The sequence below is a fragment of the Bacillus sp. PK6-026 genome (genome assembly GCF_054161455.1).
In genome coordinates this window covers 561,374-619,044 of the sequence record NZ_CP096418.1, presented here as the reverse complement: position 1 = coordinate 619,044, position 57,671 = coordinate 561,374, and the positions used below count along the sequence as shown (strand labels likewise).

At 41.9% G+C, this 57,671-nt stretch carries 57 protein-coding genes, 7 tRNA genes and 3 pseudogenes (2 of these 67 running past the window's edge); 21 read left to right on the top strand and 46 right to left on the bottom strand.

The annotated features are described in order from the left end of the window. The 3 genes and pseudogenes from M1D59_RS03130 to M1D59_RS03120 all read left to right on the top strand — a co-directional run. A pseudogene (locus M1D59_RS03130) lies at positions 1–1,196 on the top strand (sensor histidine kinase) (its annotated part extends 379 nt beyond the left edge of the window); the annotation flags it as partial. Between the two features lie 162 nt (positions 1,197–1,358). Continuing rightward, positions 1,359–2,369: a response regulator gene (locus M1D59_RS03125; RefSeq protein ID WP_224067391.1), complete on the top strand. Its 1,011-nt coding sequence runs from the start codon at positions 1,359–1,361 to the stop codon at positions 2,367–2,369. A gap of 203 nt (positions 2,370–2,572) precedes the next feature. Further along, positions 2,573–3,745 (top strand): iron-containing alcohol dehydrogenase, encoded by a 1,173-nt coding sequence (locus tag M1D59_RS03120; protein ID WP_224066776.1) that lies wholly within the window; start codon positions 2,573–2,575, stop codon positions 3,743–3,745. Positions 3,746–3,761: 16 nt separating this feature from the next. On the opposite strand, the gene M1D59_RS03115 is transcribed toward M1D59_RS03120, so the two are convergent. Beyond that, positions 3,762–4,988, bottom strand: coding sequence for a Bcr/CflA family efflux MFS transporter (locus M1D59_RS03115; RefSeq protein WP_458117778.1), 1,227 nt, complete (start codon positions 4,986–4,988; stop codon positions 3,762–3,764). A 194-nt stretch (positions 4,989–5,182) separates the two neighbouring features. On the opposite strand from M1D59_RS03115, the gene M1D59_RS03110 reads away from it, so the two are divergent. Further along, entirely contained in the window at positions 5,183–5,632 is a 450-nt protein-coding gene (locus tag M1D59_RS03110; RefSeq protein ID WP_020450313.1) for an NUDIX hydrolase, read from the top strand. 23 nt (positions 5,633–5,655) lie between these two features. On the opposite strand, the gene M1D59_RS03105 is transcribed toward M1D59_RS03110, so the two are convergent. The 3 genes from M1D59_RS03105 to M1D59_RS03095 all read right to left on the bottom strand — a co-directional run bounded on the left by M1D59_RS03105 (position 5,656) and on the right by M1D59_RS03095 (position 9,137). Beyond that, positions 5,656–7,551 carry an acyltransferase family protein gene (locus tag M1D59_RS03105; RefSeq protein WP_105979253.1) on the bottom strand — a complete coding sequence of 632 codons (1,896 nt, stop codon included), beginning with the start codon at positions 7,549–7,551 and terminating at the stop codon, positions 5,656–5,658. A gap of 228 nt (positions 7,552–7,779) precedes the next feature. Beyond that, the gene (locus M1D59_RS03100; protein ID WP_020450311.1) at positions 7,780–8,640 is read right to left on the bottom strand and encodes a DUF3298 and DUF4163 domain-containing protein; all 861 of its coding nucleotides are present in this window, start codon (positions 8,638–8,640) and stop codon (positions 7,780–7,782) included. Then, on the bottom strand, positions 8,640–9,137 hold the full coding sequence (locus M1D59_RS03095) for an RNA polymerase sigma factor (RefSeq protein ID WP_020450310.1): 498 nt from the start codon (positions 9,135–9,137) through the stop codon (positions 8,640–8,642). Before M1D59_RS03095 ends, M1D59_RS03100 begins: the two co-directional genes overlap by 1 nt. A 344-nt stretch (positions 9,138–9,481) precedes the next feature. Here M1D59_RS03095 and M1D59_RS03090 point away from each other — a divergent pair, with 344 nt between their 5' ends. Both M1D59_RS03090 and M1D59_RS03085 read left to right on the top strand, forming a co-directional pair. Further along, positions 9,482–9,745 carry a CD3324 family protein gene (locus tag M1D59_RS03090; RefSeq protein WP_020450308.1) on the top strand — a complete coding sequence of 88 codons (264 nt, stop codon included), beginning with the start codon at positions 9,482–9,484 and terminating at the stop codon, positions 9,743–9,745. Between the two features lie 132 nt (positions 9,746–9,877). Further along, positions 9,878–10,702 (top strand): alpha/beta fold hydrolase, encoded by an 825-nt coding sequence (locus M1D59_RS03085; RefSeq protein WP_458117777.1) that lies wholly within the window; start codon positions 9,878–9,880, stop codon positions 10,700–10,702. A 134-nt stretch (positions 10,703–10,836) separates the two neighbouring features. On the opposite strand, the gene M1D59_RS03080 is transcribed toward M1D59_RS03085, so the two are convergent. Beyond that, positions 10,837–11,196, bottom strand: a complete 360-nt coding sequence (locus tag M1D59_RS03080) for a putative zinc-binding protein (protein ID WP_020450306.1) — start codon at positions 11,194–11,196, stop codon at positions 10,837–10,839. Between the two features lie 230 nt (positions 11,197–11,426). Beyond that, positions 11,427–12,059, bottom strand: coding sequence for a DUF2306 domain-containing protein (locus M1D59_RS03075; RefSeq protein ID WP_020450305.1), 633 nt, complete (start codon positions 12,057–12,059; stop codon positions 11,427–11,429). A 595-nt stretch (positions 12,060–12,654) separates the two neighbouring features. Between M1D59_RS03075 and M1D59_RS03070 the strand changes: the two genes are divergently transcribed. Together M1D59_RS03070 and M1D59_RS03065 are read left to right on the top strand one after the other, a co-directional pair. After that, positions 12,655–14,037, top strand: coding sequence for an amino acid permease (locus M1D59_RS03070; protein WP_458117776.1), 1,383 nt, complete (start codon positions 12,655–12,657; stop codon positions 14,035–14,037). Positions 14,038–14,166: 129 nt separating this feature from the next. Then, positions 14,167–15,003, top strand: a complete 837-nt coding sequence (locus M1D59_RS03065; protein ID WP_458117775.1) for a cyclase family protein — start codon at positions 14,167–14,169, stop codon at positions 15,001–15,003. 42 nt (positions 15,004–15,045) lie between these two features. Here M1D59_RS03065 and M1D59_RS03060 read toward each other — a convergent pair whose 3' ends face one another. Continuing rightward, entirely contained in the window at positions 15,046–16,272 is a 1,227-nt protein-coding gene (locus M1D59_RS03060) for an MFS transporter (RefSeq protein WP_020450300.1), read from the bottom strand. Between the two features lie 559 nt (positions 16,273–16,831). Here M1D59_RS03060 and M1D59_RS03055 point away from each other — a divergent pair. Beyond that, positions 16,832–17,161: a winged helix-turn-helix transcriptional regulator gene (locus M1D59_RS03055; protein ID WP_020450298.1), complete on the top strand. Its 330-nt coding sequence runs from the start codon at positions 16,832–16,834 to the stop codon at positions 17,159–17,161. Positions 17,162–17,244: 83 nt separating this feature from the next. Further along, positions 17,245–17,817 (top strand): RBBP9/YdeN family alpha/beta hydrolase, encoded by a 573-nt coding sequence (locus M1D59_RS03050; protein ID WP_020450297.1) that lies wholly within the window; start codon positions 17,245–17,247, stop codon positions 17,815–17,817. Between the two features lie 365 nt (positions 17,818–18,182). On the opposite strand, the gene M1D59_RS03045 is transcribed toward M1D59_RS03050, so the two are convergent. Beyond that, positions 18,183–19,049 (bottom strand): LysR family transcriptional regulator, encoded by an 867-nt coding sequence (locus tag M1D59_RS03045; RefSeq protein ID WP_456282981.1) that lies wholly within the window; start codon positions 19,047–19,049, stop codon positions 18,183–18,185. A 110-nt stretch (positions 19,050–19,159) separates the two neighbouring features. Here M1D59_RS03045 and M1D59_RS03040 point away from each other — a divergent pair, with 110 nt between their 5' ends. Further along, a complete protein-coding gene (locus M1D59_RS03040) occupies positions 19,160–20,272 on the top strand; it encodes a Gfo/Idh/MocA family protein (RefSeq protein ID WP_448156742.1) in 1,113 nt (370 codons plus the stop codon). 121 nt (positions 20,273–20,393) lie between these two features. Here M1D59_RS03040 and M1D59_RS03035 read toward each other — a convergent pair whose 3' ends face one another. Both M1D59_RS03035 and M1D59_RS03030 read right to left on the bottom strand, forming a co-directional pair. Then, complete coding sequence (locus M1D59_RS03035) at positions 20,394–21,266, bottom strand: YitT family protein (protein ID WP_025810048.1); 873 nt, start codon at positions 21,264–21,266, stop codon at positions 20,394–20,396. A gap of 314 nt (positions 21,267–21,580) precedes the next feature. Further along, complete coding sequence (locus M1D59_RS03030; protein WP_020450289.1) at positions 21,581–21,916, bottom strand: winged helix-turn-helix transcriptional regulator; 336 nt, start codon at positions 21,914–21,916, stop codon at positions 21,581–21,583. 105 nt (positions 21,917–22,021) lie between these two features. Between M1D59_RS03030 and M1D59_RS03025 the strand changes: the two genes are divergently transcribed. Next, positions 22,022–22,936, top strand: a complete 915-nt coding sequence (locus tag M1D59_RS03025; protein ID WP_035337120.1) for an arginase family protein — start codon at positions 22,022–22,024, stop codon at positions 22,934–22,936. 268 nt (positions 22,937–23,204) lie between these two features. Here M1D59_RS03025 and M1D59_RS03020 read toward each other — a convergent pair whose 3' ends face one another. From M1D59_RS03020 to M1D59_RS03010, 3 genes are read right to left on the bottom strand one after another with little or no spacing between them, the layout of a single operon-like run. Beyond that, positions 23,205–23,822, bottom strand: coding sequence for an FMN-binding negative transcriptional regulator (locus tag M1D59_RS03020; protein WP_145930066.1), 618 nt, complete (start codon positions 23,820–23,822; stop codon positions 23,205–23,207). 22 nt (positions 23,823–23,844) lie between these two features. Further along, positions 23,845–24,363 (bottom strand): GNAT family N-acetyltransferase, encoded by a 519-nt coding sequence (locus M1D59_RS03015; protein WP_105979258.1) that lies wholly within the window; start codon positions 24,361–24,363, stop codon positions 23,845–23,847. A gap of 25 nt (positions 24,364–24,388) precedes the next feature. After that, on the bottom strand, positions 24,389–24,841 hold the full coding sequence (locus tag M1D59_RS03010) for a MarR family winged helix-turn-helix transcriptional regulator (RefSeq protein ID WP_023857834.1): 453 nt from the start codon (positions 24,839–24,841) through the stop codon (positions 24,389–24,391). 109 nt (positions 24,842–24,950) lie between these two features. Here M1D59_RS03010 and M1D59_RS03005 point away from each other — a divergent pair, with 109 nt between their 5' ends. After that, a complete protein-coding gene (locus M1D59_RS03005; protein ID WP_458117774.1) occupies positions 24,951–25,562 on the top strand; it encodes a YczE/YyaS/YitT family protein in 612 nt (203 codons plus the stop codon). A 567-nt stretch (positions 25,563–26,129) separates the two neighbouring features. On the opposite strand, the gene M1D59_RS03000 is transcribed toward M1D59_RS03005, so the two are convergent. Together M1D59_RS03000 and M1D59_RS02995 are read right to left on the bottom strand one after the other, a co-directional pair. Continuing rightward, complete coding sequence (locus tag M1D59_RS03000; RefSeq protein WP_458118037.1) at positions 26,130–27,428, bottom strand: MFS transporter; 1,299 nt, start codon at positions 27,426–27,428, stop codon at positions 26,130–26,132. Positions 27,429–27,525: 97 nt separating this feature from the next. Continuing rightward, positions 27,526–28,911: an aminotransferase-like domain-containing protein gene (locus M1D59_RS02995; protein WP_458117773.1), complete on the bottom strand. Its 1,386-nt coding sequence runs from the start codon at positions 28,909–28,911 to the stop codon at positions 27,526–27,528. 550 nt (positions 28,912–29,461) lie between these two features. Here M1D59_RS02995 and M1D59_RS02990 point away from each other — a divergent pair. Beyond that, positions 29,462–30,448 (top strand): zinc-dependent alcohol dehydrogenase family protein, encoded by a 987-nt coding sequence (locus M1D59_RS02990; protein WP_458117772.1) that lies wholly within the window; start codon positions 29,462–29,464, stop codon positions 30,446–30,448. Between the two features lie 253 nt (positions 30,449–30,701). On the opposite strand, the gene cspC is transcribed toward M1D59_RS02990, so the two are convergent. Further along, positions 30,702–30,905 (bottom strand): cold shock protein CspC, encoded by a 204-nt coding sequence (cspC, locus tag M1D59_RS02985; RefSeq protein WP_003179166.1) that lies wholly within the window; start codon positions 30,903–30,905, stop codon positions 30,702–30,704. Between the two features lie 611 nt (positions 30,906–31,516). Between cspC and desA the strand changes: the two genes are divergently transcribed. Both desA and M1D59_RS02975 read left to right on the top strand, forming a co-directional pair. Then, a complete protein-coding gene (gene desA, locus M1D59_RS02980) occupies positions 31,517–32,545 on the top strand; it encodes a Delta(5) desaturase DesA (protein ID WP_214485246.1) in 1,029 nt (342 codons plus the stop codon). Positions 32,546–33,074: 529 nt separating this feature from the next. Continuing rightward, on the top strand, positions 33,075–33,338 hold the full coding sequence (locus tag M1D59_RS02975) for a hypothetical protein (RefSeq protein ID WP_142393721.1): 264 nt from the start codon (positions 33,075–33,077) through the stop codon (positions 33,336–33,338). A 231-nt stretch (positions 33,339–33,569) separates the two neighbouring features. Here the strand turns inward: M1D59_RS02975 and M1D59_RS02970 are convergent, their stop codons facing one another. The 3 genes from M1D59_RS02970 to M1D59_RS02960 all read right to left on the bottom strand — a co-directional run bounded on the left by M1D59_RS02970 (position 33,570) and on the right by M1D59_RS02960 (position 37,760). Beyond that, positions 33,570–34,211, bottom strand: a complete 642-nt coding sequence (locus M1D59_RS02970) for a glycoside hydrolase family 11 protein (RefSeq protein ID WP_145654112.1) — start codon at positions 34,209–34,211, stop codon at positions 33,570–33,572. A gap of 666 nt (positions 34,212–34,877) precedes the next feature. Beyond that, a complete protein-coding gene (locus M1D59_RS02965) occupies positions 34,878–36,506 on the bottom strand; it encodes a hypothetical protein (protein ID WP_458117771.1) in 1,629 nt (542 codons plus the stop codon). 102 nt (positions 36,507–36,608) lie between these two features. Beyond that, a complete protein-coding gene (locus tag M1D59_RS02960) occupies positions 36,609–37,760 on the bottom strand; it encodes a response regulator aspartate phosphatase (protein ID WP_458117770.1) in 1,152 nt (383 codons plus the stop codon). Positions 37,761–38,105: 345 nt separating this feature from the next. On the opposite strand from M1D59_RS02960, the gene M1D59_RS02955 reads away from it, so the two are divergent. Then, positions 38,106–39,242, top strand: a complete 1,137-nt coding sequence (locus tag M1D59_RS02955) for a response regulator aspartate phosphatase (protein WP_458117769.1) — start codon at positions 38,106–38,108, stop codon at positions 39,240–39,242. Between the two features lie 36 nt (positions 39,243–39,278). Next, a complete protein-coding gene (locus M1D59_RS02950; protein ID WP_458117768.1) occupies positions 39,279–39,434 on the top strand; it encodes a hypothetical protein in 156 nt (51 codons plus the stop codon). Positions 39,435–39,517: 83 nt separating this feature from the next. Here the strand turns inward: M1D59_RS02950 and M1D59_RS02945 are convergent, their stop codons facing one another. The 4 genes and pseudogenes from M1D59_RS02945 to M1D59_RS02930 all read right to left on the bottom strand — a co-directional run. Beyond that, complete coding sequence (locus tag M1D59_RS02945; protein ID WP_458117767.1) at positions 39,518–40,189, bottom strand: hypothetical protein; 672 nt, start codon at positions 40,187–40,189, stop codon at positions 39,518–39,520. A gap of 35 nt (positions 40,190–40,224) precedes the next feature. Further along, a complete protein-coding gene (locus M1D59_RS02940; protein WP_458117766.1) occupies positions 40,225–40,437 on the bottom strand; it encodes a hypothetical protein in 213 nt (70 codons plus the stop codon). A gap of 260 nt (positions 40,438–40,697) precedes the next feature. Beyond that, positions 40,698–41,087 carry a cystatin-like fold lipoprotein gene (locus M1D59_RS02935; protein WP_458117765.1) on the bottom strand — a complete coding sequence of 130 codons (390 nt, stop codon included), beginning with the start codon at positions 41,085–41,087 and terminating at the stop codon, positions 40,698–40,700. A 56-nt stretch (positions 41,088–41,143) separates the two neighbouring features. Beyond that, a pseudogene (locus M1D59_RS02930) lies at positions 41,144–41,378 on the bottom strand (hypothetical protein); the annotation flags it as partial. Between the two features lie 17 nt (positions 41,379–41,395). Here M1D59_RS02930 and M1D59_RS02925 point away from each other — a divergent pair. After that, positions 41,396–41,566 (top strand): annotated as a pseudogene (locus tag M1D59_RS02925) (tyrosine-type recombinase/integrase); the annotation flags it as partial. A gap of 101 nt (positions 41,567–41,667) precedes the next feature. Here the strand turns inward: M1D59_RS02925 and M1D59_RS02920 are convergent. The 8 genes from M1D59_RS02920 to M1D59_RS02885 form a co-directional block, all read right to left on the bottom strand. Beyond that, positions 41,668–41,751 (bottom strand) — tRNA-Leu (locus tag M1D59_RS02920). Between the two features lie 20 nt (positions 41,752–41,771). Beyond that, positions 41,772–41,854: transfer RNA gene (locus M1D59_RS02915), tRNA-Leu, on the bottom strand. Between the two features lie 12 nt (positions 41,855–41,866). Beyond that, positions 41,867–41,942, bottom strand: a tRNA-Lys gene (locus tag M1D59_RS02910). 8 nt (positions 41,943–41,950) lie between these two features. Beyond that, a tRNA-Gln gene (locus M1D59_RS02905) sits at positions 41,951–42,025 on the bottom strand. Positions 42,026–42,037: 12 nt separating this feature from the next. Beyond that, positions 42,038–42,109 (bottom strand) — tRNA-Glu (locus tag M1D59_RS02900). Between the two features lie 28 nt (positions 42,110–42,137). Continuing rightward, positions 42,138–42,228, bottom strand: a tRNA-Ser gene (locus M1D59_RS02895). 2 nt (positions 42,229–42,230) lie between these two features. Beyond that, positions 42,231–42,305, bottom strand: a tRNA-Asn gene (locus M1D59_RS02890). 116 nt (positions 42,306–42,421) lie between these two features. Then, the gene (locus M1D59_RS02885; protein WP_023857851.1) at positions 42,422–42,883 is read right to left on the bottom strand and encodes a SprT family protein; all 462 of its coding nucleotides are present in this window, start codon (positions 42,881–42,883) and stop codon (positions 42,422–42,424) included. 111 nt (positions 42,884–42,994) lie between these two features. On the opposite strand from M1D59_RS02885, the gene cmpA reads away from it, so the two are divergent. Beyond that, the gene (gene cmpA / locus M1D59_RS02880; RefSeq protein ID WP_023857852.1) at positions 42,995–43,105 is read left to right on the top strand and encodes a cortex morphogenetic protein CmpA; all 111 of its coding nucleotides are present in this window, start codon (positions 42,995–42,997) and stop codon (positions 43,103–43,105) included. A gap of 166 nt (positions 43,106–43,271) precedes the next feature. On the opposite strand, the gene M1D59_RS02875 is transcribed toward cmpA, so the two are convergent. Both M1D59_RS02875 and M1D59_RS02870 read right to left on the bottom strand, forming a co-directional pair. Then, a complete protein-coding gene (locus M1D59_RS02875; RefSeq protein WP_458117764.1) occupies positions 43,272–46,391 on the bottom strand; it encodes an MMPL family transporter in 3,120 nt (1,039 codons plus the stop codon). Positions 46,392–46,531: 140 nt separating this feature from the next. Then, complete coding sequence (locus M1D59_RS02870) at positions 46,532–47,155, bottom strand: GNAT family N-acetyltransferase (protein WP_249175958.1); 624 nt, start codon at positions 47,153–47,155, stop codon at positions 46,532–46,534. Positions 47,156–47,308: 153 nt separating this feature from the next. Here M1D59_RS02870 and M1D59_RS02865 point away from each other — a divergent pair, with 153 nt between their 5' ends. After that, entirely contained in the window at positions 47,309–47,866 is a 558-nt protein-coding gene (locus M1D59_RS02865; protein WP_020450267.1) for a TetR/AcrR family transcriptional regulator, read from the top strand. Between the two features lie 41 nt (positions 47,867–47,907). On the opposite strand, the gene M1D59_RS02860 is transcribed toward M1D59_RS02865, so the two are convergent. From M1D59_RS02860 to M1D59_RS02800, 13 genes are all read right to left on the bottom strand, one after another. Further along, positions 47,908–50,070 (bottom strand): Tex family protein, encoded by a 2,163-nt coding sequence (locus M1D59_RS02860; protein ID WP_035337153.1) that lies wholly within the window; start codon positions 50,068–50,070, stop codon positions 47,908–47,910. A gap of 77 nt (positions 50,071–50,147) precedes the next feature. Then, positions 50,148–50,747 (bottom strand): PP2C family serine/threonine-protein phosphatase, encoded by a 600-nt coding sequence (locus M1D59_RS02855; protein WP_035337155.1) that lies wholly within the window; start codon positions 50,745–50,747, stop codon positions 50,148–50,150. Beyond that, positions 50,744–51,535 (bottom strand): RNA polymerase sigma factor SigB, encoded by a 792-nt coding sequence (sigB, locus tag M1D59_RS02850; protein WP_023857858.1) that lies wholly within the window; start codon positions 51,533–51,535, stop codon positions 50,744–50,746. The genes M1D59_RS02855 and sigB overlap by 4 nt, the downstream gene beginning before the upstream one ends. Beyond that, entirely contained in the window at positions 51,501–51,983 is a 483-nt protein-coding gene (gene rsbW / locus M1D59_RS02845) for an anti-sigma B factor RsbW (protein ID WP_458117763.1), read from the bottom strand. Before rsbW ends, sigB begins: the two co-directional genes overlap by 35 nt. Continuing rightward, positions 51,983–52,309, bottom strand: coding sequence for an anti-sigma factor antagonist (locus tag M1D59_RS02840; RefSeq protein WP_101561596.1), 327 nt, complete (start codon positions 52,307–52,309; stop codon positions 51,983–51,985). Before M1D59_RS02840 ends, rsbW begins: the two co-directional genes overlap by 1 nt. A 58-nt stretch (positions 52,310–52,367) precedes the next feature. Beyond that, positions 52,368–53,375 (bottom strand): PP2C family protein-serine/threonine phosphatase, encoded by a 1,008-nt coding sequence (locus M1D59_RS02835; protein WP_023857860.1) that lies wholly within the window; start codon positions 53,373–53,375, stop codon positions 52,368–52,370. A gap of 10 nt (positions 53,376–53,385) precedes the next feature. Further along, on the bottom strand, positions 53,386–53,787 hold the full coding sequence (locus tag M1D59_RS02830) for an anti-sigma regulatory factor (RefSeq protein ID WP_023857861.1): 402 nt from the start codon (positions 53,785–53,787) through the stop codon (positions 53,386–53,388). Between the two features lie 2 nt (positions 53,788–53,789). Next, entirely contained in the window at positions 53,790–54,155 is a 366-nt protein-coding gene (locus M1D59_RS02825) for an STAS domain-containing protein (protein WP_031305225.1), read from the bottom strand. Between the two features lie 3 nt (positions 54,156–54,158). Further along, on the bottom strand, positions 54,159–54,986 hold the full coding sequence (locus tag M1D59_RS02820; RefSeq protein ID WP_023857863.1) for an RsbT co-antagonist protein RsbRA: 828 nt from the start codon (positions 54,984–54,986) through the stop codon (positions 54,159–54,161). A 117-nt stretch (positions 54,987–55,103) separates the two neighbouring features. Then, on the bottom strand, positions 55,104–55,454 hold the full coding sequence (gene ndoA, locus M1D59_RS02815) for a type II toxin-antitoxin system endoribonuclease NdoA (RefSeq protein ID WP_003179128.1): 351 nt from the start codon (positions 55,452–55,454) through the stop codon (positions 55,104–55,106). A gap of 4 nt (positions 55,455–55,458) precedes the next feature. Beyond that, on the bottom strand, positions 55,459–55,740 hold the full coding sequence (locus M1D59_RS02810) for a CopG family ribbon-helix-helix protein (protein ID WP_006638778.1): 282 nt from the start codon (positions 55,738–55,740) through the stop codon (positions 55,459–55,461). A gap of 111 nt (positions 55,741–55,851) precedes the next feature. Then, entirely contained in the window at positions 55,852–57,021 is a 1,170-nt protein-coding gene (alr, locus tag M1D59_RS02805) for an alanine racemase (protein WP_023857864.1), read from the bottom strand. 224 nt (positions 57,022–57,245) lie between these two features. Continuing rightward, positions 57,246–57,671, bottom strand: the 3' end of a protein-coding gene (locus M1D59_RS02800) for a LolA family protein (RefSeq protein ID WP_164468292.1). It continues 534 nt past the right edge of the window; 426 of the gene's 960 nt are visible here — the last part of the coding sequence; its start codon lies beyond the right edge, outside the window — the gene reads right to left on this strand; the stop codon is at positions 57,246–57,248.

Sequence of the window (57,671 nt, the reverse complement as noted above, 5' to 3'; positions counted from 1 at the left end):
ACTTATTCTTTTTTTCCACGATGTGTCTTCTTTTTTCAGTCATTGTGCTTTTAATCGGACGAGAACGAATGATCTTTCTTTTCTTTCCGTCTGTTTCATTCTCGGCTTTAAGCGTAATGAGAGCAACCACAATGGTGCTTGTCAGTATAGCGGTTTTTCTCTATCTCTATTTCGCTTACAGAGAAATCGTTTCAAAAAAATGGATAATCGCCGCGACTGCATTTTCTGCACTGGTTTTGTTGATTGATTTTATATCATGGGGTTTTACAGACCGTCTCGCATATATATTGCATTCCGTTCTTGCTGTCACGACTTTGATTTATATTACGTATGTGTTTGCGATTGCTGCCCTTCGGAAAATGAAAGGCAGTCTTTATCTTACGATTGCAGCGATTTCAATGAGCGCATTCGTCATTTTAACGACCGTTTCTGCTTACAGCGGCAAAAGAGGCTTTTCGTTCAATTCGCTCTATGCCGTGCCGTCAATCATCGCTTTGCTGGCGGCTGTTCTGATGATGGCGCAGCAATTCGCAGGCGCATTCCGCGAGAATGAAGTCCTATCCTTGAAATTGCTCAGAATGAATCGATTAAAAGACGAATTTATCGCCAAAACATCGCATGAATTTAAAACGCCGCTGAACAGCATGATTAATATATGCCAGACCCTTTTGGCAAGGAAAAGCAAAAGGACGGTAGAGGAAGAAAAAGAAAATCTGCAGCTGGTCATCCGCATGGGATACAGGCTCTCCAGCCTGGTGAATGACATTCTCGATTTGGAAAAAATGAAGCAGGGCATGCTGCAGATTCAAGCCGTTCCTGTCGATACCCATTCAGCGATCAGTACGGAAATGGGCTTCTATCGGCTGTTGTCAAAAAATAAACAGGTCCAGATTGTAAACCTGGTTCCATCCGGACTGCCGCTCGTCTTGGCTGACGAAAACCGCTTCCGGCAAATCATGACCAACCTGGTAGATAACGCAATCAAGTATACGCCGGAGGGACAAATTACGCTCTCTGCCGAGAGGATCAACCAAGAGAAGGTCAAAATCACTGTAGCAGATACAGGAGTCGGCATACCAAAGGCCGTCCGTCAATCGATATTCGAATCTTTTCAACAAGCAAAAAACCATAAAGATGACGGAGCCGGGCTCGGTTTAAGCATCGTCAGACAGCTCGTTCAGCTTCAAAATGGGGAGATCTGGGTAGAATCGGAAGAAGGGAAAGGATCGGCATTTCATTTCACACTGCCTGTCGCAAAGGATGACTCGCTTCTTGACGATAAGGAGAACGTGCCTCAACAGCAAGCCGTCAGGAGTTTGCCCGATGTTTCAATCAGCACGCCGTATTATTCAAAGAAAATGGATGCTCCAACTGTTCTGATCGTCGATGATAACATTGAAAGCTTAAAAATTTTGGCCGATATGCTTGAAGGCGTTCCTTATCAAGTCATCGCAGCAAAAAGCGGCAAAGAGGCTCTCGAAGTCGCCTCCCGATCAAAGCTTGACTTGGTGATTTTGGATCTGATGATGCCCGATATGACAGGGTTTGAAGTCTCTATGAAAATCCGTGAAAGATTCACAATGGTGGAACTTCCGGTTCTCATTATTACGGCAGCCATCATCGATCATGATAAATACAAGGCTTTTCACGCCGGGGCAAATGACATTTTGCAAAAACCGTACAACTACACTGAATTTGCAGCCCGCGTTAAAAACCTGATCATGATGAAAGATACGGCAGCCCAAGCGACCAATATGGAGATGGCATTCCTCCAGTCGCAGATCAAGCCGCACTTTCTTTTCAACGTATTAAATACAATTATCGCGCTCAGTCATTTGGATATTGAAAAAGCGCGCGAAGTAACGGCTGATTTTACAAACTACTTAAGAATGAGTTTTGATTTTCAAAATACATCAGGGATGAGTTCTTTCAAACATGAACTGTCGATTGTGAATTCGTATCTTTCTATTGAAAAAACGCGCTTCGGCGATCGGCTGGACGTCATTTACGATATTGACGAAGACATTGACTTTGCCCTTCCGCCATTAATGATTCAGCCTCTTGTCGAAAATGCCGTCCACCACGGGATCAGCAAAAAAAGAGGCGGAGGCTGGATCAAGCTGACGGCAAAAAAAGAAAGCGAAAACCGCTATTATATCAAGATAGAGGACAATGGAATCGGCATGCCGCCGGAAAAACAACACGATATCTTTTCCTCTCATTTCACTCATAGCGTCGGTATGAAAAATATCAACCGAAGACTGAAGCACTTCTGCGGGAGCGAACTGAATATCGAGAGTGCGCCGGATGACGGAACCGCTGTCTCAATGGTCATTTCTATCAACGAATCGGCGGACGTCTCAGTATAGGTTTTAACCTGAAGACAGAACGGCCTCCTCAGCTTGCCGGCAAAGTCGGCAAGCTTTTTTACACAGTAAATCAGGTGTGTGCTTCCTCCCCTCTGTACAATTTGACCCTGTCCTTTGTAAGAACACGGCCTCTTTTTCTATACGATTCAATATGTTATAGTAGAAAACTGTTTTTACATATACCATAGGAGGTTTGTTCATCAATGGAAAATTTCAGTTATTACAATCCAACGAAATTGATCTTCGGAAAAGGCCAGCTTGAACAGTTAAGAAAAGAATTAAAGGAATACGGAAAAAATGTATTGCTTGTTTATGGAGGCGGCAGTATTAAAAAGAACGGTCTTTATGACGAAGTTACGCGCGTGTTGAAAGAAGAAGGCGCTGACATGCACGAGCTTTCCGGAGTAGAACCAAATCCGCGTCTTGCTACGGTTAAAAAAGGGATCGAATTGTGTGCCCGGCATGAAATCGATTTTCTCCTCGCTGTCGGCGGAGGAAGCGTCATCGACTGCACAAAAGCGATTGCTGCCGGAGCAAAATACGACGGCGACCCTTGGGATATCTTCAGCAAAAAAACGACAGCAAAAGACGCCCTGCCGTTCGGTACGATTTTAACCTTAGCTGCAACCGGATCTGAAATGAACCCCGATTCCGTCATTACAAACTGGGAAACGAATGAAAAATATGTATGGGGAAGCGATGTCACGCATCCGAAGTTCTCCATTTTAGACCCTGAAAATACGTTCAGCGTCCCGGAAAACCAAACGGTTTACGGCATTGTTGATATGATGAGCCATGTGTTTGAACAATATTTTCATAATGTCAAAAACACGCCGCTTCAGGACAGAATGTGCTTTTCCGTTTTGCAGACGGTCATCGAAACGGCACCGAAGCTGTTGGAAGACCTGCAAAACTATGAGCACCGGGAAACCATTTTATACGCAGGCACAATCGCTTTGAATGGCACGCTGCAAATGGGCTATTTCGGCGATTGGGCTTCCCATACAATGGAGCACGCCGTTTCGGCCGTTTACGACATTCCGCATGCGGGCGGCCTTGCGATCTTGTTTCCGAACTGGATGAGATATACGCTTGATACGAATGTCAGCCGCTTCAAAGCCCTTATGCTGAACATGTTTGACATTGACACAGAAGGCAAAACCGATAAAGACATCGCGCTTGAAGGAATCGATAAGCTGTCCGCGTTCTGGACAAGCCTTGGCGCTCCTTCCCGCTTTGCCGACTACGGCATCGGCGAAGAAAAGCTCGATCTGATCGCAAACATCGCCGCTAAAGAAATCGAGCACGGCGGCTTCGCCAATTTCCAAAAACTAAACAAAGATGACGTACTCGCCATTCTCCGGGCTTCTCTATAACAACAAAAGGACGGAATCAAGTGATTCCGTCCTTATCTTTACCGCTCCCCCTGTCTTTCCGTGTTAAGGCAAAAAAGGTGAAAGATCCGATCACAGCTGTAATAAACATGATCGCACCCATTGGAACGGCCGTTGTTTCATTCATTCCAACGAGAGGCGAAACGATCGAACCGAGCAGAAGCGGAAGCATGCCGAGCATCGCGCTTGCACTGCCCGCACGGTGTCCCTGGTTTTCCATCGCCAGCGTAAATGTGCTTGTCAACGTCATTCCGATGGTTATCATGTAGATAAAGATGGAAATGACAATCGCTGCAAGCGGTCCTTTCAAAATCGTCATCGTCAGGAGAACGGATGTCGCGATGACAGCGGTAATAACCGCGATCCGCAAGAGCTTCCTCTCATGAATGATTCCCCCGAAACGCCCGATGATAAAGCTTCCCGAAATAATAGCGAGGCCGTTAATGCCGAACAGCACGCTGAACACTTGAGGAGAAACCCCATAGATGTCCTGATATACAAAAGGGGTTCCGGACACGTATGCAAAGCTGCCTCCGTGAATGAAACCGACAGTCAGCGCATAGCCGATGAAAGACCGGTCCTTCAACAAGCTCCCCATCGTTTTGAGAGACGAACCGATTGAGCTTGGAATCCGTTTTTCAGGCGGCAATGTTTCAGTCAATTTCATTGAGATAACGAGCACTAGAAACAATCCGATCAATGATAGAGTATAAAAAATCGTATGCCAAGTAGCGAACGGCAAAAGCAGGATGGCTCCCCCCGTCATTGGTGCGACCATTGGCGCAACCGCGGTGATCACCATTAAAAGCGAGAAAAATTTAGAAAGCTCTCTGCCTGTAAACACGTCCCGTACAATGGCGCGCGACAGCACAATTCCCGCCGAAGCGGTAAAACCCTGTAAAAAACGACCAATGACCAGCATAATAATATTCGGGGAAAGCGCGCAAAACAAAGAAGACAACGCAAATAAAAAGATGGATATTAATAAGGGCTTCCGTCTTCCTTGTGCATCACTGACCGGCCCAATAACGAGCTGACCAAACGTAAGCCCGATCAAACACGCTGTTAAGCTTAGCTGTACGAGCGAGGCTCCAGCTGATAAATCATCGGCAATTTCGGGAAAGCTTGGCAAATACATATCGATATTCAGCGGGCCCAGTATCGCAAGCATGCCGAGCAGAAAAGCCAATGCAAGGCGTTCCTTTCCTGTTGGATTATGGAGCATAGTATCAAACCTTTCTTTCCTAGTAAAATATATTGTTTCATCATGAAATAAACTGGAGGATCGCAAAACATTTGTATATTGTAACATATTTTTTTGGCTGTGAAAGAGGATTGCTCATGACCGGTTAAGATCGGAGATCGAATCGGTCAGATGATTTATAATTGAAGTGAAACACAGGAAGGAGTTATCTTAACTTGAATGCAGTAAACACTGTAGGTTGCTTTACAATTGTGGAAAATAGCAAAGGAAAAATACTTCTGGTTAAAAGAAAAGATTATCCTGTCTGGGACTTGCCAGGAGGCAGAATGGAAAAGCACGAGCAGCCGGAAACATGCGCCATGAGGGAAATGGAAGAAGAAACAGGCTACCGTATTTCTATTATGTGCAAAATAGGAGAGTACGATCAACCGCAATATCATGACATACAGTACATCTATTCAGGAAAATTACTAGGTGGGGAACCCATTAAACAAGGGCCGGAAACAGCAAAAATCGGATGGTTTCGCAAAGATAGATTACCTTTGTTAATGGTTCCCCATAGAAGAAAACAAATAAAAAATTTTACAAAACATCATAACAAACTAGTAAAAGAAACTTTAAAAACACCTTATTTGATTAGATTTATCACGAAATTCAAGAAATAACAGCCTCTTTTTATGTTTAAGCATTATTTCATCGCTTTGACGATAAGCGATGCCAAAGCTTCGGTCCCTTTCGGCATCAGGTGTACGCCGTCAGCGGTGAAATATTCGGGATGTTTCAGGGCTTCAGTATGCCAATCGACCAATGTCACGTTTTGACGGCTGTCCGCTTGCTTCCGAAGCGATTCATTCACCTTGCTCTCCCACTGACGGGGGACGCGCGTGTTCACGAGATAGACATCAGCGTTTGAGAACGCATCAAGCAAAGCGTCCATCTGACTGTCCGTAAAATAGCCGTTTGTTCCCAGTTCAATCACGACGGCTTTGTCCGAATGATTAAAGGAAGCGTAGGTTGATGTCAATTGAAGCGCTTCCCTCACTTGCCTTCCAACCTGACCGTCGATTGTGATTCCCGGAATTTTCTTACGCAGGCTGGAAGCAATGTCAAGCATGACCGAATCCCCGACAGCCAATACCTCTTTCTCGATATGATCAGGCTCTTTTTCCGCAGACTGCTCATCTTTTGTATTTGACGATTCATCCCCGCCGGCTTTCTGCCGGCTTTTAGTTTCATCATCTTTCCCGCTTTCAGCTTGTACTTTCTTATCATCCTTCCGTTCTTCACTTTTGTCAGCCGGCTGATCCGCTGAGGCGCTTGTTTCCTCATAAGATTTGGAATAGGCCTGTTGCGGCTGTTTCTTTTCGTCGGCCAATCCCGACAGGCCTCCTGCAAAAATGAGGAGTGCGGCAAACATCAGTCCGATTGATATTTTGCTGGGAACGGAAGCGGTTTTCCATTCCGTGATCTTATCCAGAAAAACCCGGCTTACAAACGGTTTAAAACCGTCTTGTCGGATTGGCTTCTCGATAAAGCGATACGAAAGTTCCGCCAGAATAAACGTAACAGCGACCTTAATCGCAACATGCCAGAACACCGGATTTCCAATCTCTTGAACAGGTGTGCTCAGCACGATGACGGGATAGTGCCAAAGATAAATGCCGTACGACCTTTTCCCGATCCAGCGCAGCGGCTTCACGGAAAGGACAAAGCCCAAGAAGCTGCTCGGATGACTGACGCATGCAATCAAAATCGCTGCGATTATGCTGATCAGAAGCATTCCGCCATGATAAAGAAACGGGCTGAATTCATCGACAAAATAAATGCTCATCATAAGCAGCGCGAAAGCGGCAAGCTCAGTTCCGTGCAACGCGTGCTTCAGGCTGCTTGGGAGCCTGTTCCCAGATAGTCTTTTCATCGGCCACACAAGGGCTAATGCGCATCCGATCAACAGCTCGAAGGCGCGCGTATCAGTCCCGTAATATACGCGGCTCGGATCGCCGCCAGGGACGTACAAGATGCTCATCCATACGGCTGAACAAAGCGCACACAGCACAACCGCCGCAGCCAGCCTCTCCCGCTTTTTAAATATGTAGATGCCCAACAGCAAAATGATCGGCCAGATGAAATAAAACTGTTCTTCAATCGCCAGTGACCACAAGTTTTTTAAAGGAGACGGCGATCCGAAACTATCAAAATATGAGAGGTCGTGAAAGATAAACCACCAATTGCTGACATATAAAAGAGAGGAGATCGCATCTCCCCGCACGGTATGCATCAGCTCCCTGTTAAACAAAGCGACCCATATGACGGTTGCGAAAATCATGAGCGTCGCCGCTGGAAGCAGCCGCCGTATCCGGCGCACCCAAAAATCTCTGAATGTGAGGGAAATGTCATTTCCATACGCCGGCAGGATAATCGATGTAATCAAATATCCTGATAAAACAAAAAAGATATCAACGCCAATAAAGCCTCCGTCGGCCCAGCTCATGTTGAGGTGGTAAGCGATAACCGCCAAAACGGCAAAAGCCCGAAGCCCGTCTAACCCCGGTATGTAACGGTGTTGTTGTGTCTGATCTCGCATGGTATTCCTCCAATGATATGTACGTACGGTTCTTCTTTATGTTTCGCGCCTTTTACGGCTCCGATATTATAGACGAAGTCAGGACCGTTTTTTGTTTCAAAAAATCGTCATTTTTATCTACCCTGAATGATGCCGTCTCTCTAGTATAAAAGTTTCAAGCTGAATATGGTGTTACAAAGTTGTAAAAAGTAAAAAATCCATGATTTCAGCGAATCATGGATTTTTTGACTAGCGGATGTAGCGGTCGCCGATCAGCAGGCTCGAAATCGCCTTAGTCGGAATTTCAAACTCTACCGCGCCCATATATCCGGGTGCGACTTCATAATCGTCAAATGAAATCACCAGTTTATGATTCTCTGTAATATAAAAATTTTGGTCGGCCTTGATTCGTTTGAATGGCTCGACTTCCTCGTCATTGATCCAATATATTTTATCAGGATCATCTTTCATTTGCTGTTTCATTTGTTCTTTAATGTTTTCGCTGATGGCCGTAATATACCGGTCGTCTTTAAACAAACTCTTCAAGGTAAGCAGAATTTCATTCTTTTTGTCAATGGTGATATAGCGCCGTTCGGTATAGCTGGACGCTTCCGTTCTTTCGACGCTTCGCCGAATCGAAATCAAATCCTTCGTATCCGTGACTGTCTCATAATCGCTGTAGATGCTGAGATGCCCTTTTTTATTCCGGGACGTCTCCTTCATGAATTCCCGGTAAAGCTGACGGCTTTCCTTTACATATTTCTCGTTAATGCCATTTTCAAGCTCCCGGTTATTCAAGCCGGACAGAGCCGGTGTTTTCACGTCAATACTCGATTCTCCATCTTTCTGTTTGATCTCGGTGAATGTGATGGCCTTAACGACCTTGCCGATGACGGGTAAACGCGACATGGCCTGGGCTGCTCCGGGATTGATATTCACGACGGCAGCCAATAGTACAGCCGCCGCGACAAGCGTTGATGCAGGCCATACCACCAGCCTTCTCTTCTTCTTCGGTTTATGCTGAAGCGCAGTTTCGACAACCTGATCCAGTTCCTTCGGAATGGGGACGTTTTGATATGCTTTTCTCAGCTGTTCCAATTTCTTTTCCATTAAGAAAGATCCTCCTTCGTCAATTGGATGCGCATAAGCTTCAATCCTCTGTAAAGGCGCGTTTTGACCGTATTCAAATTTTCGCCTGTGATTTCCGCAATCTCTTCCAGTTTGAGATCCTCAAAAAATCGCAGAACAATAATGGTGTGGTAGGGATGCGGCAACTCGTCAAGCGCCTCATGAAGGTCTGTATCCCGGTAGATATCTTCCTTGCCCTTGCTTAAAAATTCGATCGTTTGATCATCCATAACCTTTAGTTTTTTCCGTTTGCGCAAAAAATCGATTGCCGTCCGCACCAAAATTTTGTAAAACCAGCTTTTGATCGTATCCGGATTGCGAACAGAATCGACGGAATCGAGCGCTTTTTTGATTGATTCCTGGACAATATCTAAGGCGTCTTCTTGATTTTTCACATAGCTGTACGCCAGCCGGTAAAAGTCTTCTTTCCGGTCTGTTATGCAAGCGACAAGAGACGCTCTGGCTGCTTGTTTCTTCATTGCAATAAAGAACTCCTTTTTTGAATATACGTATATACGGCTGTTACATTAGGATAGACGCGGGAGCGTGAAAAATAGTTTGCGGACTGGTCATTCTTTTTAAAAATATTTTATCATCAAGTGCCGCCAATCTCGATTTCATTTATAATGAATAGCAAATTCGAAGGAGGTGATCACATGGCAAGCATCAGAATGCCGGATCATGCAGCGTCTCATGCAAAGCCTGTTATCGGAAAAGGCGATACTTTGCATGGGGTGGACAAATAAAATCGCCTGAAGTAAGCTTTTCTGGTAATTGGCTTTGCCCCTTATTTTACAATCAAAGGAATAAGGAGCTGGCAAACATGGCATACGTAAAGGCTGCCGCTGTTCTACCTGAAAAGCTGCTATCGGAAATTCAAAAGTATGTTCAAGGGGAAACGATCTACATTCCCAAGACTGAATCCGCCCACAAAAAATGGGGTGCACGTTCAGGAGCAAGAAAGCTGATCGATGATCGCAACACCGCGATAAAAAGGGCCTTTAAAAATGGCGAAACGATTGAGCACTTAGCAGCGGAACATCATCTTTCCATCGAAACGATTAAAAAAATCGTTTACACAAAATAAACTGGAGCACGGATCCTTGTGATCGGTGCTTTTTAATATGGCGAGTTTGTTTATTAGCTGATTTCTGCATTTTCTATGCTTTCTCCGTCATGTAATGTAAAAGTGATCATGCAACGAGAGGAGAATATTGTCATGAAACACGGTGTATTGGAAGTACCCGGAGCAAAGCTCTACTACGAAGTGCGCGGCTCTGGGCCTATCTTGCTTATGATTCACGGGGGCAACGGCGATGCAGAATCATACCCGATTACAGACCGCCTATCCGACCGTTACACGGTTATCATATACGACCGCCGCGGGCATTCCCGCAGCAGGCTGGAAGATCCGAATGAAAATTACCAGGTTTCCGCACACAGCGATGATGCGAGCCGGCTGCTGGCCGCTCTGACGGATGAACCGGCCCATGTATTCGGCTGCAGCTCCGGCGCGGTCATCGGCCTTGATCTTGCCATCCGCCATCCTGCACAAATCCGCATGTTGGTCGCACACGAGCCTCCGATTCCGCAATTGTTGGCCGGCAGTGACCGCACCAAAGGGTTCGAGAGCTTGGAGAACCTTGAAAAACAATACAAACGAAGCGGATTACAGGCTTTAGAAGCATTCGCGAAAGCGATGGGCATTACGTCCACAGCTCAGCCGGACCGTCCAAAAACCCGGACGGAGCAGCTCATGGCCAACATTGACTATTTTATCCTGTCCGAGGTGCCGGGTTTAAGAGAATATTCACCCGACATCGGCAGGCTTAAAGCTTCACCGGTTACAGTCGTTCCTGCCGGCGGCATTGATTCGCAAGGCTGTCTCCCGTACAGGTATGCAAAAGCATTGGCTGATCATTTGAAAACGAAAGTAGTCGATTTTCCAGGCAATCATGTGGGATGCGTTTTATACCCGGAGGAATTTGCCGAAAAGCTGGACATGGTTTTTAGAAGATGTAACAACAAAAATACCAAGGGATGAAACCCTCGGTATTTTAAATCAATCCGCCGTTCGCAGAAAGCGTATGGCCTGTAATCGACATTCGATTTTTCAATTCAAATGCATCCGTTCACTGATGCTCTAAACAGCACCCTAAATAAACATTCCCAAAAGGCTTAGCATTTTAAGAGCTGCAAAATTTGTTCATACGCATTCATATAAAGGACAGGGTCGGGATCTGCTCCTTTTTTCTTCGGCACGTTAAAATCCGATAATACAAAATGATGCTTCGGCTGAACATCATGCTTAGCTAAACAGCTCTTGACACAGCATAAAGGACAGCCGTCAATCGCAATGATATCCCGCCCGGATTTTGCTGTTTTGACAAGCGGTTTCACATCGCCGCCGACTCCGGCAATGCACGACATTTCGGCCGTTTTCTCCCGATCCATTTTAATGGCAATCATATTGGCCGTTTGCGCGGCCGAGGAACATCCGGAGCACGAATACACTAGAGGCAGATCAGTTCTTTTCATCGGTTGACACATCCCCTGTTTTTCTTTATTTTCGCCGGCAAAAAACTATCATTTACTTTACAGGAGGTGCGTGATGAAAACTGTGAGCCAGATCACTTTTTCTATTACTCTATGAGCTGAATCAAACAGCCCAAGCAAAAGCAAAACTGCTTCACACTCCTTTCCCGTATTCAAATGAGAATACTCGCCTCCTTGAGCTATATGGAATCCACAGGAAAAAGAGCAGGGGCTTAAAAGCCCCTGTGATTTGTATAAAAAATTTGCGCCGGCTTTTTAAAGGCGAACCGAATGATCCATTCGGCCAACGCGATGCAAAGCACAATCGCTCCGAAAACGCCTATCGTGTAGCTGATGTCATATATCAGGCCGAGTCCTTTATGGCACACGAAAGTGATCAAGTGAATGAACATATTGGTAAAACAGAATAGATAGCTGCGAATCATCCAATTCCGGTGCTTGATAAACTGATTTCGCCGAGCTTTGATGACGGAAATAACCGTGGCGGCAGGCCAATACATATTCACCATGTTAAAGGCTATGCTGACGGCCTTCCCTCCGGTAGAATGCGGTGCCATATAGCCTGACGACAGCGTCACAATCAGCACGCAAACGACGTAGAGCCAGCCGTTAAAACGGTGAATCTTGCGGCTTTTGGTCAACAAGGCGCTGGAGAAGTTGACAGCGCCCGAAGCCATCGCCAAACAAGCGGCAACAACGTGAACATACATCACCTTCAGCCAGACCGGGAGATGAAAGGAGTCCCTCAGGTGAGATTTATGGCTGAGAAAAGATGTTGATTGCGGATCAAGAATTAAATTTTCAAACAAGGTATACAGAACATACACCGCGATTACGATCAGCATTGCCGAAAAAAACCGATTGACTGCGTTGAGATTTCCTTTTGTTCAGCTTTCGTTCCTCCTAATACATCATGCTCTCTGAAATACCTATATTGTATCACGAAAGCGGACGTGCGCAGCAGCTTGGCATATCAAGCCCTCAATGACAAAACCTTCCCCATTAAAAACAGGCCAAGTACGATTTGTTGCTTGGCTCGGGCCTCCCGTTTTTCTGGAAAGCCGTCATCTTTTGCGGCATACTTTTGAATGATGTCTCTGCTGAAATCGCGAGTCGATGACAATGGCTTCAACAATTTCAAGGATTTGCCTCAGCACGCTGTCCAAACAGACGGATATGTATTTTGCAGCAGGTATGACAATACTTACGGACGATTCGATTCATTCCCGCTTCTTATTCCGAACCAAATATGATTAATGAACAACGACCATTCTATAAAGATCTGGTTACAAAAAGAAGGATCAGTCTACTTCCACGCAAACCACCTCTTTACAAACGCATCAGGCGAATCTTATCTGTTACTTCAAATTTTAATGTTATTATAGATTTTAAAACATGCGGGGATCGGGCCTAAAAAATAAAAATAGAGGCATACATAAAGTGACAGAAGATGTAACTGACAACGATATACACGAACAAAAATTATCGAGAGGCCTGAAAAACAGGCATATTCAGCTCATCGCCATCGGCGGAGCGATCGGAACGGGGCTGTTTCTTGGTTCGGGGAAATCAATCCATTTTGCAGGACCGTCGATTTTATTTGCTTATCTGATTACGGGAATCATTTGTTTTTTCATTATGCGTTCTCTTGGAGAACTGCTTTTATCCAATTTGGAATACCATTCGTTTGTCGACTTTGTCAGGGACTACTTAGGCGACATGGCGGCATTAATAACGGGTTGGACATACTGGTTTTGCTGGATTTCGCTCGCGATGGCCGATTTAACCGCGGTCGGGCTTTATACCCAATACTGGCTGCCTGATGTACCGCAATGGCTGCCCGGATTGATCGCCCTGCTCATTTTGCTGATCATGAACCTGGCGACCGTCAAGCTTTTTGGAGAATTGGAGTTCTGGTTCGCATTAATCAAAGTCATTGCGATATTGGCGCTGATCGTGATCGGCCTTTTCATGATCTTCAAAGGATTTCCCACCCATTCGGGCGCTGCCGCCTTTCACAACCTTTGGAACCACGGCGGCATGTTTCCAAATGGACTGCACGGTTTTCTCCTTTCATTCCAGATGGTTGTCTTTGCGTTTGTTGGCATCGAACTTGTGGGACTGACAGCGGGGGAAACGAAAGATCCGGAAAAGGTCATTCCTAAAGCGATCAACAATATCCCCGTCCGTGTTTTGCTGTTTTATATCGGTGCTCTCCTTGTGATCATGAGCATCTATCCGTGGAATGTCATCAACCCAAATGAGAGTCCGTTCGTCCAAGTCTTTGCAGCGGTCGGCATCATTGCGGCTGCAAGCATCATCAATTTTGTGGTGCTGACATCGGCGGCTTCGGCAAGTAACAGCGCAGTCTTCAGCACGAGCCGGATGATATACTCGCTTGCGAAAGAACATAATGCGCCCGGCGCTATGACCAAACTGACCTCCCGCAAAGTGCCGAGCAATGCGTTGTTTTTCTCAGCGGTCGTAATTCTGATTGGCATCATGCTGAACTATATCATGCCTGAACAAGTGTTTACGCTGATTACAAGCATCTCGACGATATGCTTCATCTTTATTTGGGGAATCACCGTCATTTGCCATTTGAAATACCGCAAAACAAGACCGGATTTAGCGAAAATAAACAAATTCAAGATGCCGCTTTACCCGTTTTCAAATTATGTGGTTCTCGGTTTTCTTACGTTTATCCTCATCGTCCTTGCACTGGCGCAGGACACCCGCGTTGCCTTATTTGTCACGCCGGTTTGGTTTATCATGCTGATCGCGATTTACAAGCTGAGGAAACCTAAGTCACAGCAAGTGTAGAAAAATGCGAATCGCCTGCAAAATGTTCTGCAGGCTTTTTGTATGGCTCATCATGTAAAATAAAAAAGATAACAGCTTGATCGCCTACAATTTCAATGGTCAGCCGCTTAGACAGAAAGGGGAAAACAGATGAAAATCAATCAAATTGTAGATTTGTCGGTATCGTTAAGAGGTGATATACCGTCTGATCCGCCGGGGTTTGTCCCTGAAATCGAATATGCGGATCATAAGCAAGGAGCTAAACAGATGGTCCAGAGCTTTCCCGGCCTTTCCTCGCAAGATCTTCCCGGGGGAGAAGGCTGGTCGCTGGAAAAAGTGAAGATGTCCACGCATGCCGGAACGCATATCGACGCTCCATATCATTACCGTTCTGTTACAGACGACGGCAAGCGGATGATGACGATTGATGAAGTGCCGCTTGACTGGTTTCATGGCCCTGGGGTTAAGCTTGATTTCAGACATTTGAAAGACGGGCATATCATTACCCCTGAAGAAATCGAACAGGAGCTTCACCGCATCAATCATAAACTCGCGCCCGGCGACATTGTTCTTGTGAATACGTCGGCTGGCGCCAAATACGGACAAAACGATTACCTGCACAGCGGCTGCGGGATGGGGCGTGAAGCAACTCTATTTTTAACGGAACGCGGCGTGCGCCTTGTCGGAACTGACGCCTGGAGCTGGGACGCTCCATTCAGCATGACCGCCAAGCGCTTTGAGCAGGAAAAAGACCCATCCATTATTTGGGAAGGTCATTATTCAGGCAGCACCATTCCTTACTGCCAAATTGAAAAGCTCGCCAACCTTGATCAATTGCCTTCCACTGGATTTTACGTCATGGCTTTTCCGGTAAAAGTTGAAAAAGCGTCTGCCGGCTGGGCGCGCCCGGTTGCGATTCTTAGCGGTGAAAGAAGCCTTGAGATCATCACGGGAGGCTCCTATGGCATAAAAAAGCATCGTATTTAAACAGCAATGCTTTTTTATGCCTCCTCTACGGGGGAAGCTACTCTATAAAGATACCCGCTTTTCTTTATCTTTGTTATAAGTTCTGTTAAATAAATAAGTTGTTGTTAAAAGAGCAGCAATTACAATGATGAATAAAACGAAGTATCCGTAAACAGTTTGACCCGCCGGCACTACTGTAATCGTTAAGATGCCTATTAAAGCAACTTGTCCCAACAGCTTTACCGCATTAAACAACGAATTGACACGTCCCATATATGCATTATCGACATGATGGAACATATAACTTTTCCTAAATACTCTGATCGCAGCATTTGAATGCCCCCAAAAGAGGCTTGCAACTATAAATGTCACAGCATTCGGAACGAGGAAGATCACAATGGTTGCTAGAGCAAATACTGTCATAAACAATATAACACCTTGCATATCGGGCCATTTCTTTGATATTTGATATGTGACAAAACCGGCGCCCATAGCTCCAATGGCGTAAACAATATTGGCAATGCCGATAACTGACGGACCTTCGTTTAAATAGTCGTAAATGAAAACCGGATCCAAGTAGTTTGCGACAATAATCACGATGCTTGGTATAAAAGAAGTCAATAAAAGAGCAAACAAAACTTTTCGATGAGATAAATATTGGAGTGAGGAGCTAAAGTTTTGCCAGTAAGATTCATTTTTCATTGTATTGGAATGCTCTTCTGCTTCAGCATTTCGTTGATAGGGAAGTTTGTAGATGAGGATGGAAGCTGCTATAAATGTAGCGATGTTTATGACCAAAATGACTGTCGCATCCATCTTGCCGATCATCATGGCAGCCAGCCCCGAACTAATCATCAGCGCCGCCTGCCCCTGAACTTCAAGACTGCTGTTCACCTTACTATAGTCCTCTTTTTTGAACATTTCCTGAGTTAAAGCGGCTAAAGCAGGATACTTTATCGAATCGTAAGCCGTATGATAAAAAATCAGTATCACAACAAGAGTGATGTCCAACACGGCGGAAATATTGAATAGAACAGAAAAAACGCCTAAGACCACTATTCCTATTATTTCTAAATAGAGAAATATCGCTTTTCGAGAATATCGATCCACCAAACTCCCTAAATAAGGTGAAGCAAAAAACACTAAAATCATCGTTGTCATCGTCAATAACCCATATAAAACGGATTGTTTCAATTGATCAATCAGCAGCCAGACAATTAAATAGGAAGTGATACCGGTACCTATGGTGGAAATCAAATTAGCGGCTAGCAATAGTTTCAACTTTCGCAATTATAAATCACCCATTTTTGATTTCCAAATACACAGAAGAAAATAGACAAAAAAATAGATTTGTGGGTTCAAAATGGAAAAGGCTGTTTTCTTTCATTTCATCACGCTCCATATTTAAAACTCGTTATTTATAAAAGTGACATCCTCCTGCTTTTATATTGGTTCTCCATTCAGTCACAACACTTGCGTAAACAAACAATGAAATGAATACAAGAAACACGCGGCTCCAGCCATCACATTGAAGGTTCCCGATTTTTCATTGTTTGATTTCAACATCATGAAGAACAAACCGGAAAAGAAAAATCCGATAAACCAGCCGATTGGAATCTGGACAAAAGCTAAAATAAAACCAATAATCCCTATCGTTTGAAAAACTTGAGGTGCAAATTCGCGCAAAAGTATTCCCGCCCTTTTTCAGAAGAAATCCGCTCCCTTTTTTTGTATCATATCACATCTCCTCAACAAAATAAGGAAAACAAGTGAATCTTTTGCTATTCATGTTGAAGCCAGGCTCAATATTGATTTTTGTTATGATCTTAAAAAAGGAGGTTTGATTACCATGAATACCTTATGCCGCAGCAAACAAGCTCCATTTGAATACACCTTATCTCTTATAGGTGGTAAATGGAAAATGAGAATCCTCTATGAGCTGGCGTGTGAAAAAACGATGAGATACGGGGAGCTCAAACGGGCTATGCCGTTAATCACCCATAAAATGTTAAGTTCCCAGCTGAAGGAGTTGCAAACTGACGGTCTGATTCACCGGGTGGAGATTTCTCAAAATCCCCTCAGAGTGGAGTATTCGTTATCAGACAGAGGACTGTCTTTATACCCTCTCATAGATGAAATGTGCAGATGGGGACAAAGAGAAGATTTGCCTTATGAGTAAAAAATACTTACTAAAAAGTGCGTACTTGTTTCCCGACGGGAGGGATTTTATACTGAATAAAAATTATTTGTAAGGAGAACAGGATGACAAAACAAATTTATATCATTCATGGCTACAGAGCCTCCTCAACCAACCACTGGTTTCCTTGGCTGAAAAAACGTCTGCTTGCAGACGGAATACACGCAGAAATTTTAGACATGCCTAATCCTCACCAGCCAAGGCTTAAAGATTGGCTTGATACGCTCTCTTTAAATAAGCACACATTAAATAAACATACTTATCTGGTTGCACACAGCCTGGGGTGCGCCGCCGTTTTGAGGTTTTTGGAACAAACGCAATTGCGTCAACCACTTGGCGGAATCTTGCTCGTTTCCGGCTTTGCCAAGTCACTGCCCGATTTAAAGATGTTAGATGAATTTACCGAGGAATCGTTTGATTTTCAAAACATCATTGAGTCAGCTAAGCATCGTGCTGTCATTGCCTCTAGAGACGATCAAATTGTGCCATTTGCATGGAGCAAAGATCTGGCGCAACAAATTGACGCTAAGCTTTACGAAGTTCAACACGGGGGGCACTTTTTAGAAACTGACGGATTTACTTCTTTGCCGATTGTTTATGATGTTTTAAACTCCTATTTCTCAAAAGAAACTTGCTAAAAACAATAAAGGATATTCGGATTTTAGGGCGGCAAAGGGCTTAGAAGCCGCCCTTTTCCAATTTCTTAATAAGTGTGGAAAAAATCGATGCCAAAGTTCCCTGTTTTGAAGTGGTCTGTTACGTCATGCCAATTGAAAATGTGTATAATATAGCTTTGTTGAAGGCACTTGAATGAAAGCGCGGCTTATGTTTCTTGTGAAGGCTTAGCACTTAAAGCTTCAAAATGAGTCATCTCTAATTTAGATCAGGGATATTACCTAACCAAGTTCCAAAAGAAATGAATCCCGTTCATTGATATATCTTTCACGCATAAGGGTACACCTTTTTGTATTGGTTTTAAGAGAGCATAACTTTTTTATCAACCTTACATTCCTTCAATGATGTCGCTCAGGGAGTTATTTAATTCAATAAACTGTTTCTCTATAGGTGTAAATTTATGATTTAGTCTTGTAATGAAATACAAATCGACGTTTCGATAAGATGAGGGAACTTCTAAATAATTAAGGATATTGTAGCGATCTGCTATGCGCTTTGATACTAAGGAAATTCCCATACCCATCAATGCAAATTGCACTAAGGATTCTGGATCGCCCACTTCAATGATTTCCCCCTGTTGGATGTTCGAATCTTCAAAAATATTACATAATAATGTTAGATACAAGCACTTATCTGATAATACAAGTACGTTTTTTCCGTTTATATAATCATCAAATCTCGTATATTGATCTATACCTTGGCCTATGATCACCAATTCTTCATATCCCACTTTTTGATAACTTATCTTTTTATTGTTTAGCGATCCAATCGTATAAGCAACATCGATTTTTCCAAGAAGAACTTGATTTTCAATATATTCTGTTGAACCTGTTTTTAATGTTACCGATAAATCAGGATATGTATGATAAAGCTTATTTAAAGCACTTGAGAATTGAGTTCCACCGACAGATATCATCGTGCCAATACGGAGTTTTTCATCGTGTTTTTTCATGATGTTTTCGGTTTCTTCCCAAACGAACAAGATTTTCTTGTATTGATGATATAATTTTTCTCCCTCTTTCGTTAGTTTGACTCCTTTTGAATTTCTGATAAACAGTTGTTGATGATAATGAGTTTCGATTTTTTTTATTTTCGCAGTCATATTGGATTGAAGGTGATTCAATTTAATTGCAGCAGCAGATATGCTTTTTAATTCCGCCACTGAAACAAAAGCTTTCATGTTTTCAATATCCATTCATATTTCAACCCCCATCAAAAAAAGTGATATAACCATCATAACTTAACATTTAAAATGATCTCTAATTTTAATTATACTCGGTTTAAAGAGTTTTGGAGGGACAGCTAATGAAGAACAACGTGATAAAAGCAGGGATTATAGGCGGATCTTTGAATAATCAATGGGCTAGTCAAACACATATTCCGGTATTGAAGGAAAATCCTTTTTATGAAATAACGGCGATTGGAACATCAAAAATGGAAACCGCAAAAAAAAGCGCTATGATGCTTAAGGCTGCCTCTGCTTTTACAGATTATAAGGAATTAGCACAATCAAAAGATGTTGATTTGGTAGTCGTCAGTATAAAGGTTCCTTTCCATTATGAAGCTTCGCTTGCAGCCATAGAAGAAAATAAACATATATATTGTGAATGGCCTTTAGGCAAAGATACTGTGCAGGCTGAAAAACTGGCAAAATTGGCAGATGACGCAAACATTCATCATGCGATTGGATTACAGGGAAGGCAATCTCCAGAAGTCAATTATTTAAAGCGGGCAATCAAACAGGGGGAGATCGGCAAGGTCATCTCCTGCACGATGCAGGTAGCAACACAAGGAAAGGGAGGAATAACAGATGAAAAAAGCAGTTACCTTTTAAAAAGAGAAAATGGGGCGAACCTTCTTACAATCAACGGTGGTCACTCGCTTGATGTTCTTTGTTATATCCTGGGTGATTTTAAAGAATTATCAGCTGCAATGAACAGTCATTATACAGAAGCCGTTATACAAGAAACAGGGATGAAAATACCGAAAAACACAGCTGACCAAATTTTAATCCAGGGGACGCTCGTTAATGGCGCTTCAGCCTCTGTCCATATTCAGGGCGGAGTTTATCCAGCTTTTCAATTAGAGATTAGAGGGGAAAAAGGTGTTTTGCGTTTAACACAGCATAATTCCTCAGGACACGTACAATTTGGCAATCTCAAAGTCAAAAAGATTACACATCCTCATAATTTGTTAAATGCTGAAGATGTTTATTCTGAAGAAGTAAAAATTTCCCCAGTAAAGGATCATGGTGCAAGAGGCTATGTTGAAACTGCTTATACTATTTTAGCGGAAGATATATTTGAACATAAAAATCAAATCCCAAACTTTCATGACGCTGTCAAACTGCACCGGTTGTTAGACGCCATTCGGAAGTCGGCAAAGACCGGTAAAAAAGTACTCTTAAAAAATGAGTAGGAACCTTATAACTTTGCCCTGGCACATGCCTGTCCAGCATTAGCAAATTGTTCGGAAACCGACATGATATAAAAAAACATACCAACAAGCTTTGGTATGTTTTTTCTTAGGAAATCCCTAATTAATGAATATTAGGTTTTCTAAAATTACTGCCTTTGACTTCAGCTACGTCATATACAGTGACAAAAGCATTTTTATCAACTTCATTAATGATTTCCTTTAATTTGGTGTCTTCTAAGCGATTGATGACACATGTAATTTCTTTAAACTTTTCGTGGGAAAAACCACCGTAAGCTTCTTTATATGTAGCACTTCGGCCCAATTGATCGCGAATTGTCTCCACCATCAACTCAGGTTCTGTTGTAATAATTTGAAAGGTTTTAGAACCGCTTAATCCTTCCTCGACAACATGAATGACTTTGGACGCAATATAGTAGGCGATGACTGATAGCAATGCCCCTTGCAAGCCAAATACAGCGGAAACAAAAATAAACACAAAAAGGTTAAAGAATAGAATGAGATCGCTCGTTCCAAATGGCAATTTGCGCGATAACAGCACAGCAAGCATATCAATTCCGTCCAATGCTCCGCCATTACGCAGCGCCAGCCCCATTCCAAAACCAAGGATGATCCCTCCGACAACAGTGACTAACAAGGTGTCCCCTTCGATTATAGCCGGAGTGTGGTGCATAAAACTTGTACCTGCTGCAAGTGATGCGATTCCGATAATCGATAATAACGCAAAGCTTTTCCCGATTTGCTTATATCCCAGCCAGACAAACGGGATGTTTAAAGCTGCGATAAGTATACCAAGCGGCAAGTCAAATAGTTGTGAACCAACAATGCTGAGTCCTGTCACTCCGCCATCAGATACATTGTTAGGAATCAGCACTGTTTCCAATCCATAGGCCGCTATGATTCCTCCGATCATGACCATTATAACTTTGAAAATCATTTTCGCTTTAAATTTCTTATGTTTTTCGATTTTATTCATGCCATTCCTCATTTCAAATTTTACGTTATATTTAAATATACCATAACAGTTTTTCTAGGTTCAAAAGTTCAATCACGTTTTTTGAGCGGCTGCTGCAAATACCGATCATTACATTGGATTAAGGTAACCCTTTTAGACTTGGAACATTCATGTGCCAGTGGTTGGATCTATTTTGCAAGCACCCCGTTTCGCAACTGGTGAATAACAAATAAAGGCCCTAATGTTTATGGACATTCCCGGCCAGGCAAAAGGATTGTCGGCAATAGAACGAAGCATTTGATTCTTCTCCCTCCAAGATGAATGAATCCTTAACTTTATTGGTTTTTCACCCCCCATTCACATAACCCTTCTAAAACCGGCAATAGTGATTCCGCTTTACCAGTGAGACTGTACTCGACCTTTGGGGGAACTTGAGGGTACTCTTTCCGCTTCACCAGACCATCCGCTTCCAATTCTTTAAGTTGTGAACTCAATGTTTTATAAGTAATAGCCCCTATTTGTCTTTTCAGCTCATTAAAGCGAACCGGTTGATTTTCCGCGAGGAGGTAAATAATAACCATTTTCCATTTGCCGCCGATCACGGACAATGTGTAGCCAAAAGGTGTATCTTGAATATTTTTAACTTTGCCTTTATATTCAGCCATACTCATATTAACACTTCCCTTTCGGATAGTACCTATCAATAAAGTGCGTACTGTTTTTTTGTTTGCGTTCATTTTATACTAACCGTAATTTGAAGTAAAGGAGACGATAACATGGCTAAAAAAACGATACGTCTGTTGATGCCGCAATGGCAAGGGGGAAACAATCCCAACTACTCTTTTGGAGCGGAACTGCTTGCTTGGCTGGCTCCTGAAAATGATCAGCCCCTTATTCATGTTCCGGTTCAAACTTATGATGGAACTCCGCTTGAAAACGAAAACGGAATAAACGGGAGAAAACAACTGCTGGAACAATTGGAGGCTGCTCAGCATATCATTCATGCCCATAAGCCGGATCGCATTGTCATGTTTGGCGGTGACTGTTTAGTCGAACAAGCACCATTTGCTTATTTAAACGAAAGATACGGCGGGGACTTAGGTTTAATTTGGATTGATGCTCACAGCGATTTAGTTAGATATGCCGGATATGATAACGGTCATACATTACCGCTCGGAAATCTTTTGGGAGAAGGAGATGAAGAGTTCGCAAAACATGTGAACATTCCCCTTAAACCTGAAAATGTCTTTATTGCTGGATTAGCAGCTCCCACAGAAGAAGAAACAAAAGTGATATCAAAAGAACTTCAAAGACAAGGTATAGCTTTCACAGAACCAGACACTGATGTGATTAAAAGACTTGGGATTAGAACAGCCGGAACTAAAAAGTTAATGACCAGTACCGAATCTATAAAAGAATGGATAAAAGAAAGCAACATCAAGTATCTGGCCATACACCTTGATTTAGACGTGCTTGATCCGAAGGCATTTCGTTCTTTATTATTCGCCAATCCTGAAGCACCTGTAACTTTTTCTCCTGAGGGAACAATGCAAATGCCGCACCTGCTTCATCTTCTGAAAGAACTCTCTTCCGAAACGGATGTAGTTGGATTAGGTATAACCGAACATTTGCCGTGGGACTCTATTCATTTGAAGAAATTGCTTAGTGAAATCCCTATTTTAAATCAATAATTTCATAAACGGGACAACAACAAATTAATGGAGTCGGTAACCCTCCATAAATAAATACCAAGGGGTCATAACCCTTGGTATTCCTATGATGCGGCCGAGAGACTTGAACTTTCGCGGGCTGCGACCCCATTAAGTCTTCGACAAAGATGATTCGGCCTAACCATTCGGCCTGCCTTTTTATTTCCCGCTCGATCTTTAAGATGCTGCATAAATGACGGCTCTGATTCCGACCTTTAACTCCTGCATGGGGTTGAAGGTGGATTTATATTTAATTTTCCAGCCTCTTTTTCATCACTGCCGCCAATTGCTCCGCATTGGGATCTCCTTCATTTTGCAATTGATCAATAATGTTCATGTAGTCTGTATCATTTCGGTTTTGACTTAATTTATATGCAGCCTGAATGTCTTCCACCTTAATCTTAAACCCGACAATCGCTTTCAGTTGTCTTTCTAAAAGTTGAGGAGAAAGGTTATCCCATAAAATTGGATTTTCTCGGTGTTTTTCGTATTTTCCCATCATAATTGTTAATTCTTCTATTAATTCATCTCTCTCTAGAATGCTTGCTTGACCGTATATATGGACGGCTTGATAATTCCATGTTGGAACATCCTCATGCCCATACCAGGAAGAAGAAATGTATGCGTGCGGCCCCTGAAACATAACAAGCACATCTTGACAGGTTTCAAAAGTTCTCCACTGCGGATTTCCAAAAGAGACATGGCCGGTGATATAGTAATCATCACCTTTTTTATTGAACCCCAAAGGCAAATGAGTAGCGATTGGCTTCCCTTGTTCTGTCGTAACAATCGTGCCAAAAGAGTTTTTTTGGACAAAATCCAAAATTTCATCAACATTTTCGACTTTAAAATATTTTGGAATATACATCGTCATCCTCCTTTCAAAAAAGTTATAGGAGTGTTTTGGTCATGATCAAGTCCGTTTGTTCTTCATCTCCCATATAAAAAGAGTGAGCACCGGTTTGAACAAACCCCATTTTCTTATAAAAAACAATTGCGTTTTCGTTTTTTTCCCATACGCCCAGCCAGATTTTCTTTTTATTCAGTTCCTTCGCAATTCCCATAGCTTTATTGAACAGATATTTGCCAAGCCCATGTTTTTGAAACTCGTTCTTGATATAAATTCTCTCAATTTCAAGTGATTCATCACCCATTTTTTCAGTTTGGGCCTCATCAGTATTGACCTTTAAATATCCAGCGATTTCATTGTTGCAATAGACAAAAAAGAATTGCGAAGCGCTGTTGGATAGTTCTTTTTCTAATTGTGTTAAGTGAAACGCCTTTTCCAAATAGGCCTTCATATTTTCCGGCGAGTTCTGATGCTTAAATGTCTCATTAAAAGTTTCACAACCAATTTCTTGAAGCTTTTGTAAGTCTTCAAGGGTGCACCTTTTTATATTTACTGTCATTTCAATCTGCCGCTCCTTTATGCCGTCAATAATTTCTCTTGTTCCCCTTTTTCACGAACTCCCAGTCTTTTTCTACATTTTTTCTTACTCTTTGAAGAAGATTGAAGATGGTCTCCGCTTCCCCCTCGGAAAACCCCTCTAATGCCACACAATTCGAATGATCATTTTCTCTTTTTATAAAAGGAAATACCTCATTCCCCTTTTCCGTCGGAAAGAGTTTTTTTATTTTTTTGTTATATTCATCATCTCTCCGTTCAATAAAGCCTTTCATTTCAAGTTTTTTTATAGCGCGGGCTGCGGTGGTCCGGTCCACTTTAATCATTTCAGCTAACTTCTCCTGAATGATTCCCGGGTTTTCGCATATTCGGACAAGGTACAAATATTGCCCTTTTGTCAGGTCATGTTCTTTAAATTCGATATTGCTTATAGAATCCAAAGCCCGGGCAATCATTCCAATTTCACGAAGAATATCCTTCATCATAAACTCCTTTCGAACATGTTTTTGTTGCAAATACAACATAAATGGCGTACATTAAATATACCGAAATTTTGTTGTATTTGCAATAAAAATAAAGAGGGCGAGTTAAGTGAAATATGTTTTTTATGTATTAGGAATTTTAATCTTAACCCTTGGGATTGCTTTTACGATTCAATCAGATCTTGGCGCTTCGCCTTTTGACGCACTTTTGGTGGGACTGTCCATACATGCGGGGCTTACTGTGGGAAGTTGGGAAGTCATCATTGCTTTGCTATTCATAGGCTGCAATTCTTTTTTAAAAAGCCAAAGACCGAAAGTTTCAGGGATGCTAACGGCGTTTATAACGGGGATCGGCATTGATATGTGGCTTTTTTTCCTGCACTTTTTTATCACACCAGAACAATGGTGGAGCAAAGTGATTTGTTTTGGAATCGGCTTGGTTGTTACAGGTTTAGGAACCGCGACATACTTATACACAAATTTTGCTCCAATGCCAATTGACCGATTCACATTCATCATAAAAGAATTAACGAGAACCAACATATTTGTTTCGAGAACCATCATTTACCTCGTCTTCTTGACAGCGGCAGTCATCTTAAAAGGACCGATTGGCATCGGAACTTTATTAACCGTTTGTTTAGGAGGGCTTGTTCTTCATTTTTTTATGCCGTTTGCTGGAAAAGTATTAGGCCGCTTTACAGACGCTCGTATATTACGATAAGAAATGTTTTTAATGCCACTCCCTACTTTTTCACAGAACTTTTATTGAAAATCATCAATATGATTCCGGATGCTATTAGACTTACAATCAAGGAAGAGAGAGATAATCTAAATATATTTTTCACTCCATTAATGAACAATGACCATAAAACATATATGGAGATTGCACTTAAAGTAAACATTCTGAACCATCTAGGTATTGCGAGCCAAACTTTCAATAGATAAGTTGAGAGTTTCCCCATTTTGCGCCTCCTTGTTATCTATTCGACCTTTTACCAAAGCCTAACATAGTTAAAAACAAAAAAGAAAAAAATACCAAGGACTCATAACCCTTGGTATTCCGGTGATACTGCCGAGAAAACTTGAACCTTCATGGGGGGTTCCCCCATAAGGACTTCAATAAAAGTGAAAGTATTTTGTCCGTTACAAAAGTTATTTCAAGCATTTGAAATTTGTATTTTGGGCATAAAATGGTACTGTTCAAGCAACATGAATGTGTTCTTATCGAAACGAATGAGGGATTTATACTAAGTTTTTGTCTTGGACTCCCGAATTGAATGCATCCGGCTTATCTTTTACCTTCACGAGACCATGCCACCACAGGAATGAGTAATAAGGATAAAATTCCTCCAGTAAGTGATAATGTTAGATAACTTGAGCCTGCCACAACCATTCCGGACAATGCGCCGCCGGCAGCTCCTGACAATGCAATTAGAACATCCACCGTACCTTGTGTTTTCGCCCGTGTGGCCGTTTCAGTTGAATCAACTATCAGTGCAGTCCCGCTTATCAAACCAAAATTCCACCCTAATCCCAACAAAGAAAGAGCAATTACGATAAGAACCATAGAATCTCCCGGTGCAAATGCTGCTATTAAGCCTGCCAGAAGCAGCGTAGTTCCAGATGCAATCGCCATTGCAGTACGTCCCAACTTATCAACAAGAACCCCTGTAACAAGTGAAGGGAGATACATGGCACCTATATGAAAGCCAATAACAAGACCAACTGCACCCAAGTCATGCCCATGATGTCTCATATGAACCGGTGTCATTGTCATAATAGCGACCATTACAATTTGGGTAAGAACCATAACGGCTGCACCAACAATTATGCCTCTTTTGTTTTCTGTGTGTTCAGTTGTTGTCAAATGTCCTTTATCACTTGGTTCTTGCTTGATCGATTCGATTGTTCTTGCGATAACTAATGGATCTGGACGAAGCATGATGAAAAGAACAACACCTGCTAAGATATATGCCGCCGCGGCTAAAATGAAAGGGCCCGCTAGTGACGGAACACCGATAGAATGGGCGAAACCCCCCATCACATTCACTAAATTCGGACCCGCAACCGCGCCAAATGTCGTCATAACCATCGTCACACTGACAGCAGTCGCCCGCTGCTTACGATTTGCCAAGTCCGTACCTGCATAACGAGCTTGTAAATTTGTCGCTGTTCCAGCACCGTAAATAAGCAATGAAGCAAATAACAAGAAAATACTATTTATGATTGCTGCAATGATAACTCCTATTGCTCCAAGACCGCCAATCATAAAACCGGCTGAAAGACCTGCACGACGACCATAGCGTTGAGAAAGTCTGCCTACAAATAAGGCTGCCCCCGCTGATCCTAAAGTAAATAAAGCTGTCGGGACCCCTGCGTAAGCATCCGTTCCGAGCATTTGCTGAGCAATAAGGGCACCGACAGTAATTCCTGCCGCCAGCCCTGCACCGCCAAAAATTTGTGAAACACTTACAACAAATAATGTACGCTTGTATAACGTTTTTTGTTTTTCTGGGGAACCAATGTAGCTTTGTAATGAAGCTGATTGAACGTCTAACGATTTTACACTTTCTTTGTGCAGCATGATCTAACCTGCCTTCCTTGATCAACCTCCAACTAGATTTGAATCATCATAACACGCTCAAAAAAACCATACAATATTGAAATTGTATGGCGGACAATAATTAGGCAAGATCGTTTAGCAAGCGCCTAAGGATTATTAATCCTTTTTCAAGCTCTTCGAGCGTTTCTGGTGCACATACAGAAACCCTTACCGCCCTTTCCGGACAACTATTCCCAACTACGAAGCGTTCAGCCGCATACACTTGCACTCCATGTTCAGCAGCTAATTTTTCAAATTCAGCACCTGTAATCCCACCCGGTAACAACAACCAACGAAAGATGCCTGTTTCACCACCTAAACACGTATAGTCAGCAAAATATCGATTTGCGATTTGGTTTCTGCAAATCGTTTGTTCACGATGCCCCTCAATTAAGACTTCAAATTGATTTGATACAATCGTGCGCGCAGCAAGTTCTGCTAATAGCGGGGAAACCATTATATTTAAATTATAAAGCGCCCTCGAAACCGGCTCCTTAAATTGATACGGCACTGCAACATACGCCAGTCGCAGCCCCGGTGCCAATGATTTAGATAAACTTGCGATATGGATCACCTGTTCCGGCGCGAATGATGCAAGGGCTGGAAGTGGATTTTTGCCAAGAAGATGGTACGATGCATCTTCAATAACAAACAAATTATACTTCTTTGCAATTTCTGCAATGATCTTTCGATTCTCTACAGACATAAAGGAAGCTGTCGGATTATGGTAATCCGGGATCAAATAAATGCCTGTAATGTTTTCATTTTTATAAGCATATTCAAGTGACTCCGGCTTCATTTCACCGTTCTCGGATTTTATCGGTACGATTTGCACACTTAGCATTGATGCAACAGTTTTTAATCCGGGATATGTATGATGATCAACACCAATGCGGTCTCCAGGCTTACAAAGACCCGCCAATACGGCAGCGATCGCATTTTGTCCCCCATTTGCAAATAAAATGTGCTCAACGGTTGTTTCAAAACCGCCTCTTCGAATTAGCTTTACAGCTGCATCCTTTTGCCAAAGGCTTTCGCCCGACCGGCCATAACCAAACCATTTTTCATAATCTGTCTCTTGCAGCATGCTGTTCAAATGGAGCATGAGCGGCTCGTAAGAAGCATGATCCGGCAGTGTTGCGCCCATTTCAATGAGCTTTGGCTTTGTATCCTCAAGTAAATACGCATTCGATAACGCATCATACGATACAAATGTGCCGCTCCCAACAGTTGCACTTAACAGGCCCTTTAACTCACACATTTTAAACGCCTTTGAAATGGTACTCAAATTTAAATCCAAATAATCAGCCAGTTCCCGCTGAGGAGGGAGCTTTGTTCCAGGCAATAAAACTCCGTTTACTATATCCTGCTCCAATTGCCTTGCAAGTGCTTTATAAATGGGCTTTTCAGTTTTATCAATCGATGGCTTCCAGCTCATCGGATAGTTTTCAAAAGAATTGATCGGCATGAGACGCCATCCTTTTTTCGTTCTATTATATGGTTGTGCTGTTTATAAAACAATTATAAGAAATGACGGACAAGTTAGACGGCGACTTTAAGTAATAGGTACTAAATCGACAACATCAGGTGGAAGTCCGGCTTTTATAAATGCAGAAATTCATTTTTCTTGAATGTTGGACTTTTTCAATGTAGTTTGCTACTTTATAAAAACCGTTTTTCGCCTTTTTGGCATAATTTTTTAGCAATCACGGCTCTTTCAAGTATGTACCGGAGTGCTTGTTAAGCTAATTTTTTGGCTAACGCCGAAGCCCAGTGCTGAGTATGGAAACTCTTTGATGTTTAGGATTATCATGAGCGCCATGATATGAATTTCTTTTTGAGACAGTTGTCCTACAGATGGATAGCTAACAGTCTGGGTGATATTTCTTTGTTGTGTCTGCCCTGTAGTAGAAGCTGCACTTACACTAGGAGCTAAAAACAAAGACAATATTGACATAATCTCAAAAGAGTGCAAATTTATTTATAGAAGTATTAACCTAAGGAGCCAATAACAAATCATGAATAATGTTTCATTAATATATAAGGAATTTGGTGATCCGCTTCAAAAATTACAGCTATATACCGGAGAAAAGCTTCCTCTTCAGCCAAATGAAATTCTTGTTAAAATGATTGCCAGTCCAATTAATCCATCAGATTTGCTTCCAATTAGAGGGGCCTATTCTCATAGAATTAAGCTGCCGGCTGTTGCAGGATATGATGGTGTGGGAATTGTCATAGATCAGGGCAAAGATGTATCACCATCATTGATTGGAAAAAGGGTCCTCCCTGTAAGAGGAGAGGGAACTTGGCAACAATATGTAACCACCAAAGCTGATTATGCAATAGAGCTGCCTCCATCAATAAGTGATAACGACGCCAGTCAACTGTATATTAATCCATTAACAGCCTGGCTAATTTGTACGGAATCATTGCGTGTTCAGCCGAATGAAATTGTGTTAATGAATGGCGGAGGTACATCTATTGCAGGTTTGTTTGCGCAAATTTCTACTATACTGGGATTCCGTTTAATTGTCATTACAAGAAACAGCCGCAAGATAGAAAAACTTCAAAAACTTGGGGCATGGAGAGTCATCGACGCTTCCAACGGTTCTATATATGAACAGATTTCTGATGCTTGCGACATCGGTGTTGACCATGCAATTGACTCTGTTGGAGGAGAAAGCGGCGAACTGCTGGCGAGGATGTTAAAACCTGAAGGAACGTTTGTCAGTTATGGTCTGTTGTCAGGTATACCAAACAATTGGCGAAAGTTACACAATGTATACCATGTGTCACCACAATTATTCGCCTTAAGACTCTGGAACGAGAGACATTCCGTTTCTGAATACCGCAATCGCTTCTCGCAGGTGATTAAGCTCGTTGAGAGCGGAAGAATGGTCATCAATGCTCCAGAAAAAGTATATGATTTTGAAGATTTCTATGATGCGTTGAAGCATTATGAACAGCCGGGTTTGAATGGAAAAATACTGTTGAACTTTGCATGAAGGAGATGTAACCAAAAGAAAGAAAAAGTAGTAGTTGTAATTGAAAAGAAAAATAAAAAATTTATATAAATTCCGCATTTTGTCAATCGATTATGTTATACTGTAAACAACCTTTGAAGCGTTAAATCTTTTTCTATTACCTTTTACCACCTCCCTACTCGAACGTTGAGTAGGGTTTTTTATTAAGCATTATACAGAGAACATAAAAAAACAGGCCCTATATAAAGAGCCTGTTTGTATAAACGATTGAAGATTAAGCAGTTTTTTGAACGTTAGCAGCTTGAGCTCCGCGAGGACCTTGCTCAACGTCAAATGTTACTTTTTGACCTTCGTCTAATGATTTGAATCCGTCACTTTGGATTGCAGAAAAGTGTACGAATACATCGTCTCCATTTTCACGTTCGATAAATCCAAAACCTTTTTCTGCATTAAACCATTTAACTGTACCTTGTTCCATTTTTGTTGCCTCCTAGTGCGTTACCGCACATTGTATTACTATCCTTGCCCAAAGTATCATCAAGACGAAAAGTCAATATTCATACTATCCTTTACACCGAACAAAAATAATTCTCCTTTATCATAACAGGAAACGGAAATAATTGCAAATCATATTATCGTTTTATTCATGGCATTTTTTCTTAAACGTGTGGATAGCAGTGCAGAAGCGGTAGGCGTCAATTATTCTGCATCAAATATATAACATGTCTAAGAGGTTTGAAAACACCGTGAAAATGAATCGCGAGTGTCTTCAAACCTTTTTCTTTGCTAAAATTGATTTTCTTTAAAAAGCTCTGCTGTTTCTTGTTCATGATGTCTGTTCCTCAAACAATCAATGTTCACGGTCTAAAAAGAACAATTCCCATAGGGAAGCAGGGAGAGAGTTTTGCCCGATAAAGAGCCGGGTATAATTTTCATACGCCTTTTGTATCCCGGCCAACTCTGCAAATCAGTTTCGAGTTTCCAATAAAGAGGGCTAAGAACGATACTTATATGATGTATGACACTGGGACTTCAAAGGCAATAAAACGTACACTTAGAAACTCATCAGGGAAGGGGAAACTTTAAAAAATGAATGACCAAAACCTAAAGACTTTGAGAAAACTGGTTACACCTTATGAAAACTCCGATTTACAAAAAAGTATTTCTCAAATCATTAACACATTGGTACCATTTTTCCTGTTATGGTGTTTGGCATATAAGAGCTTGTCGATTTCTTATTTCCTTACATTAGCGATTTCTATCGTTGCGGCAGGTTTTTTAGTGAGAACCTTCATCATCTTTCATGATTGCTGCCACTATTCCTTTTTTAAAAACAAAATGGCGAATCGAATCCTTGGAACAATTACAGGAATTCTGACTTTGCATCCTTTTGATCACTGGGGACGCGACCATTCTGTCCACCATGCGACAAGCAGCAACTTGGACAAACGCGGTACAGGCGATATTTGGGTACTGACCGTTGAAGAATATAAGGAAGCCTCAACTAAGACAAAAATAATGTACCGTTTGTACAGAAATCCGTTTGTTATGTTTATGATTGGGCCGATTTACGTCTTCGGGATTACCAATCGTTTTAATCGTAAAGGGGCAAAACGCAAAGAACGGATGAATACGTATGTAACGAACCTGGGAATCGTCGCTTTGACAGCACTTTTATGCTGGGCTATTGGCTGGCAAAACTTCCTGCTGGTTCAGGCGCCAATTTTTATGATATCGGGATCTCTCGGAATTTGGATGTTTTATATTCAGCATACGTTTGAGGATTCTTATTTTGAAGAAGATGAGCATTGGGAATATGTAAAAGCAGCAGTTGAAGGAAGCTCTTTTTATAAGCTTCCAAAAGTGTTGCAATGGCTAACAGGCAATATCGGTTTCCATCATGTTCATCATTTAAGCCCGAGAGTCCCAAACTATAAGCTTGAAGAAGTGCATAACAACATTAAACCATTGCAAAACGTTCCGACCATTACACTGGCAACAAGTCTTAAGTCATTAAAGTTCCGCCTGTGGGATGAAGAAAGCAAAAAATTTGTTGGTTTTAGCCACTTAAAAAAAGCTTCTAAAAACCAAATATCAGTACACCTAAGAACGGATTAAACAACTAATCGATGATAACCGGTAGTGTATCTTGCAGAATAAAAGTGCAGACTCGCACAAGGTTTTGTGCAGAGGTCAGCACTTTTTTAGTGCCAAATATACTTGCAGATTCCACCATACGGTACATTTATTGCCGTATTTTCCGCAAAAAAATAATACTAAAGGTAATTAAACCCTCGGTATTATTGGTATGCGGCCGAGAGGACTTGACCCTCACGGGGTTGCCCCACTAGGCCCTCGATAAAGTGGAAGCTTATCACGATTTATGAAAGCTTGTTTTCATTGTATCTCTTTACACCAATTACATAAAACTTCATTGTTTTTTAAGAATTATGAAGTAAAAATGGAGTAAGCTTTTCAAACGAATTCCGAAGTTTACCAAAGTGGTTCTTAAGATTTTTTTGCTTTTTAAAATGGTCTATCCATAGGATTGATGACAAAAAAGAGGTTTCACTATTGTCTTTTTTTTTCGTTAATTCGAACCCTCGACCGCTATCCTGGAATTATTTTTATTTGACGGAATCCTCGATTGAACCCTTTTATATTTGTTGTAAAAGCTCGTGCCTTCACAACAGAAAAATCTAAATATAATTCAATCCTTCCAATGATCATATTCTGTTCTTTTGCTCGTTCTTTGTATTTTTCAATTTGCTCTTCGGTTGAAAATTTTAGAGAAAAATTAGCCGATATAAAAGGAATTCCTCACTTTACGAATGAAGCAACTGAGGAAATACTTGCAGGGTACAAATCAGATGGAATACATGCAAAAATCATTAATAGCGCATTAAAATAAAGCAGGCATATGCCTGCTTTAAAATTTATACTGGTTCAAATTCTATAACCTTGCTTTCCCTTTAATCCAGTGTTTTCCTATTAAGGCCTAAACAATCGTTTTCCCCACTCCGAGGAATACATTGGAATCCCAACTAAAAGACCGTCGCCTCTTAGTCACTCACATTAACAATGATTATAAAATGTCTCAAGGAACGATCAACAGCCGCTACCCCTGATTAAATATGATCTGTTACCACACTGTTACGTTAGAACTTCCACTACTTTGATATCCCTCTGTCGCTAAGACTTGATAAGACCAAATACTACCCAGATTCATTCCATGACTCTTCCATGCTCTAACATGATTGCTGAAAGTGATTTTAGCGTTGCTTCCAGTTGGTCTCTTCGTCTGGCGAACACTCCAGTACTGCGTGAAAGTAGTTTTTTCGCCATCAATGGAAGGTGCATTATAACGTGTAGTTGTATATATGTCATATGTGCCCCCATCACTTTTTACAGTACCTTTATACGTTCCAGTAGGTCTATAAGTACCCCATGAATCCACTACATAATATTCTATGAGAGGTGATCTCGTCCAACCATATAAAGCCAAATATCCATTGCCATTCGGCGCCCAAACTCCGGCATTATAGTTTATTGTCCTAGATGGCGAACCTGTAGTCCAACCTTTACCAACAACGAAATTTCCGGTATTAGACCAATTAACGCTGTAATTCCCGCCAGGCCCATTAACAGCGTTTACTGTTCCGCCGCCATCAGTCCAATTTTGCCAGTAGTCTGGACTAGCTGCAGAGGCGGTTGCCGAAAACAAGCTAATACTCATTAAAGCTGCCGTTAATCCAACTAAGAAATTCCTTTTAAACTTAAACATATGTTACCTCCTATAATAATTATTCTGACTTTGACATGAGGTGGCACTCGTATAGATTTAGAACATTAATAATTACTAAAGCCAAAGCTTTTGATCGTTCCCTTCAATATAATACCATGAATTCATGAGTGAACATCATAAATAACTGTAATTTAATTACAAAGACCTAAAAAATCACATTATAAGTGTTCTTGTAAAACCATAGCCTTATCCTCTTTTCGCAGAATCACAATTCTTGATTCTAAATCTGACGGAGTAATATTTGTATTTCATAACCATTTATACCATTTCGTATAAAGGAGATATACATTTAGAGATTGTGAAGTTACGGACACTTTTTCCCCAACAAACAAAGAGAGACTGCTGACCGTTTAGATGACTTACTTTAAGTAACTGGAGTAAATGTGGAGTAAAAAAAATAAATGAAAAAGAAACAAAAAAATACCAAGGGCGCTTAAACCCTTGGTATTCCTATGATGCGGCCGAGAGGACTTGAACCTCCACGGGGTTGCCCCCACTAGGCCCTCAATAAAGTGAAAGCTTATCGTCAGTTACAAAAGCCCGCCATATCAAGCATTTATAGATACTCATTACACCTATTTTCATCATTTTATGTTCTTTTTGGTCACAAAATGGGCACAAACATAATCCAGGAATACAGACTAATTATGTTTTAGGATGTACCCAATGCAAAGTCCCTTCAATTCGTTGACCGTTTTTTGATGTAATAGCATATTTTATATTCATGTTTTCCTCGGTTTGAACCATTAAATATGTTGGAAATGCCATCTTACAAGAGGGATTCAATTTTTTAAATTCATATTGAACTATGTCTTGTTCTTCTTCATTGTAATATTTAAATTCAAAAAGATAATCTAAATGATCAATAAAATCTTCTGCTGTATAACTAGCCTTGAAAAAGGAATTTATTTTTATAGGTGCAATTCGAATATTATCTCCTTCATACTGATTTATTTCTGAGTCCCGAGCTGGAACAATTAAATTATTAAAAACAGAATCATCATTGATAAAATCTTCTATCAATAATTCGTGTGGAACACGCATGTTTCTCGATGTAACCACATGTGCACTTGCTGGAAACTTAAGTGTTACCTTAATATCTTCATCAGCAATTACACCCGTGTTTTTCAAAATCAAAGGAAGGGGATAACATGTACTTAAATAATCATTAAAAAAATCAGACATTACTTTACAGCACATCAAATAATAGTAAGCATTTTCCATGTTAGTATACTTTGTTTTTTCATCTTCAGTACCCTCTAATTTATCACTATTAGAGCCCACAAGAAGAGGGTTATATTGAACTAAACTTTTTCTAAGATTACCAAAATAAAAGTCCTCTTCTTCTAAATTTACATCAAGAAATTTCAAAGCTAAGTCCTTTATATGTTTAACCTCTTCTAAATCCACTTCAACTGGAATGCTTAGATTAGAATTTAGTGAAAACAATTTAGATTGATTTTCAGTTACTTGTGGAATTTTAAGCTCTTTGAATTTAAATAAACTCAATTTTGCCTTATCTAAATAACTTTGATAAAATGCCTTTTTATCAAAAACAATTCCGTTCATTGTAATACTTTCTGGGACTTTTCCTTTTTCATAAAAAGATAACGATAACTCTGAAATTTGCTTTAACGTAGAAATTCCATATTCTCCACTGTCTAAAAACTTATTAACTAGATTTTCAAACATTGATTTAGTCAAGTGTTTTCTTTGGACTGTAATTTTCATCAGTTCATCAACAATCACACTGCATAATGCTTCTATATCCTGACTACTGGCAGATTTCCCCGAACGCTCTAAATACTGGTGCATACGTTTAAATGATATAGCTTGCAATTCTTCTAAATCAAAATTTTTTTGTGTTATTTCAACGTTATAAATCTCATTTTCTATTTCTTTTAATGGAGAACCTTCTTCAATCTTCAGACGTCTACCTCTCAAATCAGATATCCATTTATTTGCATTTCTTTCGGTAGTACCTATTAGATATAAATTGTATTCGATTGGCATGTCAAATTCTGCATATTCTGATTGGGCGTCTCTTACCAACTCGCATATCCAGCTTATTATTTTGCTTCTCTCAAAATTATTGATACTTGATTTAACTTGGACTGCACGTATTCGATCAGAATAAACCCACTTAATATCAACTTTGTCATCCATTGTGTTAGGTTCAATCTCTATCATTTCCCATAAACCATCTGTTAAACTTTCCAACAATCCGGCTAGTATTTGAAAATAATAACCTCTAAGACCAGCATTACCACTCATCAATTTGTGTCCTTTCCAAGTTTAGTTAACTTATTTTCTCATGTAGCTACCCTATCAGCAACCCGCAATCCATTATTAAAATTGGTTTCAAGAACAACATCATTAATTATTGCTGAAAACCCCACCACCAGAAGTATGGCTAATAAGCAGATTGTCAATTTGAGTTTCATTTATCATTTCTCCTTTTTGAATTTGTTTTTTGGCCATTACAACTTTTTGATAATACTTTGAGGAGCGAGCGACCTCTCCCCTTTTTAAAAGTACCTCACCGACTTCAAATGCAAATTCGTCAATGTCTCCATACATTTCATTCGATTCCAAAAAATCAAAGGCAGCATCAATTAAATCAAAGCAATCTTGATTTAAATACAATCCCCTTAACAAGTTGAATTTTGCTATATATTCCGAATTATCAGTATTCAAAGCTAGCTCAAATCCTTTTTCGTAATAAAATTCGCCATTCTCCAATTCATTTGACTTACACATCACATGCGTAAGATTAAACAATGTTTTGATAAGATAAGGGTGATACTCTTTTTCAAAAAACTTCAAAGCAATCATTAAGTTCCTTTTAGCCTTTTCAAACAGCCCCTCCACATTAAAACAAATACCAATATTTAAATGCGAAATAGCAACAAGATTATCCCGTTTAATCTGCTTCGCAATTTTTAATGCTTCTTTAAATTTAAACATTGCCTTTTCATATTCCAATAGATCAATTAAATTGCCCGCTATAATGTAATTACAATAAATTATCTTATCAAGATATGTTTCATATTTATTATAAATTTTAATTGCACGCTCTATATAATCTATAGAATAATAAGTTTGCTTCATATAATAATAGACTTCTGCCATTTTATAATAAAATTCGGCTCGTTCAATCTCATCCTCAACAAATTCCAATGATTTTTCAGCTCTCCTATATGCACCTATTGCCTCAACCAGATCCTTACGTTTAAAATCATACATTCCTTTAAAGAAAAAATAATAATAATCGAGCATACCATTCAGATGTCCCTCATGTTCTTTAAGGGTCTCATAAGCATTATTTATTTCTTCTCCATCCTTTGATTTAAGATGGCTTAACATCAATTCATGTCTAAAGTCTAAAAGCTGATGATAATAAATAAACTCTAAATTACCATCAATGCCCCCAATTAATCCTTCAACCTCTTTTTTTAACCTTTCAGCTTTTTCATCCAAATTGTCTTTTATTGCGGTGTACCATTCATTAAGTTTTTTTGTAATCATGCTGTACGAAATTCTATTCTCATAAGACACACTTCCTCTCAAGGAAAAAGTCACCTCATTCCGGAAAAGTTACACACCGTTTACATTAAATGTATTATGACAGATGACTTAAAGCTATGAAAGGGTAAAAAGTAATAGCTATCTCATTGTAACAGGTAAGAAAGATTCAATTTCGTTTTATAAGAGGGAACCGAAAGAGAAAACAGTCCTCTTTTTTCAAAGATTCTCCTCTTATTTTTTGCGGGACACCGAAAAGTTCAGCTTAAAACTTTCAGAATTAAGGAAATATGCTATTATATGAAATATATGGATGAAGAGAGTGAGGACTATGGAAGGGGCAAAATTATGAAACAGAAAATTCCGTCTGAAAATGTCGCGGTCAAGCTTAATGAATGGTATTCCACGATTCGTAAAAATCAAGTGACAGATGCGGAGTTTATTAAATCCGAAATAAAACATGAACTTGAGCAAATGGAAGAAGACCAAAACGTTTTGTTATATTATTCTTTGCTTGAATTCCGCCATAATCTGATGTTGAAAGACTTGAAACCGAACAAAGCAGCAGACATATCAGCATCATTATCTAAAATCGAAGCAAAGAAGGAAGACATGCAAAACTCTCAAGTCGATGAAATGATTAACTATTATTATTGGTTCTTTAAAGGGATGTATGAATTTAAACAACAGAACTTTAACACAGCAATAACCTGCTATAAAATCGCAGAAAAGAAATTAGCCTTTGTTAATAGCGAAGAAGAAAAGGCTGAATTTTATTATAAATTATCTGAGATTTACTATCATTTAAAACAAAACTACATCTCCATGAATTATGCAACGATGGCTCTTGACACTTTTAAAGCCCATGAAACTCTATCAGAAAAAGAAATATATTGTTACTTCGTAATAGCAGGAAATCAAGTTGACACTATGAAATATAAAGAAGCCTTGGAAACTCTAAAGGCAGCTTTAAATAAAACAAAAACAACTAACAACATTCACTTATTGGCATCTGCTCACTTCAATTTAGGGAACTGTTATTTTTATTTGAATCAATTTTCAGAATCATATGAACATATACAAAAGTCTCTAGCTATTTTTAAAGAAGAAAAGTCAGCATATGAAGCAAAAGCTTTATTCCAGTTAATGTACGTTTGTTTGAAACAAGAAGATTATGTCGAAGCATTAAACCTCTATGAACAAGGTATAAAGTCTTCTCGCGTTATAAATGACAAACCCCATGAAATACAGCTTAACATCTTGAAAAAAATTTACATTGATCATGGTTCTACAGAGGAAGAATTTAAATATCTTGAAAGTAAGGGATTGTATCCTGATATTGAAGAAATGGCCATAGATGCGGCTGAACATTATAATAAGATTGGAAAATTAGAAGAGTCGGTCGAACTTTATCGAAAAGCAATTAAGGCAATGAATATCAACAAAAAGGGAGGAATCGGCCATTTTTTACCGAAAAGCAATTAAAGTAATGAAAATTGATGAAAAAGGGAGTTGTTTTAAATGATGAAGAAATTTTCATTAGGAATGATTACTGTATTATGTCTAGCTGCTTTTGTAACGATCTCAAGCAATTTCGCTCATTCGTCCGACTCACACCAGATTGCAGGCAGAATGATTACATCATCAGTGAACATGGATGACAGCACATTAACGTAAAAAAGCAGGCATATGCCTGCTTTAGTTTTTGGACTTTACCAGTCCACTGTACCCTCACCATAATTGTAACCACCCAGGTAACATTATTTTTTTGCTTTACAAGTAACTGTTCCGACGGGTGCAAACATTGGCCCTACAAATTCACCTTTAAGATAAAAGCCCTTTTTATATTTATTACATGAATTAATAGTTTTCATTCCTAGAGTAGCAACAGCTATTATCAACATAGTATAAGCTGTAGGTGATAAACCTAGTTTCAATTTAATAAGAGCAGCAGCCACTCCAAATATTCCGCCACTCCAGCCAGCGACGTCGTTTAACTTATCTACAATCTTATTAGAAATATAAATACCGCTAGCCTTAGCCGCAGTTGTGAACTTTCCAGAACTCACCACATCTGATCCAATTAATAATGAAACGTCTCCTACAGTTTCTTCTATTCCTTTATTTTTAATCTCAGATTCATATTTCAGGTACAAAGCTTTTGCAGAAGAGCTCAATGATTCAATTTGTTCGGGTTTATTATTTTCTAAATTAACAATATCTATCCCTTTAGAATCCATTTCTTTTAACAAAACAATTAATTGATCAAGTTCTTTGTTTAAAGAATCTTCATCCATTCCTAAAGTAGAATAAAATTCATTATTCTTATTTTGAACACCATCTAACGACTGTGCATGTACTTCCGTCGCAGAAATAGATAACACAGAAAATAAGAATATAGCACTTAAAAATAAAACCCCAATCTTTTTCATAATATGTACACTCCTATCTTTTTTTATTTAAATTTTTATTTATTAGTGATTTTATTAAATATAAAATCACTAATAAAAAATACTATTAAACCAATTATTAAAATCACAAATGAAATGTTAAATCCAGATTCTGAAAAAAAAGAATATATAGAACTTACCGATAAAGCAAGCATATAAAAAACAAATCCCACTTTTACTGCTTTTTCAGTATTTTCTCTTTCTTTTTTTGTCATTTTTTTAAAAAACAATCTTTCTCCTCCTAAAAATAGGTTTTCAGGGTACGAGGAATTTTCCACCCGACAATTTTGAATAGTGTCCCGGGTAATTTACTCATGAATTTCAGAAAAATATTTACCGGCTTCTTAAGCAATCACTCCTTTTGAAAGTTTTACATATAATCTATTTTTACCATTTATGTACTTCTTTGTAAACAGCCTATTATATCATAAAAAAATCGGAGTTAAAAGACCTATATTAAAAGCAGGCATATGCCTGCTTTTAATTCTTTTCAGCTCTTATTCTCTAACTTTGTTTCTTTCCCTTTCACTTCTTCATAATCTGGCGTTTTCTTATCTAACCCTAAGCGATCGCCCTTCCCGTCACCTGGCATATGATCTAGTTTTTGATAAGATTCGCCGCTTTTTTCATAATATTTAAATGTTGATAATTCACGACTATGGTTTTTCATATAGAAAGCAAACTGTATATACTTTCCTCCGTCAAAAACCCGAATTACAGCATTATCCCTAGTAAAGTCCTCATTATCAGCATTCATTTCCTTTAAGGATTTCTTTTCTTGACTTATCACTTTATCAATTGCTTCATCATACTTATTTCCACCGCAAGCAGTTAATGCAAACATCATGATTAGACTAAGGAAAATAAAAACGTGTCTCAAAATAGCTTTCCCCTCCTTTATCAATTATATATAATTTTTTCTTGTTTTTCCACATTTTATCCATTCCCTTTAATTTGAACATCATCAACCAACCATTCATTATTTACTTTTTTCAATGTCGTCTGAACAATCAACGTTTGATTTGTCGTAACAGAATTTGCTGTAGTAGCCAACTCTACAACATTTAAAAAACAATTCACTCGATTCATCAATATTCTTTGAATAACTTTCTAAAGAAAGCAATTCACTTTGTACACTGACTATATGATTTTCATTTGTACGGGAAGGAAAAATGTTCTATATGCTCACTTAAGCCTATTAGATTACACGATTTAAGGCATTCTCATGTGGCTTTACTGATACATCAAGGTGAAGATTATGCAACAATAAAAGAACGACTTGGACATGCATCTATAAAGACAACAATAAATATTTACGGACACCTTTTTCCAAACAAAGAGAGACTGCTGACCATTTAAATGACTTACTTTAAGTAACTGGGGTAAATGTGGAGAAAAATAAGAAATGAAAAAGAAACAAAAAAATACCAAGGGCGCTTAAACCCTTGGTATTCCTATGATGCGGCCGAGAGGACTTGAACCTCCACGGGTTATTCACCCACTAGGCCCTCAACCTAGCGCGTCTGCCATTCCGCCACGACCGCATGATATGTTGTTTTTAAAGTGCGGGTGAAGGGACTCGAACCCCCACGCCGTAAAGACACTAGATCCTAAGTCTAGCGCGTCTGCCAATTCCGCCACACCCGCGTTAAAAAACAATGGTGAGCCATGAAGGACTCGAACCTTCGACCCTCTGATTAAAAGTCAGATGCTCTACCAACTGAGCTAATGGCTCAAATATAATGGCTGGGCTAGCTGGATTCGAACCAACGCATGACGGAGTCAAAGTCCGTTGCCTTACCGCTTGGCTATAGCCCAACATATGAGAAATGACCCGTACGGGATTCGAACCCGTGTTACCGCCGTGAAAGGGCGGTGTCTTAACCACTTGACCAACGGGCCATATGAAGTCAGCATCATATTTTCCTAATGGCGGAGAAGGAGGGATTTGAACCCTCGCGCCGCTTACGCGACCTACACCCTTAGCAGGGGCGCCTCTTCAGCCACTTGAGTACTTCTCCATTGGCTCCACAGGCAGGATTCGAACCTGCGACCGATCGGTTAACAGCCGATAGCTCTACCACTGAGCTACTGTGGAATGATCAGACTCATTTTATTATAAATATGTCGACAAAATGTGTCAAGAAGAACAATTTGTCTTTGTGGCTCGTCTTGCGACGGCTTTTATAATTTATCATAGACAAGCCTGATCAGTCAACCCTTTTTTATGATTTCTTTTATTTTCCCTCCGCACTTGCCGCAAACGTAACGGCTTGTATCCATTTTCCGCTTTCGGAGAAACGTTTGTCCGCATGCTTCGCACTTGTATGTGCGTACTTTTCTTTGCGGCTTTTTCTCTCCTGCGAGCGGCGTGCAGAATCGCGGCGCACCGACTTCCTTTAATAGCGTTCTAAAATCTTTGTCGCGGTGCTTGTAGCCTTTTCCTTCAAGATGGAGGTGGTAATGGCACAATTCATGCTTGATGATGCCTTCAAGCTCATTTTGCCCGTGCTCTGTCAGGTATTTTTTATTCAGTTCAATATTGTGGGAATTCAGCAAATACCTGCCTCCGGTCGTTTTCAGGCGGCTGTTGAAGTAAGCGCGGTGCCGGAACGGTTTTTTAAAATATGTGAGCGAAAGCTGTTCTGTCAGCTGCTGCAGTTGTTGTTCGTCCATTGCTTCGGTCCACCTCATTTTTAAAAACATTGAACAGGACAAATTCCGGGCGGCATAAACTAATACACAACACCCATACTCTTATGATAAGAGCCTGAGGAGGGATGAGCAATGCCGAATTGGCTCAAAAGCCAGATGCAGAGAGCTTTTTATGAAAAAGATCATTACCAGATTAAATTGCTGAATCAGTGCTGGTATTTTTACAGAAAAAAACACTGCTGATAGACAGTGTTCATCGGAGCCCGAACGGAATTTCTTCTGTTTCCTCATCATCTTCACCGGTCCTTTTATCATCTCACACAATGGCGCCCGTTACTCCCCAAATGGAGCTGACCGCCCGATTTCGGGGAGCATGGGCGAATGATTCTTCTGCGGATGGACGAGCCGTTTATTCTTTTCTTTTAAACGGAAACCAGTTGGCTGAGCCGAAGATCCGAACCATCACAGGGACGAACAGCGGCAGCATGACGAATGCATACAGCAAGAGACCCGTCAGTATTAGGGTGGCGATTTGCAGAAGCGATAAAACGCCGGACGGCAGCATCGCCGCGAAGGTTCCCGCCAAAATGACAGCAGCTGAAATAATAACGGACCCCATATTTTTCATCGATTCCATCATCGCCGTTTTAATATCCGTTCCCCGATATTCGTTAAAGCGTTCCATCAGGAAGATCGAATAGTCCACACCAAGCGCCATTAAAATCACGAATCCAAAGAAAGGCACCGCCCAGTTGAGGCCGGGATAGCCGAAAAACGCCGTGAAAATAAACTCGGTTATACCGATGGACGCAAAGTACGTCAAGATCAACGATCCGACCAAATACACCGGCATGACAATAGAACGGAACAGCAGGACGAGGATCAGGAAAATTCCGATCATCATATAGATCACCGTGTTGCTGAAATCCTGGTCTGACAGCTGCTTCAGATCGGCATTGATGCTGGAAACGCCGCCGACGCCAAATGATGCATCGTTCAAATGCGTATCGGGAAGAGCCCGTTTTACGGACGCTTCAATATCTTTAACATTAGCAATTGCTCCGTTTCCGTACGGATTGCCTTCCAATATCACATCGATCGTCGTGATATGGCGGTCGTCTGACATATAGGAATTAAACACCTGCTGAAACTGCTTGTTTTTCAGGACTTCTTTAGGGACAAACCAGCCGGACATTTCTTGATCCGATGCGTTTTTCAGCTGATCCAGGTAGTCGCCTGCCCCCATCAGACCGCTTGAAATTTTTTCGAGGCCGTCCACGCTTGAATTCAAACCTTTTGTTAATTGATCGAGCTGGCCGGCGAATTCTCCGACTTTTTCCTTCATCTGCTTTTGGCCTTCAGCGACATCGCCCGCTCCTGATTCGAGCTTAGGCAGCGAATCGGCGAGCTGTCCCTGCCCCTTCGATGTCTCTTCAAGTCCTTTTTCGATTTGGCCGAGGCCGTTGATCAGAGCATCGATTTTGCTTGTGTACACTTTTTGCTCTTCCTGCGCTTTTGCGATAAATGCATCTGCTGCTTCAAGCTGCTTTTTCGCGTTTGCCGCCTGCTTCGTGTAAACGGCCGCTTTCTGTGATCCCTGCTTGATTGCCGATGCAAGCTCTGTGTAAGAGCCTTTGATCGCTAAATAAGAAGGATTCTCCTTCACTTCGGGAATTTCGCTTTCAAGATTTTTGAAATTTTGATTTGTCTGCTCGATCATCTTTTGCACGTCAGCCGTTATGCCTTGGGCACTTTCTGCTTGTGACAATGCTGCTTTCAAGACTTTCGATATTTCTTTGTAGTTTTCGATTTGTCCATTTAATTGATCGACCTGCGCCGTCAGCTGTTTTTTCGCAGCTTGAATTTCTTTTTTCGCCCGGGCGACGCCTTCTTTGCTTTGGTCTGTACCGTCCTTCAGCTTTCTCATATTGGCTTCAACGTCGCTGATGCCGGCTTTAATCGATTCGGTTCCTTTGATCAGCTGATTGATTCCTTTTCCGGACGCTTCGATTTGCGGCTTCTGATCCGCGATCGACTTGCTCGCCTCGGCAAGCCCGTCTTTGATCTTTTTCAGACCTTTATTGCCGCTCTCAAGCCCTTTATTCAGTTCGTTTGCCTGTGTTTTGACATACAGGTCGCTCAGTCCTTTTCCGACCGGACGGGTCGCACTGCGAACTTTGCTGACGCCATTTGTCTGTTCAATGGCGCGGCTGATTTTTTCAATTGCGATCAGCCCGTCATTGGTATCGAGCGCATCCGATGTTTTGAGGACGACCGTGACCGGTAAAGATTCCCCAGGCCCGAACTTGTCGGAGATGGTGTTGAATGCACTGACGGATTCGTATTGATCTCCGATTTCATCAAGGCTGTTGTAGGAAAGCGTTCCTTTATACATTAAGATCGGCGGAACGGCCACGGCCGCTACGATCAACAGACTGATCAGCGGCTTACTGAATGCGAAACGCCCGGCGGTTTCCCATAGTTTTGACTGCGGATGCCCGATATTCCCTCTGACGGGCCAAAACAGCACTTTTCCCAAAACAGCCATGAAAAACGGCACGATCGTCAAAAGCACCAAAATCAAGACTGCGACACCAACCGCTACTGCGACCGCAGATTTGTAAAGCTGGAATTCGGCGAAGCCGATGCAAGTAAAACCGATCAAAACGGCGAATCCGCTGAACAGAACGGTTTTTCCCGCCGTTTTATACGTTGTCAGGATAGCTTCAATCTTGTCTTTCCCGTGGGCAAGCTCTTCCTTAAAACGGCTTAAAAGAAGAATGCAGTAATCTGTCCCGATTCCGAACATGATCGCCACCATGAAGATTTGCGTAAACGTGGACAGCGGAAAATCAGCGTATTCGACAAGATAGGCGACGACGGACTGGCTCACAAGGTAGGAAAGCGCGACCGCCAAAAGCGGGACAAAAGGCGCAACCGCAGAACGGAAGACGAGAATCAATACGATTAAAATAAAACCGACCGTGATATATTCGGTCTTCTTCAGGCCTTCCTGTGAACTTGTTATAACATCATCATCAATGAGCGGCTGTCCGGTCATCTCGTAGTCAAGCTTTAAAGGTTTGAGCTTTTCATTTACCTTTGCTTTAAAATCGGCCGCACTGATTTTGTTCGCATCAAATGTGACAGGTACAAGCAGCGTCGTTCGATCCTTTGACAACAGCTGCTTTTGAATATCCTCCTCCGCGTCAAAGTATGATGTAATATCTGAAACGTGAAGGGAGGAATCCTTTTCTAAGATGGTGATCGCTTTTTTTAAAGCCGCCTCCCGGTTCGGCAGGAGCTGTTTGTCCTGAAATACGACGACAACCGATTTGTCCGTATCCCCGTCTTTTGACATTTGTTCGAGAAGCTTGTTCGCGTAAGAAGACGGATAGCCTTCAGGGACCGCTATCTGGCCCTTCTCCTTTGTTAATTGCCCCATATCAGGCGCCGTGATGAATAAGACGGCGGCCATTGCAATCCAGAGCGCCGCAATGATCCATCTCGCCTTTATAATCGTTCTCATTGACGTTTTATTCCTCCTCTATGAGCTGTACGGGTTTTTCATTAAAAAAAGACGGCTGGTTGCTGCCGTCAGACAAAACATTCGTGTTTTGCTGATCAACATGAAAGCCGTCGTACTTTTTATATCGGCTTTCTAATACATTAGTAAATTGTTCTTTTGAAACTCCAATTTCCTATTTCACGGCCGAATCGCTTAAGGGGAAATGCACTAAATTCATCGAATCCGTTCTTTTTGTAAAACGATCGATTTAAATTCGTGTTGGTGATTAAAGCCAGGATCCCGCCTCCGTTTCTTCGGATGAAAGGGACCAGGCAGTCATTGATCATCTTGCTGCCGAAACTTTTGCCCTGATGGAAGCAGGAGACCCCCAACGCCTCCAAATACCATTTCTGCTGTTTGATGCCCTTGTACGATCTTTTCGCCTCTTCCGCCACATTCACCATATTCCATACCGCGGAAAGGCCCCCTTTTATAAATAACTTTATTCCTCCGGCTGATATATAATCCATCACTCCAACGTCTGGATCATCCCGATGTTTTAAGAGGGCCGCGGTGACGATTTCACCATTCACAACACCGATAAAGCACCCCCGCCTATTTATATATGCCTGAGTGATGACTTTATGCAGCTCATAAAAGAATTCGGGGTTTTTCTTTTCGGGTCTTACAAGCAAATCCATAAACGGATAGTTGTCAAAAGACTCATGAAACAGTTGTGCCACCTCGTCCAAGTGATCAGTTGAAGCCAGACGATATTGAATCATTGAAAACCTCCTCGAAAATATGAACAGCTATTGATTAATAAACACATGTTCATTATAATTTGAAGCAAAAGCGATGTTCAATCGGCAATCGTGATTGAGCTGTTCAATAATGAACAACACATGAAAATTTGTCTATAAACGGAGGGCAAAACGATGGAGGACAGAAGATCAATCAAGACGAAAAGAGCGATAAAAGAGGCTTTTTTAAAACTGCTCCATGAGAAAGAAATCAATAAAATCACCGTTTCTGATTTATCGAGGCGCGCGGATTTAGGACGCGGAACCTTTTATCTTCATTATAAAGATATTTTTGACTTGTATGAACAAATAGAAAATGAATTGTTTGATCAGCTGGGGAGATTTTACGATGATTATTTTCCGAGCGAAGATCCGCACAATTTGCTCACCTTCATCGAAAAAACGACCGAATATATTTATCAAAACGCTGCGATTTTCACTTTATTGACGAAACCGAAAGGAAACATTTTGACCATCAATAAATTTAAAGACTTTTTCCAGAGGAAAATTTTTGAAGAATTGAGCATGATAGAGCAATCGGAAAACGAGGTTACATGCGATGAAATGGAAATATCATTTGTCGTCTCAGGAGTAGTCGGCGTTTTGGAGGAATGGATCAATGAAGGGATGGTTCAGACGCCGGCTCATGTGGCTGGCGTCATCCACCGCATTCTGTTAAAAATCGGAGTGTAAAAGATCAGCCCGCCGGAGAAACAAAGCTCCGGCAAGCTGGACTATCGATCCCTCACCATTGATAAGGATACCCTTCCTTTTGCAGCATCGACATCTTCCACCCATACGGTAACAATGTCCCCAACCGATACCACGTCAAGCGGATGCTTGACGAAGGAATGGCTGAGCTTGGAAATGTGGACGAGCCCGTCCTGTTTCACGCCGATGTCGACAAATGCCCCGAAGTCAACGACGTTCCGCACTGTCCCCTGCAGTTCCATCCCTTCTTTTAAGTCCTCCAATTGAAGCACATCGGTTTTTAAGAGCGGTTTAGGGACTTCATCCCTCGGATCGCGCTCAGGCCTTGTCAGCTGGGCGCAAATGTCTTTCAGAGTGATTTCCCCGATTCCAAGCTGTTCTGCTGCTTCGGAAATATTCAGTTCGTTGATTTTGTCCTGAAGCTCTCTTGTACCGATGTCGGCTGTTGATAGGCCGAGCTTTTTCAGAAGCTCTCTCGTCTCCTTATAGCTTTCAGGGTGGATGCCTGTGCGGTCGAGCGGTTCACCGCCGTCAGGCACCCTTAAAAAGCCGATGCATTGCTCATACGTTTTCGCGCCCAGGCGTGGAATGTCTTTCAGCTCTTTCCTGCTCGTGAATTTTCCGATTTCATCCCGCTTTTTGACGATGTTGGCCGCGACTGTTTTCGATAGTCCGGCTACATATTGCAAGAGCGCGGCTGACGCCGTATTCACGTTGACGCCGACTTTGTTGACGACGGTTTCCACCACGAAGCGGAGCGAGTCGTTTAGTTTTTTCTGGCTGACATCGTGCTGGTACTGGCCGACACCGACCGATTTGGGATCGATTTTGACAAGTTCGGCGAGCGGGTCCTGGAGTCTGCGTGCGATCGACACGGCGCTCCGTTCTTCAACCTGCAGATCCGGGAATTCTTCCCTCGCAAGCTCTGATGCCGAGTAGACGCTGGCTCCCGCTTCATTGACAATCAGATAGTACACCTTTCTGTCGATGTCCTTCAAAAGATCGGCGATAAATTGTTCCGTCTCTCTTGATGCCGTTCCGTTCCCGATGGCGATGACCTCAATTTGAAAATCTTCGATGATGCGTTTCACTTTTTCAATGGCCGCGCTTTTTTTATTGACGGGAGGGTGCGGATATATGACATCGATCTTGAGCATCTTTCCCGTCTCATCGACAACTGCAAGCTTGCAGCCCGTGCGGAATGCCGGATCGACGCCGAGAACGAGCTTCCCTTTCATCGGCGGCTGCAGCAGCAGCTTGCGCAGATTCTCGGCAAAAATGTGAATCGCTTGATCTTCCGCCTTTTCCGTCAATTCTTTTCTGATTTCTCTTTCGATGGACGGCTGAATGAGGCGCTTATAGCCGTCTTCGATTGCGCTTTTCAGCACATCTTGAGCACTTGTTTGCTTGTGTTGTAAAATTCGTTTTTCCAAGTAAGCTTGAATGCGGTCTGCCGGCGGCTCGACCGACACTCTCAAAATCTCCTCTTTTTCGCCGCGGTTAACCGCAAGCACGCGATGAGGAACGATTTTTTGAATCGGCTCTTCATATTCATAATACATTTCATAGATTTTCTTCTCATCGGCTTCGGCGTCTTTCACCGCGGATTTCAGCGTTCCTCTTTTAAAAGTCTCCTGCCGGATCCACTTTCTGTATTCCGGTTCGTCTGAGATCCGTTCAGCCAGTATGTTTTTTGCTCCTTCAAGCGCTTCTTCGGCGCTCATGACTTCCTTTTCTTCATTTATGTACTTGCGTGCTTCGGCTATTACGTCTTCGTTGCGCGGGAGCGCGATGATGAAATCAGCCAAAGGTTCAAGGCCTTTGCTTTTGGCGATCGTCGCCTTCGTTTTTCGTTTTTGTTTAAATGGTCTGTATAAGTCTTCAACTTCCTGGAGCTTGTCCGCTTTTTCGATATCGAGCTTCAGCTGTCCGGTCAGCTTACCCTGTTCGTCGATCAGCCGAATGACTTCGTCTTTCCGCTGATTTAAATGCTGGATGTATCCCCAGCGTTCGGAGATTGTTTGAATTTGGACTTCATCCATGGAGCCCGTTTGTTCTTTGCGGTATCTCGCGATAAAGGGAACGGTGTTTCCGTCCTCTAACAATTGAATGACACTCTCGACATGCTTTGACGCAAGCTCTGTTTCTTTTGCGATTTGTTTGACGATTAACGCTAAAGTATCCATTGTAGCCTCCAAAAGAATGTTGTCTTCTTAGTGTACCAAAACAAACAGAAAAACACCTATATCAAAGGGCAGCTTCTTTAAAAAAGCTGTCCGATGATATAGGTGAGATCGTCTTTTCCCATTAGTGTGTATGATTCTAGCTGATTCGATATATCTCCAGGTGTGTGGTGCTGTTTTAAATAAGACCGGAGAGCGGGTACTTCCAATCCGTCTGAATACATGATGAATCTTGACCCTTTTTCATACGTGTAGGTGAATGTTTTGTATGTTTGCGGCTTTCCCGACATGTATCCCGTCACAGGGAGAGGGTGGATATATTTGTCCGAAGGAGCGTACAAGATAAAGCGGATATTGCCTACAGAGCTGTAAGCAATCGTTCTTGTTCGAAAATCGGCTTTTAAAATCGCCACAGTTGCGCCGCGCTTATGTTTCAGCTCTTGATTGCACCGTTCCATCAAGCTTGCGACTTCTTCATGACCGTGCTCTTCGACAACTTCGCTGATAACCGCGGAGGATTCTTGTGCCATCGCACCGCTGCCAAGCCCGTCGGCCAGCGCGCACACCATAGTTTCGTCAGTCGCATGGAAATAAAAACTGTCTCCGCAGACGGCTTTTCCTTCTTTAGGAAGCTGATAAACAAGCGCTTGCATATGTTCATTCGACTCAGTCCAAATCATGGTTTAAGCTCCATAAACGGATCTTCAGCCAACGCTTCCCGCAGCTTTTTGACAGCTTTGCGCTGCAGACGTGAGACGTGCATTTGCGATATGCCCAGCATGTCACCGGTTTCTTTTTGGCTTTTGTTTTGAATGTAAGTCAGCTCAATGATTTGCTTTTCGCGGTCGGACAGTACGTGCAATACGCTTTCAAGCATCAGCTTTTGGTTCACCTTTTCATAGCCTTCCTCCTGCGAGCCGACGATGTCGAGGATCGTCACCGTGCTACCGTCTGCATCCGCTTCAATGCTGTGGTCGACGGAAAGCGCCTGATAGCTTTTGCCCATCTCCATTGTTTCCAGCACTTCTTCTTCTGTGACGTCAAGAAACTCGGCAATCTCATCGACTTTTGGGGACCTTTGCGTTTCATTCGTTAAATGATCCACCGCCATTTTAATTCTCGGCCCGAGCTCCTTGATCCTTCTCGGAACGTGGACGCTCCAGGTTTTATCACGGAGAAACCGTTTGATTTCTCCGATAATGGTCGGAATCGCAAACGCTTCAAACGATTTTCCCACATCGGGATCATAGCGTTTGATGGCTCCAAGCAATCCGAGCATCCCAACCTGGCATAAATCTTCATGAAAGCTTTTTCCTTTTGAGTATTTTTTGGCGAGTGTTTCCACCAGATTTTTATATGTCTGAACAAGGGTCAGCTGAGCGTCTTCATCCTGGCTATCCTGATATTTTTTGATCAGCGTGTCGACTTCGGTTTTAGTTAGTTTCGTAGTTTTGGACGGTTGTGCCATCATCAACTCGCTCCCTGTTTAAGAACTTTGTCATCGAGACGGTTACGCCTGAGTCAATCTGGACACGCACTTCATCCATGAGCGTCTCCATTAAATATAAACCGAGCCCTCCTTCTGACAATTGATCTACCGTATGTTCAGGGGAATATGGCCCCAGCCCTTTCTGTTTATCGTGAATGTCAAAACTGTCTCCCTGATCTGCGACGATGATTTCGAGGCGGTCTTCAAACACGCCGAATCTGACGGAGACCTCTCCAGTTTTGTCTGCTTTATAAGCATGCTGCACAGCGTTTGTGCACGCTTCGCTGACCACAATTTTCAAATCTTCGATGTCATCATAAGAATACCCCATCTTGCTTGCAATCCCCGACAGGGTTAAACGAATGATTCCTACGTATTCAGGTTTGGCAGGTGACTTCATTTCAATGTAATCAGCTGCTCTCTTCATTATAATCCACCCTCTGACTTTCCAGAAATATCAATGATGTCCTTTAAGCCTGTAATATCAAACAAACGGATCAAACGCTCTGACAGATTTTCAAGCACTAAAGAACCCCCAGTTCTGTTTACCGCTTTGTAAATGCCGACAAATACACCCAGCCCTGTACTGTCCATATATGAAACGTCTTTCAGAGAAACTTTGAGATCTTTTCCTTCTTCCGCGAGCGGCATCAGCTCATCCCGCAATGTCGGGGCCGTATGCACATCAATTTCGCCCGCCACTTTTACTTCTATCACAGAGTCATTTTTTTTCGTATCAACTGCCAAATTCACAATATCACCTCTGGTTCTCTTAATGAGCTACTGGTTTATTACCCAGCGAAGAGAAACTTTAAACCTTTCTTTTTAAAACAATTAGAGTAAAATCGTCATGAAGCTGAAAATCCTGAAGCTTGAGCAGATGTTCGTATATACAGTCAACCATTTGCTGAGCCGGTTTCTCCATATGTACAGTGATCAGGTTCTGCAAGTCAGACCGCTCCAAAAATCCGCTGTCTGTCCGGCATTCGGTTACACCATCTGAAAAAAGAACGATCATATCGCCAATATCCAGTTTTTGCTCGTACTGCTCATAGTCGTATTGTGATGAAATGCCAAGAACGAGGCCTTTTGCGTTTAAATCGTAAAATTTATTTTCCCTGCAAGAATAATAAAAGCCAGGTTCATGACCGGCAGATGAAAACGTAAATAGGTGTTTTTGAAGATGATAATTACCGTAAAACATTGTAATAAACATGCTAGGGTCCACATTTTGTTCGACGACCCTGTTCAGGTTTTTCAGCACCTGTGAAGGAGACGTGCCCGAATCCGGAAGAGAGTCCATCGCATATTTGATCATCGACATGCATAACGCGGCCGGTATTCCTTTCCCGATCACATCTGCAATGGCGATGTTAATCGATTCCTTGTCCCGTACAAAATGATAATAATCACCGCTCATTTGCTTAGCCGGAACGCTGACCGCCCCGATTTCGAGCGCTTCAACTTTCGGGATCTTCGTCTCGAGCAGCGTTTGCTGGACATTTGCGGCAATTTCGATTTCCGATTTAATTTCCTGCTGAATTCCTCTTAATGTCTGATGTTCTTGATAGGCCAAACCGTATCCAATCATCACTTCAATTAAAAAATCGAGAGAATGGAACACATGGTCCGGAAGATCCGGATATAATTCAGACAGAACTTTTCGGTGTATGCTGATAATCTCTTCCGGCGGCACTTGATGTTCAATCGTTTTTCTGCTGAATTTCTGCCCCTGATAAAGGGATGTCTCTGTTAATTCAGATATATAACGGCTAAGCAGCTGTCGATAGCGCTGCTCAATCACTTCCCTGAAATCCATTCCTTCCCTCCTACCGCAGCCACTTTATGGCTTGTATATCCGTTCCATTTTCCGCGTCCGAATGCAATTCAAATTGGTCCATCAGACGCTTTACCCCCGGCAGGCCCGCTCCGAGGCCGCCTGAGGTTGAAAAACCGTCTTCCATCACTTTTTTGATGTCAGCGATTCCCGGCCCCTCATCCTCCGCTATGACTTTCAACCCCTTTTTACCTTCTTCCTGAACCTGTTCGATGCAGATTCGGCCTTTTCCGGCATACAAATAAATATTACGCGCCAGCTCTGAGATGGCTGTTGTGATTCTGGCCTGGTCCACTGTGCCGAACCCCAGTTCTTTGGCGACATTTCGCCCGAGCTGTCTGGCGGCCACTATGTCCCATTCTGTCAAAATCTTCACACAGGATTGGTCTGCCATATTTATTCCCCCAATTCCCGCTGCAATGTCTCGAGCCCCTTTTCGAGATCGAGCGCCGTCTCGATCTCGTCCAAAGAAATGCCGAGTTCAATCAATGTCACCGCAACAGCCGGCTGGATGCCAGTCAGAACGACTTTGGCGCCCATCAGTTTTGACATTGTAATAACATCGCCAAGTACTTTGGCGATGAATGAATCGATGATGTCCACCGAAGTCAGATCGATCACCACTCCGTTCGAACCGGTTTCATATATTTTGTTCAGCAGGTCCTCTTGAAATTTCAGAGCGGTTTGGTCATCGAGCTCCACTTGAATGGATACCAATAAACAGTTATATAGCTTCAAAATTGGAATGTTAGGTATCCTCAAAACTTATTCCTCCAATGAAACAATTTTTCTGTCTGTCATTTCTAATGCGGTTTGAATTCCTTTTTGCAGGGTATTTTTTGTAATAACCTGAGTTAAATCGATTCCCAAATTCACAATCGTCTGCGCGATTTCCGGGCGGATTCCAACGAGCAGGCATTTTGCGCCGACCAGTCTGACAGCTTCGGAAGCCTGCATGATGTGGTGTGCGACCATCGTATCGACGACAGGCACGCCCGTAATGTCAATGAGGACGACTTCGGACCGGTGTTTGACGACGCCGCTCAACAGGTTTTCCATAATCTTTTTGGCCCGCTCCGTGTCGATCGTGCCGACGAGAGGCATCACCGTAATATTTTCAAAAACCGGGATCAGCGGCGCCGAGAGCTCCTGTAATGCGACCTTTTGAAGAGCGACGGTTTTCTCCCAGGAGATCGCATACTGATTCAAGATTTCGCTGTTGATCGGTTCGATAAATTTATCGATTTCCCATATCAGATCATAGCATTGCTGATCTTCCGGGACGTCCTTGTTCATTTCATAGTACAGGTGCTTCCAAAAAGCTGATAATCCCGACGACAGAAGCTTCAGCGGAACGCCGAGCTGTACGGCTTTTGAAGAAAACTGGTAGATGGTGTCGATCGATTTTTCATTCCCGTCCCCGGACTCATTCATAAGGATATGAATGTATTCATTGCTGATCGTCTCATACATGTGTTCAGTCAGCTTCACGTTTGTCATGTTGCTGTTTAGGTCTTTCAGAATATCCGCCAAATTCACGGCGAGTACATTTTGGTTCTCCGAGATAAATTTTAACACTGCTTGATTCGACATGTTCATCCCCCTAACTACATCTGATAACATTTTTTGGACTAACAGTTCCATTATATCGTTTGTTATTTTTGAACACAAAAAAAGTTGCTCTTTCGCCTCGAGCAACTTTCATTAATATTAAAAATCAATGAGTGCCAAACTGATTTGTAAGGCTTCGTTGACCTTTTCCATCATTTCATCATCGAGATGGGTGATTTTGTCCGTTAATCTTTGCTTGTCAATCGTCCGAATTTGTTCGAGCAATATAACGGAATCTCTTTCAAAACCGTAGCGTTTCGCATCAATTTCGACGTGGGTAGGTAATTTTGCTTTCTGTATTTGGGCTGTTATGGCTGCAACAATAGCAGTTGGGCTGAAGCGATTGCCGATGTTGTTTTGAATCACTAAAACCGGGCGCACCCCGCCTTGTTCTGAGCCAACAACAGGAGATAGGTCAGCAAAATAAACATCGCCGCGTTTAACAATCAAATGATTATCCTCCGCTTACTAAGCGCTCTACTGTGTTTTCAGCCTCATACTCTGCAAATTGAGCCTCAGAAGAGATGTTCAAATTAATCTTGGCCATCTCCATATAACCGCGTCTCATCGATTCCCGAATTTGTCGATTTTTGCGCTCGCGCAAATACATTTTTGTGGCTTGGTAAATCAGTTCATTTCTGCTCCCGTTATCTTGCATGACGACACCATCCAGTTCTGATACTAAAGCTTCTGGCAAGCGAATCAATATTTCAGTTGTTGCGCTGGATTCAGACAAAAACATACACCTCCACCAAACTTACGGATACAACACTCTATCCATTCCATCCATAATGATATCATTATTCTTTTCGCAAGCAAAGTTGTTTTTCCGCTAATTCATCAATTTTCAGGATTGATCAGGCAAGATCGGATTCCTTATTTCCATTATACTCCCATTTTCCAAAAACATACGGGGCACCCTTGAACTTATCATACAGGTAATTTCATAATTGATCGTCTGCAAATGTTGGGCGATTTCGTCGACTGAAATCCATTCGTCTTTTTGCTTCCCGATCAAGGTAACCTTTGTGCCGACAGGGTATTCTTCGGCGAGGGAAATCATGAACTGGTCCATGCAGATTCTCCCTGCTATTTTTTGGCGTTTTCCGTCGATCAGCACTTCCGTCCCGGCAAGGCGCCTCAGCCATCCATCAGCATACCCGACGGGAACTGTCCCGATCCATTCGTCACGTTTGGCCGTATATGTCGCCCCGTAGCTGACGCTCTCGCCTTTTTTAATTTTTTTCACATGGGTGAGTTCGGTATGAAGCGAAAACACTTCCCGCAGACGAAACGGCAGCTCGTCTTTTATTTCGGTTGACGGCGCCAAACCGTACATGCCGATGCCGAAGCGGACGGCATTAAAGAGCTGTTCCCTGAAGCGCAGACCCGCGGCGCTGTTTGACGAATGCACCATTAAACGGTCAAGCGGGAGAGGGCTGATCAATTCTTTAAAGCGGTCAAGCTGCATGTCGAAATAATCGGTGTCCTTTTCGTCCGCCGTCGCGAAATGAGTGAACACGCCCGTACAATTGAGTTTATCGCTCGATTCGGTCATCTCCATCATTTCTTTGATCTCTTCTTCCGTTTTGCAGCCAAGGCGGCCCATGCCCGTGTCGATCTTCAAATGATATTCAAGAGGAGCTTCGGTCTCACCGAGAAAACCGAGCACGTCTTTCAGCCAGCCGGCTGAGTAGCCCGTCACGGTAATGCGCTTTTCCGCGGCAATGCCGGCATATTCGGGCGGCACTGCGCCGAGGACAAGAATCGGTTCTTCAATCCCCTGCGCTCTCAGCGAAAGCGCTTCATCCAGTAAAGCCACAGCAAGAATGGACGCCCCTTCTGCAAGAGCCGCCTTCGCTACCTGTGCATCCCCGTGTCCGTAGGCATTCGCTTTAACGACGGCCATCAAGTGGACATGCTCGCCGATGTGCCGCTTCATATTGCGCACGTTTTCTTTTAAAGCCGTTAAATCGATTTCGGCCCATGTCTTTCTATAGAATGGTTTTAAGCTCATCATGACACTTCCTGTTCCTTGTTTCAATCGTCCTTCCCATCATACTAAAAAGTTCGGAGAAAGGGAAATTTTGTACGGGAACAACTGCCCAGAACAAGAGAAAAATTGCTGGCACGCTATACATTTTACGGAAAAACTGTCGAAAACATACGCTTGCGCCGGAAATATAAAAACAGCCTGCTTTCCGCTTCCGGGCGGAAAACAGGCTGCTGGATAGGCACAGTCTATTTTGAAGACTGGCCTTGCATGCTTTTGGCAACCATCAGAAGTTCATCTTGAGAAAGGTCTTCTGATGAGATGAAATAGTCGACTCCGTCATAAGTCCATGACAACGATTTATCCGTCAGTGCGCCGACCGTGAAGCCGAGGTCAACCGGCTCTCCGTTCATGGACACAGAAGTAGATGTTTTGGCGACGCGGGCTTTTTCCTGAATCAATGTAAAGGACTTTTCACCGCCGTATGTGATGACGATTCGTTTGCCGTCTTCAGTCGCCATTTCTTTCTCCTCAAGCTTTTTCACGCCCTGAGGCACATCGAGCGGCGTTTTGACGGCGAAAGAGTCTGACACGTCCGCGCTTGTCGCTACGTCAATTTGAGACAGCGTCATATTTTTCTTTTCATCAAATGCGTCTTTATCGAGCGGCTTATC

Coding starts and splice junctions, on each gene's coding strand:
- M1D59_RS03125 (WP_224067391.1), top strand. CDS start 1,359: ATGGATGCTCCAACTGTTCTGATCGTCGATGATAACATTGAAAGCTTA.
- M1D59_RS03120 (WP_224066776.1), top strand. CDS start 2,573: ATGGAAAATTTCAGTTATTACAATCCAACGAAATTGATCTTCGGAAAA.
- M1D59_RS03115 (WP_458117778.1), bottom strand. CDS start 4,988: ATGCTCCATAATCCAACAGGAAAGGAACGCCTTGCATTGGCTTTTCTG.
- M1D59_RS03105 (WP_105979253.1), bottom strand. CDS start 7,551: ATGCGAGATCAGACACAACAACACCGTTACATACCGGGGTTAGACGGG.
- M1D59_RS03100 (WP_020450311.1), bottom strand. CDS start 8,640: ATGGAAAAGAAATTGGAACAGCTGAGAAAAGCATATCAAAACGTCCCC.
- M1D59_RS03095 (WP_020450310.1), bottom strand. CDS start 9,137: ATGAAGAAACAAGCAGCCAGAGCGTCTCTTGTCGCTTGCATAACAGAC.
- M1D59_RS03090 (WP_020450308.1), top strand. CDS start 9,482: ATGGCATACGTAAAGGCTGCCGCTGTTCTACCTGAAAAGCTGCTATCG.
- M1D59_RS03085 (WP_458117777.1), top strand. CDS start 9,878: ATGAAACACGGTGTATTGGAAGTACCCGGAGCAAAGCTCTACTACGAA.
- M1D59_RS03080 (WP_020450306.1), bottom strand. CDS start 11,196: ATGAAAAGAACTGATCTGCCTCTAGTGTATTCGTGCTCCGGATGTTCC.
- M1D59_RS03075 (WP_020450305.1), bottom strand. CDS start 12,059: ATGCTGATCGTAATCGCGGTGTATGTTCTGTATACCTTGTTTGAAAAT.
- M1D59_RS03065 (WP_458117775.1), top strand. CDS start 14,167: ATGAAAATCAATCAAATTGTAGATTTGTCGGTATCGTTAAGAGGTGAT.
- M1D59_RS03055 (WP_020450298.1), top strand. CDS start 16,832: ATGAATACCTTATGCCGCAGCAAACAAGCTCCATTTGAATACACCTTA.
- M1D59_RS03050 (WP_020450297.1), top strand. CDS start 17,245: ATGACAAAACAAATTTATATCATTCATGGCTACAGAGCCTCCTCAACC.
- M1D59_RS03045 (WP_456282981.1), bottom strand. CDS start 19,049: ATGGATATTGAAAACATGAAAGCTTTTGTTTCAGTGGCGGAATTAAAA.
- M1D59_RS03040 (WP_448156742.1), top strand. CDS start 19,160: ATGAAGAACAACGTGATAAAAGCAGGGATTATAGGCGGATCTTTGAAT.
- M1D59_RS03035 (WP_025810048.1), bottom strand. CDS start 21,266: ATGAATAAAATCGAAAAACATAAGAAATTTAAAGCGAAAATGATTTTC.
- M1D59_RS03030 (WP_020450289.1), bottom strand. CDS start 21,916: ATGAGTATGGCTGAATATAAAGGCAAAGTTAAAAATATTCAAGATACA.
- M1D59_RS03025 (WP_035337120.1), top strand. CDS start 22,022: ATGGCTAAAAAAACGATACGTCTGTTGATGCCGCAATGGCAAGGGGGA.
- M1D59_RS03020 (WP_145930066.1), bottom strand. CDS start 23,822: ATGTATATTCCAAAATATTTTAAAGTCGAAAATGTTGATGAAATTTTG.
- M1D59_RS03015 (WP_105979258.1), bottom strand. CDS start 24,363: ATGACAGTAAATATAAAAAGGTGCACCCTTGAAGACTTACAAAAGCTT.
- M1D59_RS03010 (WP_023857834.1), bottom strand. CDS start 24,841: ATGAAGGATATTCTTCGTGAAATTGGAATGATTGCCCGGGCTTTGGAT.
- M1D59_RS02995 (WP_458117773.1), bottom strand. CDS start 28,911: ATGCCGATCAATTCTTTTGAAAACTATCCGATGAGCTGGAAGCCATCG.
- M1D59_RS02990 (WP_458117772.1), top strand. CDS start 29,462: ATGAATAATGTTTCATTAATATATAAGGAATTTGGTGATCCGCTTCAA.
- cspC (WP_003179166.1), bottom strand. CDS start 30,905: ATGGAACAAGGTACAGTTAAATGGTTTAATGCAGAAAAAGGTTTTGGA.
- desA (WP_214485246.1), top strand. CDS start 31,517: ATGAATGACCAAAACCTAAAGACTTTGAGAAAACTGGTTACACCTTAT.
- M1D59_RS02970 (WP_145654112.1), bottom strand. CDS start 34,211: ATGTTTAAGTTTAAAAGGAATTTCTTAGTTGGATTAACGGCAGCTTTA.
- M1D59_RS02965 (WP_458117771.1), bottom strand. CDS start 36,506: ATGAGTGGTAATGCTGGTCTTAGAGGTTATTATTTTCAAATACTAGCC.
- M1D59_RS02960 (WP_458117770.1), bottom strand. CDS start 37,760: ATGATTACAAAAAAACTTAATGAATGGTACACCGCAATAAAAGACAAT.
- M1D59_RS02955 (WP_458117769.1), top strand. CDS start 38,106: ATGAAACAGAAAATTCCGTCTGAAAATGTCGCGGTCAAGCTTAATGAA.
- M1D59_RS02950 (WP_458117768.1), top strand. CDS start 39,279: ATGATGAAGAAATTTTCATTAGGAATGATTACTGTATTATGTCTAGCT.
- M1D59_RS02945 (WP_458117767.1), bottom strand. CDS start 40,189: ATGAAAAAGATTGGGGTTTTATTTTTAAGTGCTATATTCTTATTTTCT.
- M1D59_RS02885 (WP_023857851.1), bottom strand. CDS start 42,883: ATGGACGAACAACAACTGCAGCAGCTGACAGAACAGCTTTCGCTCACA.
- cmpA (WP_023857852.1), top strand. CDS start 42,995: ATGCCGAATTGGCTCAAAAGCCAGATGCAGAGAGCTTTTTATGAAAAA.
- M1D59_RS02875 (WP_458117764.1), bottom strand. CDS start 46,391: ATGAGAACGATTATAAAGGCGAGATGGATCATTGCGGCGCTCTGGATT.
- M1D59_RS02870 (WP_249175958.1), bottom strand. CDS start 47,155: ATGATTCAATATCGTCTGGCTTCAACTGATCACTTGGACGAGGTGGCA.
- M1D59_RS02865 (WP_020450267.1), top strand. CDS start 47,309: ATGGAGGACAGAAGATCAATCAAGACGAAAAGAGCGATAAAAGAGGCT.
- M1D59_RS02860 (WP_035337153.1), bottom strand. CDS start 50,070: ATGGATACTTTAGCGTTAATCGTCAAACAAATCGCAAAAGAAACAGAG.
- M1D59_RS02855 (WP_035337155.1), bottom strand. CDS start 50,747: ATGATTTGGACTGAGTCGAATGAACATATGCAAGCGCTTGTTTATCAG.
- sigB (WP_023857858.1), bottom strand. CDS start 51,535: ATGGCACAACCGTCCAAAACTACGAAACTAACTAAAACCGAAGTCGAC.
- rsbW (WP_458117763.1), bottom strand. CDS start 51,983: ATGAAGAGAGCAGCTGATTACATTGAAATGAAGTCACCTGCCAAACCT.
- M1D59_RS02835 (WP_023857860.1), bottom strand. CDS start 53,375: ATGGATTTCAGGGAAGTGATTGAGCAGCGCTATCGACAGCTGCTTAGC.
- M1D59_RS02830 (WP_023857861.1), bottom strand. CDS start 53,787: ATGGCAGACCAATCCTGTGTGAAGATTTTGACAGAATGGGACATAGTG.
- M1D59_RS02820 (WP_023857863.1), bottom strand. CDS start 54,986: ATGTCGAATCAAGCAGTGTTAAAATTTATCTCGGAGAACCAAAATGTA.
- alr (WP_023857864.1), bottom strand. CDS start 57,021: ATGAGCTTAAAACCATTCTATAGAAAGACATGGGCCGAAATCGATTTA.